The organism is Streptomyces sp. SP17BM10 (assembly GCF_036322405.1).
Classification (GTDB): domain Bacteria; phylum Actinomycetota; class Actinomycetes; order Streptomycetales; family Streptomycetaceae; genus Kitasatospora.
Window position 1 is genome coordinate 1 of the sequence record NZ_JAQYXB010000647.1, and the last position, 54714, is coordinate 54714.

Consider the following 54714-nt stretch of genomic DNA (forward strand, 5'->3'; position numbering starts at 1 on the left):
GAACGACCCGCGGGACGGCTCGGTGGTGTCCCACTTCATCTCGTTCTCCGGGGTGATCATGTTGAACTCCCGGTCGAGGATGGTGGAGTACGTGGAGTCCCCGAGCCTGCCCGAGGCCACCGCCGTACCGAAGTAGCGGCCGCTGCCGGCTGCTGCCGCACCCAGCGTGGTCGCCCCGGCGGCGTGCGCCGAGGGGGTTGCGGTGACGGCGGCGGCCGAGCTGACGAGCACGCATGCGGCCGTCGTGAGGGCCTTGCGGAGAAGGGGTTTCCTGGTGAGCCGTGGCATGACGGATCGTTCTCCTCGGGTGGGGGATGGCTGCGCACCGGTCGGGGGCCGGAGCGTCGTCCTGGCAGTTGTGCGCGTGCTGCTCGGCAGAGCCGTTCCTGGCGGGCGGACCCGGCGGCACGTGTGCGCGCCATGGTGCCTGGCCGCGCTGCTCGGCCCCTTTGGTTAGCGTTAACAATCAACGCCGGACGCGCGCCTGGCCCTGTCCGTGATGTGCGGGTGTGGCCCCGGCGGCGATGTGCGGCGTCAACGCCTCGGGACGGTGGCGCGCTGTCAGCCCGCGCTGCGGGAGGCCGCCGAGCCGAGCGTGATGTCGGAGCTGCCGCTGCTCCGGTAGCCCTCGGTGGCCAGGATCTCGTAGTTCATGGTGCCGAGGTACATGCCGTGCCTGGCCCACGCGTCGAAGTGGTTCGCGGCGGTGATGGTTCCGCCGGTCCGCTTGGCCCGGCGGACGCTCCAGTACTGGTTGAAGGTCTTGATGCCCTCGATGGAGGGCGCGTTGTAGCGCGTCGTCTCGTAGATGTCATAGGTGTCACCGTCCGTGGTGACGGTGCCCTTGTACGCGCCGGTGGGCTTGTAGGAGCCGTAGTTCTCGACGACGTAGTACTCGACGAGCGGGTTGGTGCTCCAGCCGTAGAGCGAGAGGTAGGCGTTGCCGTTGGTGCTCCACGTGCCCGAGTAGGTCACCGGCTTGCGTGATCCGGTGCTCCAGCCCTTGCCGGCGACGAAGTTGCCGGCGTTGGTCCAGGAGGTGCTGTAGTGACCGCCGCCGTTGAGGGACATCGAGGCCGCACCGGTGCCCTCGGTCCAGAACGAGTAGTAGTAACCGCCGTCGGTGCCGGTCCGGTTCGTGGTGACGGTCGCGGCGTCCGCGGTGCCGGGCGTGGCCAGGACGGCCGCGAGGGCCAGCGCGAGGACGCTCGCTTTGCGGGCCGGCTGCCAGGGGCGGTCGGTGCAGCGGCTCTCGAGGTGGGGCATGTTCACGGGAGTGATCCGATCTGCCGATGGGTGGGGGCGCAGCTCTGCGCCGCCGACGGCCACGAGGGTGGGTGGCCGGACGGCGTGGCGCGATGGTGCGCGGAACCGGCTTGTCGTCAACAAGGCCGCACCCCTGGGTGGTTGGCGTGCGAGGCCGGGGAGCCGGGGCCGCTCGGACTTGTCGACGGCGACAGTGTTGGCCTGGACTCGACAAGATGTCAACGCTTTCGACCGAAACGGCGATAGCTTCGCGCGCCGTCGGGTCTCCCCGGCGAAGAACGGGCTGGCCAGGCGCGTGCTGGTCGATTGCCGGGCTGTAGGCGTCGACGGTGAGCTCCCCGACATCCCCTCGGGTTCCCCATAGGTGGACCGCAATCAACGCAGAAGAACAGCGAAAGTTTCGCGACTTGAGTCGGTGCTGCGGGGTGGCGCCGCTCCGCCCGGCTGCCGGAGGCACGGAGGGGCGTGCCGGCCCTTCAGGGCCGGCCGGGCGCCACGGTGCTGGAGCGCACCACCAGGGTGGTCGACAGTTCGAGACGGGTCGGGGCCGCCGGGGCCTCCTCGGTGCGCAGGGCGAGGATCAGGCGGGTCGCCTGTTCGGCCATCTCGCGCAGGGGCTGGCGGACGGTGGTCAGCGCGGGGCTGGTCCACTTCGCGATGTCCAGGTCGTCGTAGCCGACGACGGAGAGGTCCTCGGGCACGCGCAGGCCGCGGACCCGGGCGGCCTCCATGACGCCGAGGGCTTGCAGGTCACTGCCGGCGAAGATCGCGGTGGGCCGCTCGGGGAGCTCCAACAGCCGTCCGGCCTGGGCGAATCCGCCCTCGGCGTGGAAGTCGCCGAAGGCGGTCAGCGCGGGGTCGACCTTCAGGCCCGCCATGGTCATCGCGGAGCGGTAGCCGTCCAGCCGGGCCAGGGAGCAGAGGGTGTCCTCGGGGCCGGTGACGATGGCGATGCGCCGGTGACCGAGCTCGATCAGGTGCCGGGTGGCGGCGAGGCCGCCGGCCCAGTTGGCCGAGCCCACCGAGGGCACGTCCGGATCGGGGTTGCCGGCGGGGTCGACGATCACGAACGGGATGGAGCGCGCGCGCAGTTGGCGCTTGAACTCGGGCGGCAGGCTGGAGAAGACCAGGACGACACCGAGGGGGCGCCGCCGCAGCACCGCCTCGATCCACTCCGGCCCGGGGGCGTGGCGCGAACCGCTGTGGGTGACCACGACCGCCGCGCCGTGCTCGTTCGCGACGGCCTCGACGCCACGGAGGAGTTCCATCGCCCAGAGGCTGTCGAGCTCGTGGAAGACGATCTCGACGAGGGGCGCCTCACCGCCGCCGCGCGCAGCGCGCTGGTAGCCGTGGTCGCTCAGGACCTGCTCGACGCGGCCGCGGGTGGCCGCCGCGACGTCGGTACGGCCGTTGAGGACCTTCGAAACCGTCGAAACGGAGACCTCGGCCTCGCGCGCGATGTCCGCGAGGGTCACCCGTCCCAGTTCATCGCCCTTTTCCATGGAGGCAGCATAGGGCACGGGCGGCGCGCGGCCGTTGGCGCATCACGCTTCAGTAACCGTCGCTCCGGGGGCTTGACCCGAAACAAGTCCGCAACCTAGCGTCCCGGCCAAGCGGTGATTTCGAGAAAAACGTCGAAAGTTTAGGGGACTCTTGATGAAGAGGCGCACTCTCGCTGCTGCACTCGGCCTGGCCGCGGTCATGGCGGGGACGACCGCCTGCGGCAGTGGCGGGTCCTCCTCCGCGGGCGGGGACTCCGGAACGATCCACGTGCTGGTCTACGGGGATGCCAGCAACAAGGTCGAGAAGCAGGTGGTCGACACCTTCAACAAGACGTCGAAGGTCAAGGCCGTCCTGGACACCATCCCCGGTGCGGACTACCAGGCCAAGCTCAACACCGTCATCAACACCCCCCAGGCGCCGGACGTGTTCTTCAACTGGGGCGGTGGGAGCATCCAGCCCTACGTGAAGTCCGGCCTCCTGCTCCCGCTGGACGACATGATCGCCGCGGACCCGGGGCTGAAGGGCAACTTCCTGCCCTCCGTGTTCAACACCGCGGTGATCGACGGCAAGTCCTACGGCATCCCGATGCGCGGCACCCAGCCCGTGCTGCTGTTCAACAACAAGAAGGTGCTGGCCGACGCCGGCCTGAGCGCGCCGAAGACGTGGGACGACCTCCTGGGTGTCGTCCGGGCGCTCAAGGCCAAGGGCATCACCCCGATCGCCCTCGGCGGTGGCGACCAGTGGCCGACCCTCATGTGGTACGAGTACGTGTTCGACCGCGTCGCGGGCCCCGACCTGTTCCGCAAGGCGCTGTCCGGCGACAAGAGCGCCTGGGAGGGAGAGGACGCCAAGAAGGCCCTGGGCATGCTCAGGCAACTGGTCGACGCCGGGGCGTTCGGCTCGAACGTCGACTCGGTCAAGTTCACCGACGGCGGCTCCCCGGCGCTGCTGGCGAAGGGCAAGGCGGGACTGGAGCTGATGGGCTCCTGGGAGTACGCCACCCAGCGGGACGCCAACCCCGACTTCGCCAAGAGCGACCTCGGGTACGGGGGCTTCCCCGGCATCGCCGGCGGCAAGGGCGATCCGGCCGACGTGGTCGGCAACACCAACAACTTCTACTCGGTGCTGAAGAAGAGCAAGCACCCCGAGGCGGCGGCCGCCTTCCTGAAGCTCATGTACTCCGACGAGTTCGTGAAGGCCCAGCTGGCGATCGGCAACCTGCCGACCACCACCAACACCGAGCAGTTCCTCGCCACCGCGGACAACCCCGACTACTCGAAGTACCAGTACGACCTGGTCAAGGCGGCCCCCTCGTTCCAGCTGTCCTGGGACCAGGCCTACCCGCCGGCCGCCAACGCGCCGATCCACACCGCCGTCCAGCAGTTCTTCGACGGCAAGCTCGACGTGGACGGCTTCGTCAAGGCCATGCAGGCCCTCCCCGCCTCGTGAGACGGATCGTCATGAGTGCTCCATCCGTAGTATCCGGGTACGGTCGGCGCCTGCCGGCGCGGCCCAGCCGGACCGGCACCGCGGTGACCCGCCCGGGCCTCGCCTGGGCGCTGCCCGCGACCGTGTTCTTCCTGATGTTCGCGGTCCTGCCGCTGGTCCTGGTGGCGGTGCTCTCCTTCACCAGCTGGAACGGCGTCGACGCCCCCCGGTTCAACGGCCTGGCCAACTGGACCAAGCTGCTGCACGACCCGGTGATGACGCAGAGCGTCGGCCTGACCCTGGTGCTGACCGTGGCCGGTGTGGTCGTGCAGACCCCGGTGAGCATCCTGCTGGGAGTGTGGGCGGCCGGCCGCCAGCGCAACCGGGCCGTGCTGTCCGCGATCTTCTTCGTCCCGCTGCTGCTGTCCGCGACCGCGATCTCGGTCGTCTGGCGCGCCATCCTCGACCCCAACTTCGGCGTGCCCTCGCAACTGACCTGGCTGTTCGGCGACGGCAACCTGATGGGCAGCCAGGGCAGCGCCGTCGCGGTGCTCACCTTCGTCGGCATGTGGCAGTGGACGCCCATGCACGCCCTGCTCTACCAGGGCGGGGCCCGGGCGATCCCGCAGGTGCTCTACCAGGCCGCGTCGATCGACGGCGCCGGCAGGGTGCGGCAGTTCTTCCACATCACCCTGCCGCAGCTGCGCAACACCGTGATCACGTCGGTGATCCTGATGCTGGTCGGCGGCCTCACCACCTTCGACACCGTCCTCATCCTCACCCAGGGCGGCCCCGGCACCGACACCACCAACAGCGCCTACTACATGTACCAACAGGCCTTCAAGAGCTTCGACTTCGGCGCGGGCTCGGCCATCGCCCTGGTGCTCGTGGTGGTCGCCACCCTGATCTCGCTCGCCGTCGTGCGCCTGTCCGGCTACGACCGGATGCGCAGCACTTCGGAGGGACTGTGATGCGACGGCGCCCCAACCACCTCGCCGGGCTCGGCTCGCTGGTCTGGCTGGCGCTGGTCGGCTTCCCGCTGTACGTCATGCTGATCGCGACCTTCCGGACCCGCTCCGACTACTCCTCGCAGGGGCCGCTCACCTTCCCCGCGCAGCTGACCCTGCGGAACTACGTCGACGACTTCTCCAACGGCTTCGGCCGGGACTTCCTCAACACGCTCCTCGTCACCGTGAGCGTGGTCGCGATCGTCCTGCTCGTGGTGCCCCCGCTCGCCTACGCGATCGTCCGGGCCCGGGGCAGGACCATCGGCACGGTCTTCCGGATCTTCCTGCTGGGGCTGGCGATCCCGGCGCAGGCCGTGATCGTGCCGATGTTCTACGTCATCAGCAAGGCCGGCCTCTACGACAACCTGCTCGGCGTCATCCTGCCCACCGCGGCGTTCTGCCTGCCGGTGTGCACGCTGGTCCTCACCGGCGCGATGCGGGACATCACCGGCGAGCTCTACGAAGCCATGGCCATGGACGGCGCCACCCCCTGGCGGGTGTTCTGGCAGCTGGTGGTGCCGCTGTCCAAGGGCGGCCTCTCGTCCGTCGTGGTCTTCTCCGCACTGCAGGCGTGGAACGGCTTCCTGTTCCCCCTGATCCTCACCCAGTCGGAGAGCACCAAGGTCATCACCCTCGGCCTGTACGAGTTCCAGACCGAACACGGCGTCGACGTGCCCGGCCTGCTCAGCGCCGTCGTGCTGTCGACGCTCCCCGTCTTCATCGTCTACCTGTTCGCCCGGCGGGCCTTGGTCCAAGGCCTCATGGGCGTTGGGGGAAAGTGACCGCCACCATGAACCTGGCCGTCCCGTCCGCTGCCCGGACCGCCCGCTGGCACGACCGCTCGCTCAGCCCCGAGGAACGCGCGGACGCCGTGCTCGCCGAGATGACGCTGCGGGAGAAGCTGGCGCAGCTCGTCGGCGTCTGGGTCGGCGCCTCCGACGAGGGCGGCGAGGTCGCCCCGCACCAGCACGACATGGAGGAACCGCCCGCCCTCGGCGACCTGCTCCCGTCCGGGCTGGGCCAGTTGACCCGGCCCTTCGGCACCGTGCCGGTCGACCCGGCGCTGGGCGCGCTCTCACTGGCCCGCAGCCAGCAGCGCATCGCCGCCGCGAACCGGTTCGGCATCCCGGCACTCGCGCACGAGGAGTGCCTGGCCGGCTTCGCCGCCTGGGGAGCCACCGCCTACCCGGTGCCGCTCTCCTGGGGCGCCACCTTCGACCCGGGCCTGATCCGGCGGATGGCCGCGGCCATCGGCCGCGACATGCGCGCGGTCGGTGTCCACCAGGGCCTCTCCCCGGTCCTCGACGTCGTCCGCGACGCCCGCTGGGGACGGGTCGAGGAGACCGTCGGCGAAGACCCCTACCTGGTCGGCACGGTGGCCACCGCCTACGTGCAGGGCCTGGAATCGGCGGGGATCGTCGCCACGCTCAAGCACTTCGCCGGGTACTCGGCCTCGCGCGCCGGACGCAACCTCGCCCCCGTGGGCATGGGCGCGCGGGAGCGCGCGGACGTGATCCTGCCGCCCTTCGAGATGGCGGTGCGCGAGGGCCGGCCCCGTTCGGTCATGCACGCCTACACCGACACCGACGGCGTCCCCTCGGCCGCCGACGAGGAACTGCTGACCGGGCTGCTCCGCGACACGTGGGGCTTCGAGGGAACCGTGGTCGCCGACTACTTCGGCATCGCCTTCCTCAAGGTGCTGCACGGCGTCGCCGGGGACTGGGCGGAGGCCGCCGCACTCGCCCTGGCCAGCGGCGTGGACGTGGAACTGCCCACCGTCAAGACCTTCGGCGAGCCGCTGCTGCGCGCCGTCGAGGACGGGACCGTGCCCGAGGCGCTGGTCGACCGGGCCCTGCGCAGGGTGCTGGTGCAAAAGGTCCGGCTCGGCCTGCTGGACGAGGACTGGGACGCCGTCCCGGCGGCGCTCGCCGGCCGGTCGCTCGACGACCCGGACGAGCTGCGCGGCTCGGTCGACCTGGACCGCCCGGAGAACCGCGCCCTCGCCCGGGAGATCGCCGAGCAGGCCGTGGTGCTGCTGCGCAACGACGGCACCCTGCCGTTGCGCGACCCCCGCCGGATCGCGCTGATCGGCCCCAACGCGGACACGCCGACCGCGGTGCTGGGCTGCTACGCCTTCCCGGTGCACGTCGGCAGCCGGCACCCGGAGGTCCCGGTCGGCATCGAACTGCCGACGCTGCACCAGGCGTTGGCGGCCGAGTTCCCCGGCAGCGAGATCCGGACGGTGGCCGGGGCGAGCGTCGACGGACTCGACACGTCCGGCTTCGCCGAGGCCGTCGAGGCGGCCCGGCAGGCCGATGTCGTGATCGTCGCCCTCGGGGACCGGGCCGGATTGTTCGGGCGCGGCACCAGTGGCGAGGGCTGCGACGTCGAGTCCCTGGAACTGCCCGGGGTGCAGCGGCAGTTGCTCGAAGCGCTGCTGGACACCGGCAGGCCGGTCGTGCCGGTGCTGCTCGCCGGCCGCCCCTACGCGCTGGGACGCGCGGCGACGGAGGCGGCGGCCCTGGTGCAGACCTTCTTCCCCGGGGAGGCCGGGACCGGGGCGATCGCCGCCGTGCTCAGCGGCCGGACCAACCCCTCGGGCCGGCTGCCGGTCAGCATCCCGGCCCGGCCGGCCGTGCAGCCCTCCACCTACCTCGCCGCCCGCCTGGCCGGACCCAGCGAGGTGTCCAGCACCGACCCGACCCCCGCGTTCGGATTCGGGCACGGCATCGGCTACACCGCCTTCGCCTGGACCGACCTGGAGGTGGAACGGGCCACCGCCACGACCGACGGCGAGCTCGCTCTCGCCTTCACCCTGTCCAACACCGGTGAGCGGAGCGGCAGCGAGACCGTCCAGCTCTACCTGCACGACCCCGTCGCCTCCGTCGTCCAGCCGGTGCTTCGGCTGATCGGCTACCGGCGGGTCTCCCTCGACGCGGGCGAGCGGACCCGGATCCGGATCCGCGTCCCCGCCGACCTCGCGTCCTTCACCGGACGCGACGGCCGACGCATCGTCGAGCCGGGCGAGCTGGAGCTGCGGGTCGCGGCCTCCAGCACCGACGTCCGGCTCACCGCCACCGTCCGACTGGACGGCCCGGTCCGGGTCCTGGACCACACCCGGCGGCTGCACGCGGACTTCCGGTGCACCTGATCCGCCACCGCGCCGGCCGCCGCCGGAACCTTCCGCACACCCCTCGTGATCCCGACTGAGAGGTCCCATGTTCCGATCCCGCTCGTTACCGTCCCGCCTCCTGGGCATCGTCGCCGCGGTCGGCCTCGCGGTCGGCCTGAGCCTGCAGGCCGCGCCCCGGGCCGCCGCGGCCCCGGAGGGTGGCGCCTCTCAGGCCGCCGCCCCCAGGGCCGCCGCCTCGCTGAAGCAGATCACGGACTTCGGCACCAACCCGACCGGTCTGCTGATGCACCTGTACGTGCCGAACAACGTCAGGGCCAACCCGCCGATCCTGCTGGCGCTGCACGGCTGCCAGGGGACGGGACCCTACCTGTACTCCAGCACCGACTTCGGGGCACTGGCCGACCAGTACGGGTTCCTCGTCATCTACCCCTCGACGAACCCCGGCGGAAGCTGCTGGGACGTCTCCTCGGACCAGGCGCTGACCCGCAACCGCGGCAGTGACCCGGTCGGACTCATGTCGATGATCACCTACACGGAGCGGCACTACGGCGGCAACGCCGACGCCGTGTACGTGACCGGCGAGTCGTCCGGCGGCATGATGACGAACGTGATGCTCGCCGACTACCCCGATGTCTTCAAGGCGGGCGCGGCGTTCATGGGAGTGCCGTACCACTGCTTCTACACCGGCTCCGTACGCGGCTGGAACGCGGACTGCGCCCAGGGCAAGGTGTCCATGAGCCCGCAACAGTGGGGCGGACTGGTCCGCAGTACGGGAGATCCCGGCTACACCGGTCCGCGTCCGCGCGTGCAGTTGTGGCACGGAACCGCCGACCCGATCCTGAGCCACAACGACCTCGGTGAAGAGATCAAGCAGTGGACCGACGTCCTCGGCGTGAGCCCGACCCCGTCGGCCACGGACACCCCCGCGCCCAACTGGAACCGTACGCGGTACGCCAACAGCGCCGGCACCACCCAGGTCGAGGCGTACAGCATCGCCGGTGCCGGGCACCAACTGCCCGTGCAGGGCACCGCGATGGCTGCCAGTGCCATCCACTTCATGGGCCTGGACGCGAGGCCCTCCGGCGGCGGCACGACCGGCGCGCTGCACGCGGTGGACGCGGGCAAGTGCCTGACCGACGCGAACAACGCGACGCCGGGCATCCAGCAGCAGATCCACACCTGCACCGGCGGCGCCGACCAGGCCTGGACCAGGACGGCGTCGAACCAGCTGACCGTGACCGTCGGTGGCAGCACGCTCTGCCTGGACGCCGACGCCAGGGGCACCACCGACGGCACCAAGGTGATCGTCTGGTCCTGCAACGGCCAGGCCAACCAGCAGTGGCAGCTGAACCCGAACGGCACCGTCACCGGGGCACAGTCGGGGCTCTGCCTGGACGTGGCGGGCCTGGCGACCGCCGACGGCTCGCCCGTCCAGCTGTGGAGCTGCAGCGGCGGCAGGAACCAGCAGTGGACGCTCGGTTGATCCGATGACCACCTCACCGCAGCGGAGGTGGGGCTGCGGGGCCGCCCCTCGGAGGCCGGGGGGCGGCCCCGCGCCCGGTCGGCCGGTTACGGGACGGGTACGGCGTCGGGGCGAGGTGGGGTGGAGCGGATGCTGCGGGGGGAGGCACCGAGTTCGCGGCGGCAGGTCTTGTTGAAGGCGTGCAGGTCGGGGATGCCGACGGAGGCGGCGATCGCGGGGATGGAGAGGGTGGTGGCGCACAGGAAGTGGCGGGCGCGTTCCATCCGGCGGGCGCGGATGTAGCCGACGACGGTCTCGCCGGTGGCGGCGCGGAACAACCGGGTGAGGTGGTTGTGCGAGACGCCGGCGGCGCGGGCGATGTCGGGAACGGTGAGGGGTTCGGCGAGTCGGGCCTCGATCAGCGCGGTGGCGGCGGCGACCGCCGGGTGGACGGTCGGGGTGACGGGCTCGCCGGGAGGGGTGAGCACGGCGATCCGCCACAGCGCGGCCCAGACCTCGGCGGTGGCCCGGGCGGGGGTGCGCGGCCACGCGGCGAGCGCCTGACGGAACCCCGTGGTGAGCCGGTCGAGTTCGGTACCGGTCGACTGGATGACGGGGATCCGGTGCGGCGTGCCTGCGGTGCCGAGGCGCAGGTGGACGTAGAAGTGCTCGGACCGGCCCCGGTAGCGGTAGCGGACCTCGCAGCCGGGCGGTACCAGGCTGATCCGGCCGGGGCGGATGCTGTGCGGCGTGCCGTCCACCGTCAAGTCGGCGTGGTAGCCGTAGAGATGGAGTTGCCACAGGTCCGGCAGCGAGAAGACGTCCACGTGGCCGGCCGGTCCGTGGACGCCGGTGCCGACGGCGGCGAGGGTCGGTGGCTCGTCGAGGCGGGCGAGGACCGTCTGCATGCCATGAGGTGTACCCCGTGCGGAGCGCGGTGAAAACGGACCACCGGAGGGTGAACCCGGCCCACGCGGTGGCGGGCCGGCCGGACCTAGCGTGGCCGTCATGGAGAAAACGGAAGTACGACTTTCGTCGGTGCAGATGGCACGCTTCGTGGCGCGCGGGTCGCTGCGGCTGGACGCGGTGGTCCCGGCGGAGATGAACGCCGAGGGTCTGGCGGTGCTGGCCGCGGGCGTGCCGGACGTGCCGTACGGAACGCCGGTGTCCGAGGCGTACGCGCCGGGCTCGTTCGTCCGCCGCCTGCTGCAACTGCCGCAGGTGGCAGGGGCCTTGCGCAGTCTGGTCGGTCCGGAGCCGTGGGTGGACCACCACGCGGTGCACGTCCGCGAGCCGCGCGGCGGCTCGGCGCAGCCGCTGCACGGGGACGCGATCATCGACGTCCGGCCGGACGCGTTCGACGTGCAGCTGATGTACTACCCGCAGGACGTGACGCTGGAGATGGGCGGGACGCTCAGCGTGCCGGGCAGTCACCTGCGGCGGACCAACGAGTCCGACACCGGCCGGTACCAGAACCTGCGCGGCCAGGACCGCCTGGTCTGCCCCGCCGGGACGGTGGTGTTTCTGCACCACGGCCTGTGGCACGGCGGGCGGCGCAACGACAGCGACACCGTCCGCCACATGTTCAAGATCCGCTTCAATCCGAGGGTCCGCCAGCGGCTGCTGTGGGACACCTCCGACCTCCACGACCCGCAGGTGAACGCCGAGTTGGACACGGTCTTCCCGTGGTACGAATGGGCGACCGGCCGGTTGGAGCGGTACAACCGCGTCCTGCTGTGGCGGGAGCTGACCGGGGACCCTGGCTACGACCTCGACCACTGGGTGACCAGGGTCTCCAACCGCCCGAAGGAGACGGTGGCATGACGACCTCGACGACCCCGGCCGCGCGGACCGCCGAGACCCCGGTGCTGCGCCAGCAGGTGCTCGTGCTGTACCTGGCCGACTCCCGGCTGGACTCGGAGGTGGTCGGCTGGACGCGCTACGACGGCACCGGGCGCACCTCGCCGACCACCGGTGACAGCGACGAGCCGCCCTACGGGACGGGGGTGGAGGCGCTGCGGGACGGCTGGCGGCTGTTCCAGGCCGCGCAGCTGATCCCGCCGTACCCGGGCCACGAGTACGACGTCTCCTTCCTCAAGCACGAGCACTTCTTCGAGCGGATCGTCAACGTCCAGGAGCCGGAGGCCCGGTGACCGGGGCCGGTGCCACCGCTCCCGGCGGTTCCGGTGGCGCCTTCCGGCGGGCAGCCGCCGTCGGCTCTCTTCTGCGCCTCGAATGCCGGGCGGCCAATCCCGGCGGGTTCCGCCTAGCGGTGGGGCGGGGGAGGAAGGGTGTCGGGGCCGGGTGCCGGCTCGGGCCAGACGAGCAGGACGGGGCAGGGAGCGTGGTCGACGACGAAGCGGGTGGCCGGTCCGAGGCTGTGGGGCCCGAGACGGGTGCGGTCGCCGTCACGGGCGAGGACGAGCAGTTCGGCTCCCTCCGCCGCGGCGACGACCTCGCGTTCGATGCGGCCGTTGCGCTCGACCCGGGTGGAGGGCCGCCCCAGGCGCTCGGCGGCCGCGTCGAGGAGGTGACGGCCCGAGGCGGTTGCCAGACCCTCCAGCCGGGTGCCGGGATCGCGCTCGGGGTGACCGCGCCCGAGCAGTCCGGCGAAGGCGCCGTGCGCGGCGCCGGAGACCTCCTGACCGCTGACGTGTAGCAGGACGATCCCGGCGTCCTCGGGTGCGTGCGCGCGGGCGGCGTCGACGCAGGCGGGCCAGGTGCCTTCGGTGATCCAGACGACGACGGTCACGGTGTCAGCCTCCGATGATCTGCAGGGAGCCCCACAGTGCCACCACGGCCAGCAGCAGCGCGGCGGGCACGACGAGCAGTCCGAGGCGGGTGAACTCACCCAGGCCGATGTCGGTGTCGTGCTCGCGGACGATGCGCCGCCACAACAGGGTGGCCAGGGACCCGGCGTAGGTGAGGTTGGGGCCGATGTTCACCCCGAGCAGCACGGCCAGCACCGCGCCGGGACCGCCCGGTGCGGCCAGCGGCAGCAGGACGAGGGTGGCGGGCAGGTTGTTGATGACGTTCGCCAGGACGGCCGCCAGTGCCGCGGTGCCGAGCAGCGCGGGCAGGGCGGCGCCCTGGGGGACGAGGTGCCCGAGCGCGGAGGCCAGTCCGTTGTCGACGACGGCCCGCACCACGACGCCGAGCGCCAGCACGAAGGCCAGGAACGGCACGGCGGCCGAGCGCACGACCGCGACCGGCGTGGTGCGACGCCGGACCAGTGCGCGGACGGCGAGCACGAGGGCACCGGCCAGGGCCGCCCACGCCGGATCGATCCCGATCACGGAGGTGAGGATGAAGCCGCCGAGCGTGCCGACGACGGTGAGGAGGGCGAACAGCGGCATCTCCGGCGGTGCGAGGTCGGCCGGGGCCGGGGCCCCGGCGTCCAGGTCGGCGGCGAAGAACCGGCGCAGCACCGCGTACTCGACGGCGATGGCGACCAGCCACGGCAGCGTCATCAGGGCGGCGAAACGGGTGAAGCTGAGCCCGCTGGCGGCGAACGCCAACAGGTTGGTGAGGTTGGAGACGGGGAGGAGGAGCGAGGCGGTGTTCGACAGGTGCGTGCAGGCGTAGACGTGCGGCTTGGGCCGGGCGCCGAGCCGTGCGGCGGTGGCGAACACCACCGGGGTGAGGAGCACCACGGTGGCGTCGAGGCTGAGCACGGCCGTGATCACCGAGGCGACCACGAACACCTGCACCAGCAACCGGCGCGGCCGTCCGGCGGCGGTGCGGGCCATCCAGGCCCCGCAGGCGTGGAACAGGCCCTCGTCGTCGCAGAGTTGGGCGAGCACGAGCACGGCCGCCAGGAACCCGACCACCGGACCGAGCCGCTGGACCTCGGCCAGCGCGTCCGACGGCGAGATCGCGCCGACCGCGACCACCAGCCCCGCCGCCGGCACGGCCACCACCGCCTCCGGCCACCCCCAGGGCCGCACCACTGCGCACACCAGGACCAGCACCAGCAGGCCGACGGACAGTGCCTCGGCGATCGACGTACTCAGGGGTCTGCTCCATTCCGGGCGGTGGCGGCATCACACACCGAGAACCGGAAACGCGGGGTCGCGGTGTGCCGGTGCGGCCCCACAGTACGCGCTGCCCGCGCGGCGGGCGCACGCCGCTCCGGAGTCGGTTGGCGATCGGGCCGCTCGTGCGGACGGCGCACCGGGCGGCGTCTGATAACGCTCACAACCCCTGATGCCTCCACCTGGGGAGCGTCGCTGATCGGCGACGGTCCGGTGGTCCACCCAGCCTCCCGGCCGCACCTGACCGGCCCGGCAACGGGTGAGGCCGAGGGACAATGGTGCAGGAGTTGTCGACCGCCGCGGTCGCGGCGGGGCTGTGGAGCACGGACATGCCGAGCACGGAAGCGACGGCGGCGACGAGCACCGCGAACCGCTTCGTCCAGGACGTCCGGGGACGACGCCGAGTCAGCACAGGACCCTCCGACGTTCTACGAGTTCGACGTCTACCCGCGCGCCTGCGGCGCCCACCGGGACGCCTACCGGATCGTCGTCGACGCCAACACGGGCGTGGTCTGGTACTCGCCCGACCACTACACGGACTTCTACCAGCTGGAGAGGCCTCATCCACCGCTCGGCCCGCGGCGCCTCCCTCCGGGAGGTAGTGCGGGCCGAGTTCTCGTTCCTGCGGCCGCACGCGGGGCCGGTGCAGGCCGGCGGTGCTCATCGAATCCTCAGGTTTCCCCTGCAACGATCGTCCGCGTCGGCAGGAGTGAGCTCCGGCTCCCCCGGGCGGAGAGTCGCACCGCCGACGGTTTCGGTCCGTTGCCGGTGGCGGCGGTCGTGGGCCGATGAACGGCGGTGCCTCTCCGGTGATTCGTCCTCCGGATCTCCGGAGACGCACCGCCCCCTCGCAGCACGGTCCGACCCGGGCCGGGAGATCCGTCGACCGTGGGAGGCCCAGCCGGGACGACCCGGACAGCACTGCCCGGGAGCGCTGACATGCCCTGGGCCGACGGCTTCGCGGATGTCACCTATCCTGGCCGGCATGCGCGTACTGGTAGTCGAGGATGACGATGACCTGCGGTTCGCCGTGGCCGCGGCCCTGCGGGGCGACGGGCTGGCCGTCGACGAGGCCGGGGACCTCCCGGCCGCCGACGAGGCGCTGTTCGTCATCGCCTACGACTGCGTCGTCTTCGACCGGATGCTGTCCTCCGGCGACTCCGCGGAGTACGTGCGCCGGATGAGGGCGGACGGCCGGACCGTCCCGGTCCTGTTCCTGACCGCCCGGGACTCCGTCGCCGACCGGGTCGAGGGCTTCGCGACCGGGGGCGACGACTACCTGGTCAAGCCCTTCGCCGTCCCCGAGTTGGTCGCCCGGGTGCGCAACCTCTGCCGGCGCGCCACCGCCCCCCGGCCGTCGGTGGTCCGCTGTGGCGGACTGGAGGTCGACTCGGCCCGCCGCACGGTCCACCGCGACGGCGTCCTGCTGACCCTCACCGTCAAGGAGTTCGCCGTCCTGGAGATCCTCTCCACCCGGCCCGGGGAAGCCGTACGGCGCACCGAGCTCATCGAACGCTGCTGGGACGAGCTGACCGAGCCCAACTCCAACGTGGTCGAGGTCCTGGTCTCCCAACTGCGCCGCAAGCTGGGCGATCCGCCGCTGATCCACACCGTGCGCGGGATCGGATACCGGCTGGAGCCGCAGGCGTGAGCCCGCGCACCGCGGCGAGACAGAGGCACCGCCGGACGCCGCCGACCCCGGCGGGCCGGATCCACCGGTTGCGTCGGCGCATCGCGTTGCTCTTCGCCCTGGTCAGCGCCCTCGGTCTGGTCGGCATGGCGGTCTTCGCCGCACACGCGGACGACACGTCCTGGCGCGACCAGGTCGACTCCGACCTGCAGGCGCGGACCAGCGACGTCGTCACCGAACTGCACCCCGACGAGGACGGCGTCATCGCGTACCCGGACCCGAAGGACGGCGGGTACGACTGCCCCCCGGTGACCCTGTTCACCGCCACCGGGGAACACGTGTCTCCCGTGGTCTCGCCACACCGGCCCTGCCTGACCGTCCCCGCCGAGGCCATGCGGGCGCTCGCGGCCGAGGCGGCCCGGGAGGCGAACGGCGCCATGGGCACCGCGACCACGCCGAAGGGCCACCAGCTGCGCCTGTCCGCCGAGCCCGTCACCGGACCGACCGGCACCACGGACACCGTGGTCGTCGCGGCCGTCGACATCTCCGGGAACCTGGACAGCCACGAACGCCTGACGCTGTTCCTCGCCGTCGCCTGCGCGATCCTGGTGGCCGCTTCGGCCATGATCGGCCGCTGGCTCGCCGGACGGGCCGTCCGACCGGCCCTGGAAGCGCTCGGCCAGCAGGAGGCCTTCTTCGCCGACGCCGCCCACGACCTGCGCACCCCCGTCACCTCGATGCGGCTGCTCGCCGAGACCGGCCTGCGCGGGGAGGCGGACAGCCACGAAGTGCTGCGTCGCACGCTGCGCCAGTCCACGCGGATGAGCGAGTTGGTCGAAGGCCTGCTCACCCGCGCCCGGCTGATGGCCGGCGCCGTCCCGCTGGAACGGGAGCCGCTGCGGCTCGACCAACTCGTGGACGCCGTCGTGGCCGACACCCCGGCCGGCGCTCACCGCGTCGCCGTCCGGGCCGAACCCGTGGTCGTCCTCGCCGACGCGGGACTCCTGCGCCGTGCCGTCGGCAACCTGCTGGGCAACGCGTTGGCACACGGCCACGCCCCAGGCGAACCCGCCGACATCGAGATCACCGTCACCGAGGACGGCACCGTCGCGGTCGACGACGCGGGCCCCGGCATACCGCCCGGCCGGGCGGAGTCACTGTTCGAACGCTTCCACAGCGGTGCCGGCTCCAGTGGCCTCGGGCTGTCCATCGCGGCCTGGGTGGCCCACGCGCACGGCGGTTCGCTCACCGTCGTCACAGGTGCGCGCGGCGGGGCCCGGTTCCTCCTGAGCCTTCCCGTCCGGCCCCAGGGTCGGTCCTGACGAGGCACACCTCTGCCTCGGTGAGGACGCCTCACCGAATCCTCAGGTGTGTCCGTCGAACGGCACGCCGGTCGGCGGACCGGCTGGCCGCACCGGACCGACGGAGCCGGCCAACCCCCTTGTGCGGAATGGTATTTCGTGGCTCCTCCGAGGCCCCAGTACGGTCCCGCCCATGGACTGGAACTTCGAATCGGCCGAGAACCTCGCGGCCGCCCTGCGCGCCGGTGACGTGACCTCGGCGGAACTGACGGACGCGGCGATCGCCCGCATCGAGCAGGAGGACGGCGCGGTCAACGCGATCTGCGTGCCGGACTTCGACCGGGCGCGCGCTGCCGCCCGCAACGCCGACGAGGCGCTCGCCCGGGGCGAGGACCGGCCGCTGCTCGGCATCCCGGTGACGGTCAAGGAGTCCTACGACGTCGCCGGGCTCCCCACGACCTGGGGCATCCCGGAGCACCGGAACCACCTGCCGGCCGAGGACGCGGTGCAGGTCTCGCGGCTCCGGGCGGCGGGCGCGGTCGTGCTCGGCAAGACCAACGTGCCCGTCGGCCTGCAGGACATCCAGAGCTTCAACGGCATCTACGGCACCACCAACAACCCCTGGGACCACAGCCGCACGTCGGGCGGCTCCTCCGGCGGCTCGGCGGCGGCCCTGGCCTCCGGGTTCGGCGCGCTGTCCATCGGCTCGGACATCGCCGGCTCGTTGCGCACCCCCGCGCACTTCTGCGGCATCTACGCGCACAAGCCGACGCTCGGGCTGGCGGCGGCCCGCGGCATGGCCCTGCCGTCCGCGGAGGTCCTGCCGACCGAGCTGGACCTCGCCGTCGTCGGCCCGATGGCGCGCACGGCCCGCGACCTGACGCTCCTGCTCGACGTGATGGCCGGGCCGGACCCGCTGACGTTCGGTGTGGCGTACGGCCTCACGCTGCCGCCCGCGCGCCACGAGCGCCTCGACGACTTCCGTGTCCTGGTCCTCGACGAGCACCCGGACATCGCCACCGGCGCCGCCGTACGGGCGGGAGTCGACCGGGTGGCCGCCGCGCTTCTCGAAGGCGGCGCCCGCGTCGACCGGAACAGCCCGCTGCTGCCCGATCCCGCGGAGGCCGCCAGGCTCTACACCCAGCTCCTGATCTCGGGCTCCACCGCACGTTTCCCCGTCGAGGCGTACGAGGAACTGCAGTCCCTCGCCGCGGCGTTGAGTCCGGACGACCAGAGCCTGGACGCGGTGCGGCTGCGCGCCATGGTGTTCAGCCACCGCGACTGGATCGTGGCGAACAACCACCGCGAGCTCCACCGCCACGGCTGGCGGCGGTTCTTCGCCGAGTACGACGCCGTGGTGTGCCCGATCACGCCGACCCCGGCGTTCCCGCACGACCACGCCCCCGACCCGAGGGCGCGCCGGCTCGACATCGACGGCGTCGCACACCCGTACATGAACCAGTTGGTCTGGGCGGGCATGGCCACGATGCCCGGCCTGCCCGCCACCGCCGTGCCCGCGGGCCGGTCCCCCGAGGGCCTCCCGGTGGGCGTGCAGATCATCGGCCCGATGTTCGAGGACCGGACCCCGCTGAAGCTGGCCGAACTCCTGGAACAGAGGATCGGCGGCTTCACCGCACCGCGGTAGCGCGCTTCTCCGGCCGACTAAAGGCTAAGAGTTTGCGTTTTCAGGGCATGCCGACCTACGCTGCTTAACGCAAGGAATTCGCGTTAAGTCGCTCGCCGGTTCGGGTCGAGGGGGGCCAGCAGGTGTGGACTGCCGGACACTGCCACCCCTCGGTGGCGGTGTCCGGGGCTCCGCGGCCCAGTCGCGCCACGTGTGTGGCCGGCTGGCGCAAATCCTTGGCTTTTAGAGCGTTCGGGCGCCCCGTCACTCGAGCCTCGATCAAGAACCCGGCCGAGAACCCGGCCGAGAACCCGGCCGAGAACCCGGCCGAGAACCCGGCCGAGAACCCGGCCGAGAACCCGGCCACGAACTCGACCAAGAAGACCAAGAAGACCAAGAAGGAGAAGGTCCATGTCCGCCGTCGAACTCACACCGCCGGAAGCCGCCCGCTGGGCCGCCCGCGCCGGGCTGGTCCTGCCCGCCGAACGCCACGCCGCGGTCGCCGCCGTCGCCGACCACATCCACGGCGTCGTCGCGGTCCTGCGCGAGCTGGACTTCGAGGACGTCCCGCCCGCCGCCGCCTACCACGCCGCCTACCGCGCCGGAGAGGAGCTGCACGATGCAGCCGTATGAGCTGTCCCTCGCCGCCGCGGCGGAGGCGATTCACGCCCGCCGGCTGTCGCCCGTCGAACTGGTCGACTCCGTCCTCGATCGCATCGAGAAGGTGGAGCCGCACCTCGGTGCCTACGTCACGGTCACCGCGGAGCAGGCGCGCCGGGCGGCCGGCGAAGCCGAGCGCGAAGCGGCGCACGGCCGTTACCGGGGACCGCTGCACGGAATCCCGATGGGCCTCAAGGACCTGATCGACGTCGCCGGGATGGCCACCACGGCCAGCTCCCGGGTCCGCGCCGGCCACCGGGCGACGGCGGACAGCACCGTCGCCGCGCGCCTGCGCGCGGCCGGTGCCGTCCTGCTCGGCAAGACCCACACCCATGAGTTCGCGTTCGGCCTGACCACCCCGCAGACCCGCAACGCCTGGAACCCCGGCCGGGTCGCCGGCGGCTCCAGCGGCGGCTCCGCCGTCGCCGTCGCGTCGGGCGCCGCGACGTTCGCGCTGGGCACCGACACCGGCGGCTCGATCCGGGTGCCCGCCGCGCTCAACGGGGTCGTCGGCCTCAAGCCGACCTACGGCCTCGTCCCCCGGCACGGCGTCACGTCCCTGTCCTGGTCGCTGGACCACGTCGGCCCGATCACCCGCACCGTCGAGGACGCCGCCCTGGTCCTGACCGCGCTGGCCGGGCCCGACCCCCGCGACCCCGCCTCGCTGTCCCTGCCCGCCGCGCCCTACCGGCCCGCCGCCGGAACGGACCTGACGGGGCTGCGCATCGGCCTGCCGCGCACCTACTACTTCGACCACGTCGACCCGCGGGTGGAGGCGGCGGTCCGGCACGCCGTCGGGCAGTTGGAGGCGCTGGGTGCGCGGATCGTCGAGGTCGACATCCCGATGACCCGCTACGTCCAGGCCACCCAGTGGGGCCTGATGGTGCCGGAGGCCGGCGCTTACCACGAGCGCGGGCTGCGCACGGTTCCCGAGCTGTACCAGGAGGACGTCCGCATCCTCCTGGAGGCGAGCGAGCTGATGAGCGCCCGCGACTACGTCCGCGCTCAGCGCTCCCGCACGCTCATGCGCGCCGCGTGGGCCCGGATGCTGGAGGAGGTCGACGTGATCGCGGCTCCGAGCGTGCCGATGCCCGCGGTCGGGTCCGACGAGGAGACGGTCACCTGGCCCGACGGCACGGTCGAGAGCGTCTCCGACGCCTACGTGCGCCTCAGCGCCCCCGCCAACATCACCGGAGTGCCCGCCCTGACCGTCCCGGTCGGCCACGACCCGGCGGGCCTGCCGATCGGCATGCAACTGCTCGGCCGGCCCCTCGGCGAGCCCACGCTCCTGCGGGTCGGCCACGCCTACGAACAGACGCAGCCGGCCCGGTCGCTCGCCGCGGTGGCCTGAGCGCGGCGTGCGGGCGTGCCCCTGCGTCCTGTCCGGTGCGGGGTCCTCGACGGACGTCGGAGCCGGCGCGGGGCCCGTCACAGCTGTGCGGTGAGGGCGACCAGCAGGGCGGCCACGCCGACGGCGAGCCAGGCCACGTAGTCGCCGAGGAGTCCGGAGTGCAGGCGGCGCAGCGGCAGGACGGTGGCCCGGTACAGGGCGCCGGTGCCGCGTCGCGGGTCGCGGCGGACGGCGCCGGTGGCGAAGGCGACGGCCAGGGCGGTGGAGAGCAGGCCGAGCAGGACACCGGAGGGCGTCCAGCCCGCATCGGGGGCGGGCGGGGCGGCGGGCGCGGTCGGCGCGGCCTGGCCGAGGGCGGCGGCGAGGTAGCCGGCGCGGTCGACGAAGGCCGCGGCGCCCTCCGCGAGTGCCCGGCCCACGCCCGGGACGACGCCGACGGCGAGGCAGCCGACGAGCAGGGCGGCGGAGACGACGACCATGGGCGGCGGGGGCCGGCGGCCCGGTTCGCGGATCTCGGGTTCCTCACCCTCGCCGGTGGTCGCGGCGACCTCGGGGTGCTCCTTGGGCGGCAGGCCGACCCCGCCGAAGACCCGCAGGCCCGCGCGCAGCACCGCGCCGCCGGTGAGCGCCGACACCAGGACGAACACGACGGGCAGCCAGCCGAGTTCACGCCCGGCGGCCTCCTCGGTGACGGCCTTGCCGAGCCCGGTGCCGAACGGCGGCAGTCCGGCGAGCGCCAGCCCGCCGACCACGAACAGCAGGCCGGTCAGGCGCAGGCGGCGGGCCCGGCCGTGCAGCCCGTGCTCGTCCACCGATCCGTAGCGGTCGAGCAGGACGCCGGTGAGGCCGAAGAGCGCGGCCTTGGCGCCCGCGTGGCCGGCCACGTACACCGCGGACCCGGCCAGGCCGGCGGGCGTGAGCAGGGCCGTGCCGACCAGGAAGAGGCCGACGTGCCCGACCGTGGAGAAGGCGAGCATCCGCTTCAGGTGCCGCTGCTGCCAGCACATGACGCCGCCGACGAGCGCGGTCAGCACTCCGGCGGCGAGCAGGGTGTCCCGGACGGCGGCGTCGGGCAGCCCGCCCGCTCCGGCGAACACCACGCGGTGGATCCGGGCCACCCCGTAGACGCCGAGCTCGACCATCACACCGGACAGCAGCATGCACACCGGGCTGGGCGCCACCGCGTGGGCGTCCGGCAGCCAGAAGTGGAACGGCGCCGTCGCGGCCTTCACCAGCGGGCCGGCGAGGACCAGCACGAACGCGACGACGACCAGCGCGTCCCGGCCGTGCCCGGCCGCCGCCCGTTCGTCCAGCGCGGTGCCGATCTGGGCCATGCCGAGTTCCCCGGTCCTGGCGTAGAGCAGGCCGATGCCGAGCAGGGAGAGGTAGGCGGCGGCCGAGTTGACGAGCCCGAAGGCGAGGGCGCCCTGCAAGGGGCGAGGGTCCTCGATGCGGTAGCCGGTCAGGGCGTAGGCGACGGCGCCCATCAGCTCGAAGAAGACGAAGGCGTCGAAGAGGTCGCCGGTGAGCGCGAAGCCGCACATCCCGGCCTGGAAGAGCAACAGGAGCGCGGGGAACATCCCGCCGTGCTCGCCCGACGGCTCGTCGAAGTACCGCCAGGCGTAGCAGAACACGGCGAGGACGAGCAGGGCGGCGAGGAGCGCCAGCCCGCTGCCGAGGCGGTCGGCGACCAGGACGATGCCGACGCTGTGGCCGTCGCTCGGCTCCCAGCCGCCGAGCCAGGACACCGCGCGGCCGTCCGGGTCGGTGCGGGACCAGAGCAGGGCCAGACAGACGACGTCGGTGGCGGCCAGGGCGGTCGCCAGTACGTCGCGGCCCGCCCGGGGCAGCCGGCGCCCGGCGACGGCCACCAGCGCCGAGCCCAGCAGCGGGATCGCGACGGCCAGCGGAAGGAGGTCGGCGGTGCTCACCGGCGCGTCACCCGCGTAGCCCGGTCAGCTCCTCCGGGTCCACCGTGCCGTGCCGCTTGCGCAGTTGGATCACGAGGGAGAGGAGGAGCGCGGTGACGGTCGCGCCGACGACGATGTCGGTGAGCGCGAGCGCCTGGACCACGGGGTCGACGACCGGCGCGTTCGTCGGCAGGTCGGAGTAGACCGGCGCGGTGGCGCCGCGGCGGTAGCCGACGGCGAGCAGCAGCACGTACGTCGAGGACTGCGCCACGGCGAGGCAGCCGACCGCCTGCACGAGGTTGCGGCTGGTGACCAGGCCGTACAGCCCGGCGAGCAGGATCCACCCGGCCACCAGGTACGGGAAGACGGTCATCGGCTGTTCCTCCGGGGGGTGACCTCCACGGCCTGGTCCAGGAAGTGCGCCAGCAGCACCACGACGGCCGAGGCGACCTCCACGCCGACGGCGGCGTTGATGACGGCCACCAGGCCGCTGGAGGACAGCTCGTCGAAGGTGCCGAGCGGCAGGGTGTTGGCGAGGTAGCCGGCGCCCTGGGCCAGGCCGATGAGCCCGAGGGCGGCGAAGGAGCCGGCGGCGATCGCGTCCGTGACGTCCAGGACGGCCAGCGGGCGGATCCGCTTGAGCACCACGTAGTCGGCGGCGACGTAGGCGAGGTGGAGGGCGGTGGTGAGCACGACGCCGCCCTGGAAGCCGCCGCCGGGGCTCAACTGGCCGTGAGCGACGAGGTATCCGCCGGTCAGCACGGTGACGGGGAGCAGCGTGGCGCCGAACAGGCGGGTGGTGGGCAGGACGGGCTCGGCCGCCGCCCGGCGTTTGTGCTCGTCCCGGGCGAGGCGCAGCAGCATCCCCGCGCCGAGCACCGAGCCGAAGAGGATCGACTCCTCGCCGAGGGTGTCGAAGGCGCGCTGGTCGAAGTTGACGGAGGACACGATGTTGGCGGTCTGCCGCGCCAGGCCCGCGGCCACCGCCCGGTCGCCGTAGGGGTGTTGGAGGCCGCCGAAGCCGGGGAGCTGCTCGGCGGCGACGATCAGGGCGGCGGCGAGGACGGCGGCGGCGGTCAGGAAGAGCCGCAGGCGGGTGGTCCGGCTCACTCGGTGCGGTCCGGACGCTCGTCGTCGGTGTGCTCCTTGCGGCTCACCTTGCGGACGGTCAGCAGGATCAGCAGCGGGGTGATCGCGCTGCCGACGCCGAGCTGGGACAGTGCGACGTCGGGTGCCTGGAGCACGGTGAACAGCACGGCCAGGCTCACGCCGAGCAGGGCGAGGACGACGGCCTGCCGGACGGGGTCGCGGGTGAGCGCGGCGGCGGTCGAGGTGATGGCGGTCAGCAGGAGGGCGATCACGATCAGCGTGGTGGTCACCGCGCGTCCTCCCGGTCGGACCGCTGCTCGGCGCGGACGGTGGCGCGGCCGATGGCCATGGTGGTGACCGTGCCCCCGGCGGCCAGCAGCAGGCCGATGACCAAAAGTTTCACCGCCGCGCGCCCAGGCCCGGTGTCGACGGCGAGCGCGAGCGCGACGAGCGGTGCGCCGAGCGCGGCGGCAGGGGAGAGCGCGTGCAGCCGCAGGTACGGGCCGGGCAGCACGGCGACGGCGAGGGCGGCGAGGAGCAGGACGGCCGTGCCTGCGCACAGCAGGGCCACGGCGACGGTGTGGCGGCTCATCGGCGTTCCTTTCCGGCGAGGAAGCGGGTGAACACGAGCGTCCCGGCGGGGGCGAGCACCGCGAGGTCCAGGGCGAGGTCGGTGTACGAGGTGCGGCTGAAGCCCTGGGCGAGCAGCAGCAGGACGGCGGAGCCGATCGTGGAGGCGAGGTTGAGCCCGGCCAGGCGCTCGTGCGGCTCGCCGCGCAGCCCGACGAGCAGGCACGGGCCGAGCCCGCCGACGGTGAGGAAGGCCGCCGCGAGCAGCCACGCGTTCACCGCTCACCGTCCGTCAAAGCCGCCTGGAGCAAGGAGACTTGGTCGCCGAGGGCGTGCACGATGAGCGTGTCGCCCTCGGTGGAGACGACGTATGCACCGGGCGTCGACGACAGCAGGGCGGCGGCCCAGGCCGGGCCGGTGCCGGGGGAGAGCCGGACGGTCCGGAAGCCGGCTTCCCGTCGGTGGGCGGGCGACGCGGTGACGAGCGCCAGCCGGCCGGTGTCGGCGAGCAGGGTCCACGGGAACGCCCGGAGTGCCTGCGCGAGCCGGGCCGGACCACCGGGTGCGGCACCGGAGGCCCGCCGGACGGCGAGCTCGCCGATGGCTCCGAGGAGCGCGACGCCGCCGCCGACCGCGACCTCCAGGGGTGTCACCGAGCTGATGAACACCGTGTTGAGGAGGAGCAACAAGCCCCACCAGACCATGAGTTCGAATGCCGAGCGCACCCACCACCCCCATGTGTCGTCAGCCGGGCCGCGCCACCACGGCGAGCGGCCCCAGGTGTATCGCCCGGTCGGCGGACCGGTCCCGCGCGCAACGCCGTCGCGCGCGGGATCGCCGTGCCGGACCACCCGTTCGCCGTAGCGGGGGAACGGGTCCTGTGATGATCGGTCAGGTCCTCAGCGCCGGTCGGGTGGCGCGGACTCGTGGGCGGGCTCGGTGACTTCGTACTCCGGACCGTCCTCGGGGCCCTTCTCGTTCTCGTGCTCGGGCGGTGGTCCGCCCTCGCCGGTCATCCGCGACTCCGGCGTCTCGACCGGGAGCGTCGGGTCCACCGGCACGTGCTCCTTCTGGTCTCTCATCCTGCTCGCCTCCTCTAACACCTCAGGGGTTCGGCGGAACGTCAGGGCTGGAACAGCACCTTGACCACGCCGTCCTGCTTCTGCTGGAACATCTCGTACGCGGCAGGGGCCTCGGTCAGCGGCAGGTGGTGCGTGGCGAAGCCCTCGACACCGAGGGGATCGCCGTCGCTGACGAGCGGTAGCAGGTCGTCCATCCAGCGCAGCACGTTCGCCTGGCCCATCCGCAGGTGCAGTTGCTTGTCGAACATGGTCAGCAGTGGCAGCGGATCGGTCATCCCGCCGTAGACGCCGGAGAGCGAGATCGTGCCGCCGCGCCGGACCATGTCCACGGCCAGGTGCAGTGCGTGGAGCCGGTCGAGGCCCACCCGGGCCATCAGCCGGGAGGCCAGCGCGTCCGGCAGCAGCGCGGTCATGCGCTGCGCGGCCGTCGCCGCCGGCGAGCCGTGGGCCTCCATGCCCACGGCGTCGATCACGGCGTGCGGGCCCCGTCCGCCGGTGAGTTCCCGGGCGGCGTCGACGACCCGGGAGCCGAGCCGGGCGAGGTCGAGCACCTCGACGCCCCGCTCCCGGGCGCGCTCCAGCCGCTCGGGCACCAGGTCGACCCCGATCACGGTGCCCGCTCCCCGGTGCTTCGCGATGCGGGTGCACATGTCCCCGATCGGGCCGAGGCCGAGCACCGCGACGCTGCCGCCGGGTGGGATCCCGGCGTACTCGACCGCCTGCCAGGCCGTGGGCAGCACGTCGGACAGCAGGACGTAACGGTCGTCGGGCGGTCCGTGCGGGACCACCACGGGCAGGGTGTTGCCGAACGGCACGCGCAGGTACTGCGCCTGCCCGCCCGGCACCTGACCGTAGAGCTTGGTGTAGCCGAACAGTGCCGCCCCCGTGCCGTAGTCGTGCACCTGGGTGGTCTCGCACTGCGAGTGCAGGCCGCGAACGCACATGTAGCAGGTGCCGCACGAGATGTTGAACGGGATCACCACGCGGTCGCCCGGGGACACCGCGTGGACGGCGGACCCCGCCTCCAGGACGACGCCCATCGCCTCGTGGCCGAGGATGTCGCCCTCGTCGATGAAGGCGCCCGGGACCTCGTACAGGTGCAGGTCGGACCCGCACAGCCCGGTGGTCGTGACCTCGACCAGGATGTCCGTCGGCCGCTCGATCACCGGATCGGGGACGGAATCGACGCGGACGTCGCGGCGTCCGTGCCACGTGACGGCCTTCATGACGACTCCCTTCGCGGCGTCCCGGGCGGCTCGGCGTCGGCCGGCAGCCCCTTCGTCCTCCGCGGCGCCTGCCCGCGAAGCGCGGTTCCATGCCCGTCCGCGGCAGACTCCCCGTCCGGCGGCTCGGCGTACGCGGCTGGTCGGCGCCGGGCAGCTGACCGCCACGCCGGTGACGACCGCGCCGGCACCTCCCACCTCACGACGCCGTCGGCTGGTTGTTTGCACGCCCGGCCCGGCGCCCGAGCACGGTGAGGCGGTGGACGGGCCCGGCCGGCCGGTGCCGGGCCGCCGCCCGTGCTCCCGACACGCCGTGCTCGGGCGCACCGCCGGCCGGTGGGAGCAGCCGGGCCGTCAGCGAGAGCAGACGGCCCGTGGTGGCGGGCGCGACGCCGTGGGCGAGCACGCCGGCCTTCGCGAGCGGCGTCAGGACCAGTTCGCGCCGACCGGCCTCGATCGCGCGGACGATCCGCCGCGCGGCCCGCTCCGCGTCCATCGACACCAGCGGCAGCGACGCGGCGGTGGCGAACCACGCGTACTCGCGCGCGGCCTGCCCGGCGAACTCGGCGGCGGTGTGCGATCCCGTGCGCATCAGTCCGGGCAGGACGGTGGTCACGCGGATCCCGTACGGCGAGAGCTCCGCGGCGAGTCCCTCGGACAGGCCGGTGAGCGCGAACTTGGCGGTCACGTAGGGCAGGAGGTGCGGCGCCGGGATCCGCCCGCCGACCGAGCCGATCATGACGATCGAGCCCGCGCCGCGCGCCCGCATCGACGGCAGCACCGCCTGGACGAGCCGCAGCGGCGCCATCGTCATCAGCTCGTGGGCCCGCCGGAAGTCCTGCTCCTGCATGGCCGAGACCGGGCCCACCTGGATCAGGCCCGCGTTGTTGACCAGGAGGTCCACGTCGGCGCCGAAACGCTCCCGTACCGCCCGCACCAGCCGCAGCGGTGCCTGCGCTTCCATCAGGTCGCAGGCCGTCGCGGCGATCGCGCCCGGGCGGCCCGCGAGCCGCCGCACGGCCCGCTCCAGCGCGAGCTCGTCCCGGCCGCACAGCATCACCCGGCAGCCGCGGTCCGCCAGTGCGCCCGCGATCAGCAGGCCGAGGCCCCGGGAGGAGCCGGTCACGAGAGCCGTCCGCCCGGCCAGGGCGCTGGTGCCACGCATCGGCCGTACCTCCTCCGAGCATCCGAGCAGGGGAAATCCGATGCTCCGGCGTGTGTCCGGTGGGCTCGCCACCAAACCCGGCGGCCGATCACCCGTGCGAACGGCCTCGGGCCGCCCACGCGAGGAGGCGTTCGCGCGGCCAGGTGGTGACGAGGCGGTCCGCGGGGAGGCCAAGGCGGGCGGCGCGGGCGTAGCCGGTGGTGTGCCAGTGGAGTTGCTCGGGGGCGTGGGCGTCGGTGTCGACGGCGAACAGGCAGCCCGCTTCGGCCGCGAGCCGCAGCAGGTCGTCGGGCGGATCGCGGCGCTCGGGGCGGCAGTTGATCTCCACGGCCGTCCCGCTCTCGGCGCAGGCGGCGAACACGGCGTCGGCGTCGAAGCTGGACTGCGGCCGGCCCCGTCCGGTGACGATCCGACCGGTGCAGTGGCCGAGGACGTTCGTCCGGGGGTTGCGCGCGGCGGCCAGCATCCGGGTGGTCATCGGCCCGGGCTCGGAGCGGAGCTTGGAGTGCACCGACGCCACCACCACGTCCAACCGGTCGAGCAGGCCGGGCTCCTGGTCGAGCGCGCCGTCGTCCAGGATGTCGCACTCGATGCCGGTCAGGAGCCGGAAGCCGTCCGCCCGGGTGTTGTAGGCGGCGACGACGTCGAGTTGGTGGCGCAGGCGCTCGGGGCTGAGACCGTGCGCGATCGTCAGACGCGGGGAGTGGTCGGTGAGCACGGCCCACCGGTGCCCGAGGGCGCGGGCGGCGTCGGCCATCTCCTCGATCGGGTGGCCGCCGTCGGACCAGTCCGAGTGCAGGTGGCAGTCGCCCCGCGCCGCCGACGCCAGCCGCCAGCCGGCCCGTGCGGCCGGTCCGGCCGCTTCCTCCAGACGGGCGAGGTAGGCGGGCGTCCGCCCGGCGCCGGCCTCCGCGATCACCTGGGCCGTGACCGGCCCGATCCCGGGCTGCCGCCTGGCCCGGGCGGGGTCCACCGGCCCCGGCGGCAGGCCTGCCAGGGCGACGGCGGCGGTGTGGAAGGCGCGGACCCGGTAGGGGGAGGCGCCGTCCCACTCCAGCAGGAACGCGATCCGCCGCAGGGCTTCGGCCGGGTCCATCGCGGGTCGTCCTCCGGTCAGGACACCGCGACGGTGCACGCGGCGAGCTCGTCCACGACGGCCGTCAGCCGGCCGTGGCGCCGGTAGGAGCGGCGCTGGCGGGCCGCGCCGGTGCCGAGGCGGCGCAGGCGGGCGAGGGCGGACTCGACGGCGGCGAGGTCCCCGGCGGCGTCGAGACCGGGCGCCGCCCGGTCGAACAGGGCCTCGGCGAGCACCGTCATGGGCGTGCGGTCGCCGGTGAGCGGATCGATGCCGTCGCCGGTCAGGCCGGTCCGGGCGGCCTGCCAGTGGGCGGCGTCGACCAGACCGGACGGCACGGCGGGCGTCGGCCGGCCGGCCCGGACCTCGCCGAGCAGGACGGCGGCCAGCCCGCGCAGCAGCCCGGCGAGCAGCACGACGGTCTCCAGGTCGGCGTTGACGTCGGCGATCCGCACCTCAAGCGTCGGGACGTGCTCGGAGGGGCGGGCGTACCAGTAGATCATCCGCCGGTCGAGCAGGACGCCGGAGTCCACCAGGGCGTCCGCCAGTGCCTCGTACCGTTCCTCGTCCAGGACGGGCGCCGGGCCGACCGTCGGCCAGCGGGCCCACTGCACGGTGCGCCAGCTGTCGAAGCCGCTGTCGTGACCGGAGGCGAACGGGGAGTTGACGGCGAGCGCCTGGAAGACCGGCAGCCAGGGCCGCAGGTGGTTGGCGAGTGCCAGCGCCTGCGCGCGCCCCTCCGTGCCGAGGTGCACGTGGCAGCCGCACAGCGCGCCGTCGTACCCGTCGAGCACCCCCGCGTAGCGGTCGGCCATCCGCCGGTACCGCGGGTTTTCGCTCACCCGCCCGAGCCCGGGGCCCGACAGCACCGGGGTGCCGGAGGCCACCAGCAGGCAGCCCGCGTTCGCCGCCGCGGCGGCGGTCACCGCGCGCAGCCGGGCGAGGTCGGCACGCAGCTCGTCGAGCCGGACGGCCGGACGGGTGCACACCTCGACCTGGACGGGGAAGAACTCGTCCTGGACTTGGTCGCCCAGCGCCGCCGAGGCGTCCGCGATGACCCGCGGCGCACGTTCGGCCGGCAGCCGGGTGTGCCGGTCGACCAGCAGGAACTCCTCCTCGACGCCGAACGTGGAGACGACCGGCGTCACGTCCGCCCCGGTCACGGTCGATCACCGCCTCCGTGCGAGCGCGCCGACGCCGGCGGCGGCGCCGAGCAGGACCGCACCGCCGGCCGCGAGCAGACCGTGGTGCTGGGAGGCCCACAGCTGCGCGCTGCGCTCCCGGGCCTCGGCGTCGAAGCGCCCGTGCGCCCCGTGGTCGTCGGCCTCGTCGACGGGCGCCCACAGGTTGTCCGGCTCCTGGGCGCGGCGCGGCTCGTCCTGCTGGGCGTCGATCCCGTTGCGGGCGAGGTAGCGGTCGAGCAGGCCGGGGGCCACCGCGTTGGCGATCAGGGTGGCGGCGGTGCTGGCGCCGACCCAGTACTCCCGGCGCCCGGGGTGGTCGGCGGCGTACCGCACGGCGCGGGCGGCGATCTCGGGCTGGTGGACCGGTGGGACGGGACGGGCCCGGCCGCGCAGCCGGTTGCGCACCCAGTCGAACTGGGGCGTGTTGACGGCGGGCAACTGCACCATCGTCACCCGCACCCCGGAGCCGCTCGCGAGCAGTTCGCAGCGCAGCGCCTCGTGCCACCCCTGGAGGGCGTGCTTGGCGCCGCTGTACGCGGTCTGCAGCGGGATGCCCCGGTAGGCGATGGCCGAGCCGACCTGCACGATCGTGCCGCGGTCGCGCGGCAGCATCCGGCTCAGCACGGCGCGGGTGGCGTTGACGTACCCGAGATAGGTCACCTCGGTGACCCGCCGGAACTCCTCCGCGCTGATCTCGGTGAACGGTGCGAAGACCGAGACGAAGGCGTCGTTGACCCACACGTCGATCGGCCCGAACTCGGCTTCGGCGCGTTCGACGGCCGCCTCGCAGGCCTCGGGGTCGGCCACGTCCGCGCGGATCGTGCGCACCGGCGAGCCGGCCGCCTCGGCCTCGGCCGCCGCCGCACGCAGTCCGGCGAGCCCGCGGGCGATCAGCACGAGCTGGTCGCCGCCGGTCGCGAAAGCGCGCACGCAGGCCCGGCCGACGCCGGCGGTGGCTCCGGTGATGACCACGGTGCGGGGCTTGGAACGCGCGTTGGTAGTCGTCATGGCGGGCGTCTTGCCGCATCGTCACGCCCGAAACGTCAGGGCGGGGCCTGCGGAGGGCCGTCCTGGTCGGGAGATCCGGCCGACGGCGGCGGGGACCGCCCGTCGTGCCGGCGCAGTTGCTGGACCGGCAGGAGGAACCAGCAGAAAGCGAACCAGGACATGACGGCCCCGGCGATCCAGGCGGAGACGGCGGAGCCCGTCGCCACGCGCAGCAGGAGCAGCAGGGCGGAGCCGATGGTGAGGGCCAGCAGCACCAGGCCCGCCGCGACCAACCGGGCGACCGCGTCGACCAGTTGGGGTTTGAGCCGCCGCCCGGCGAAGATCCGGTGGAAGGCGACCGGCGCGGTGAGCGCGCCGGTGGCGAGGGCACCCAGGACGACGGTGGTGACGTACAGTCCCCGATCGAATCCGCCGAGCGAGACGAAGCGCGGCATGAAGGCGACGCTCAGCAGGAAGCCGAACAGCACCTGGGAACCGGTCTGGGCTACCCTCACCTCCTGGAGCAGGTCGGTCCAGCGCCGGTCGGCCCGCTCGTCGGCCGACTCCCGTCGTCCGGTGCGCGGGACGTGGGCGCGTCCGTTGGGAATGGTGCCGGGTGCCGTCATGGCTTTCTTCGCCTCCGGGTTCGTCCGCGCCCTCCGCCCGTTCTCGTCCTTCCGCGCGTGTAGCCGCGCCGGGGAGGGGCAAACGCGCGGCATGGACGACCACAAAACGGTCCGCCCGGCCGCACCCGGCGCGGGACCCCGCGTCGCGGCCGTCTGCGCGGTGGACCGTTCCGCGCGCCATGATGGGCGGGACGGCACGCCGCCGTCCCGACCGCAAGGGGAGCGCACCATGCCACAGGCAGTCGAAGGGGAGAGCGGGCCGGGACCCGGTGGCCTGCGGATCGCGGTGGACCGCGCGGGGCCGGTGCGGATCGTCGCCCTGGCCGGCGAACTCGACCACGACACGGCCGACGGGCTGCGCACCGTGCTCGACGCCCCCCGGGACGACGGCGTCCAGCGCCTGGTGGTGGACCTCGCGGACCTGCGGTTCTGCGACTCGACCGGGCTCAACATCCTGCTCCGGGCCCGCCTGGACGCCGAGGCGACCGGGCTGCGCGTGGAACTCGCCGGCCCGCAGCCCGTAGTGGAGCGGCTGTTCGCGATCACCGGGGCCGACGGTGTGTTCCTGATCCATCCCGATCTCGGCGCGGCGCTGAAGGAGCAGGGCCCGGACGGCCGGGGCGCCGGCCCCGCGTCCGGCCCGGCGTGAGGGGGCCCGCATGACCGCACCCGGGGCGAGCCCCCAGAGCAGCCGGGAGGAGCAGACCAGGCGGCTGGCGTTCGGCGGCAGCGACGGTGCGGTCCAGCGCAGCCGTGAGTTCAGCCGGCGGGTGCTGGAGTCCTGGTACTGGCTGCCCGCCGCCGACGAGGAGCAGCGGGCCGTCACGGAGGACGTCCTGCTGATGGTCTCGGAGCTGGTCACCAATGCCTGCCTGCACGCCCCCGGGGGCCCGAGCGAGCTGCGGCTCAGCTGGGACGGCAGGCGCCTTCGGGCCGAGGTCGCGGACGGGAGCCCGGTGCCGCCGCGACTGCGCCCGTTCCAGGACCCTGCGCAGCCGGGCGGTCACGGCCTGCGGGTGGTGGACCGGCTGGCGCGCGCGTGGGGGTGCGTGCCGGACGGCGGTGGGAAGCGGGTGTGGCTGGAGGTGGTGTCCCCGGTCGACCACCACGTCCGCCCGGACTGAGGGGGATCGGCCTGCTCGGTGATCGACGGGGATCGGGGCGCTCAGTGACCGAGCGCGTTCGCCAGTTCGCGCTTGTTCATCGTCGAACGGCCCTTGATGCGGCGCTGTTTGGCCTCGTTGTAGAGCTGGTCGTACGTCGGACCCCGGGAGCCGCTGTGCGAGCGCTGACCTCCTCGGCGGCCGGAGGACATGTCGTGGATCGAGGTGCGGCTCGCGGTCTTCGACTCGCCGTGCCGGGCGCGCTCCTTGTTGACCGTCCGGGCGGCGATCTCCTTCGCCCGCTTCTCGCTCTCCCCCCGGTCGAGGGCGCTTTCCTTGATGTGCTCGTACTGGCGCTCGCGCTTGGGGCTGGATCCTCGCGGCATGACGGTCCCTCCTCGCGGTCGGAGTGGTTGCCCGATCGCGTGTACCCGGAGAAACTGCAATAAATCGGTCGAAACATGAATCCGATGTCGTGTGTCGGGGTAGAACGTCTCGTGCGGCGGTCGCATCCGTTCCGACGGCCGCCCGCCGGCACCCACCGGGTGCCACCGGGACCTTCGCTTGAAGAAGCCGGGCACAGGTCCTGGGGGAAGAAGCCCGTGGCACGCGAGCCTCAGCCCGTGTCGCGGGGCGTTCGCCCCGATGCCCAGGAGAAGCAAGTGTCCATTCCCCTTGAGACACCGCACCATGCTGACCAGACGACCGCTGCGGCCCCGTCCGCCCCGCCGGCGTCCGACCTGCCGCCCCGGTACACCGAGGCGGAGCTGCGGGCGATGGGCAAGACCGAGGCCCGCGAGCTGAGCGACGCGCTGTTCGAGCGCCTGGCCGGTCTCGCCCGCGAGACGCACGACTACAGCTATGTCCGCGGCACGATCATCGAGCTCAACATGCCCCTGGTCCGCTTCATCGCGGCCCGCTTCCGCCACCGCGCGGAGGACATGGAGGACATCCTCCAGGTCGGCACGATCGGCCTGATCAAGGCCGTCGACGGCTACGACCCGCACCGCGGCGTCGAGTTCGTCACCTACGCCATCCCCACCATCGCCGGCGAGATCAAGCGGTTCTTCCGCGACACCTCGTGGCCGGTCCGCGTGCCCCGCAGCATGCAGGAGCTCTACCTGAGCGTCGCGCGCGGCTCCGACCGCCTGGAGCAGGAGCTCGGCCGCCTCCCGCGGCCCGAGGAGATCGCGAAGGACCTGGACCTCACCGTCGAGGAGGCCACCGAAGGCCTGGTCGCCGGCCGGGTCTACCGACCCAACTCCCTGGACGCGCTGCGCGACCAGGACACCGACGAGAGCGGCAGCGCGATGCTCGACCGCCTCGGCGCCTGCGATCCCGCCATCGAACTCGCCGACTTCCGCACTGCTGTGCGCCCGCTGCTGGCCGACCTGCCCGAGCGGGAGCAGACCGTGCTCAAGCTCCGTTTCTGGGACGGCCGGACGCAGTCCGAGATCGCCGACCGGATCGGCGTCTCCCAGATGCACGTGTCCCGCCTCCTCACCGCCACCCTGGCCCGCCTGCGCGAACAGCTGGAGGACCGCGACGCGCCCGGCTGGTGGGACGAGGCGTCCGGGGACCCGCCGGACGGCCCGTCGCACTGAGGCGCCGGTCAGGCCGGACGCAGTTCGAGTACGCAACACTTCGGCCCGCCGCCGCCTTTGAGGAGTTCGGGCATCCGGACCGGTACCGGAACGTACCCCTCGGCGTGGAGGCGGGCCGCCAGTCCGCGCGCCGCGGCGGGGAGCACGACATGGCGGCCGTCGCTCACCGCGTTGAGCCCGAACACCGCCGCGTCCGCGGCCGAGGCGAGGATCGCGTCCGGGTAGAGGGCGCGCAGGAGGCGCCTGCTGGCGGTCGCGAACGCGGGCGGGTAGTACATGATCCGCTCGTCGTCCAGGACGGCGAGCGCCGTGTCGAGGTGGTAGAAGCGCGGGTCCACGAGGGTGAGCGTGACCACCGGGCGGCCCAGGATCCGACGGGCCTCGCGGTGGGCCGCCCGGCTCGTCCGGAAGCCGGCGGCGGCCAGGATGCGCGGACCGGCGAGCAGGAGGTCGCCCTCTCCCTCGTTGACCGGGCCCGCGGTGTGGACCGGCCGGTAGCCCGAGGCGAGGAACCAGCGCCGGTGCGCCTGCGCCTCGGCCGCGCGCTCGCGGTGCCGGAAGCGCGCCACCAGGACCCGGCCGTCGACGACCGTGGCGCCGTTCGCCGTGAAGACCATGTCCGGCAGCCCCGGCAGCGGGGCGAGGAGCTCGACCCGGTGCCCGAGGCCCCGCAGGGCGGTGCGCAGTTCGTTCCACTGCCGCAGCGCCGTGCCGGGGTCCGCCGGACGGGTCGGGTCCATCCACGGGTTGATGGCGTACTCGACCGCGAAGTGGACCGGCGGGCACAGCAGGTAGCGGCGCCGCCGCGCGGCCCGTGCGGGTCGTGTGCTTCTCATGCGCCGCGCGTGCCCGGCCGGTCGGGTCGGAAACCGCCGGTTTTGCCGCACCCGCCCCGGGCACGCGCACGGGCGGGTGCGGGCAGCCGGTCGGACGGAGTCGACCGACGGCCGTGGACCGGTCGCGGAATCCCGACCGGCCCCGGAGAGGCGGCGAGATGCGTACCTGGTGGCGGGCCCTCAGGGGGCTGGCGCGGGACGTGTGGGACGAGGGCTGCAGGATCGAGGTCCTCCAGCGCGCGATGGCGTTCGCGGCGCTCTTCTTCGTCACGCTCGTGCCGTTGCTGATCGTCATCGCCGCCGCCTTTCCCGAGCGCGGCGCCGGCATCGCGCAGTGGATCATCGACGCCCTCGGCGTGCGCGGGCGGGGTTCGGCGGCCGTGCGCCGGCTGTTCGCCTCGCGCGGCCAGGTCCTCAGCACGACCACGGGCTTCGGTCTCGCCGCCCTGGCGGTGTTCGGGATCTCCCTGATGGGATCCGTGCAGGGCGTCTACCAGCGGATCTGGCGGACGGATCCCGGGTCGTGGCACGCGGTCTGGCGCCAGGTGCTCGCACTGGCCGCGCTCGTGGCGTACATCCTGCTCGCCGCGTGGAGCGGGTCGCCCTGGCACGCCTCCGGAGCGCAACCGACCTTCCGGATAGGCGTCACGATCGCCGGCGGCCTGCTGCTGTTCTGGTGGCTCCCGCACCTGCTGCTCGCCGGCCGCGTTCCGGCACGCGACCTGTTCCCGGGGTCGGTCGCGACCGTCGTCTCGCTGGTGGGGCTCCACCTCTTCTCCCGCCTCGTGTTCGCGCCGCTGCTGGTGTCCAACGCGGTGTCCTACGGCACGGTGGGCACGGTCCTGATCGTCCAGTCCTGGCTCATCGGCGTCGGTTACTGCGTGTACGCGGGCGCGCTGACGGGCCGTGTCCTCGCCCGGGCCCGCGAGGGCCGGGAGAACGAGGGCCGGGATAACGGGGGCCCGGAGAACGAGGGCCGGGATAACGGGGGCCCGGAGAACGGGAACCCGGGGGAGGACGGACGGTGAGGCCGCAGCGCCGCCGCCGTGTGAGCACGCCCCTACCGGGCAGCCGCTGAACGCCGGAGACGGCACGTTTCCCGATCGCGGGAGCGGAAAGCCGCGCCTCGGGGGGTTCCTGCACGGCGGACGCGAAGGAGGAGCACCGTGAGCCCGAAGGTTTCCGACTACATCCTGGAACGGCTGCGCGACTGGGACGTCGAGTACGTCTTCGGCTACCCCGGTGACGGCATCAACGGGCTGCTCGCGGCCTGGGGCCGGGCCGACAACCGGCCGGTGTTCGTCCAGGCCCGGCACGAGGAGATGGCCGCGTTCGAGGCGGTCGGCTACGCGAAGTTCTCCGGACGCGTCGGGGTGTGTGCGGCGACCTCGGGTCCGGGCGCGATCCACCTGCTCAACGGGCTGTACGACGCCAAGCTCGACCACGTGCCGGTGGTGGCGATCGTCGGCCAGACCAACCGCAGCGCCATGGGCGGCTCCTACCAGCAGGAGGTCGACCTGCTCAGCCTCTACAAGGACGTCGCCGCCGAGTACTGCCAGATGGTGACCGTCCCCGAGCAACTGCCCAACGTCCTCGACCGGGCGATGCGCACCGCCGCCGCCCGGCACACCGTCACCGCCGTCATCGTGCCCGCCGACGTCCAGGAGCTCGACTACAGCCCGCCGGAGCACGCGTTCAAGATGGTGCCCTCCAGCCTCGACAACCCGCGCTGGACGGTCGTGCCCGAGCAGGAGGAGCTGCGCCGCGCCGCCGACGTGCTCAACTCCGGCCGCAAGGTCGCGATGCTCGTCGGCCAGGGCGCCAGGAACGCGCGGCGGCAGGTCCAGGAGACGGCCGAGCTGCTCGGCGCAGGCGTCGCCAAGGCGCTGCTCGGCAAGGACGCGCTGCCCGACGTCCTGCCGTACGTCACCGGGTCCATCGGCCTGCTCGGCACCCGCCCGTCCTACGAGCTGATGCGCGACTGCGACACCCTGCTCACCGTCGGCTCCAGCTTCCCCTACACGCAGTTCCTGCCCGAGTTCGGGCAGGCCAGGGCGGTGCAGATCGACCTCGACCCGTTCATGGTCGGGCTGCGCTACCCGTACGAGGTCAACCTGGTCGGCGACGCGGCCCGCACGCTCGACGCGCTGCTGCCGCTGCTCGCCCGCAAGGAGGACCGCACCTGGCAGCGCACCGTGTGCGACAACACCGAGCGCTGGTGGGAGGTGATGGAGCGCCGGGCCGCGGTCGCCGCCGACCCGATCAACCCCGAGTACGCGATCCACGAACTCGACCACCTGCTGCCCGACGACGCCATCGTCACCTCCGACTCCGGCTCCGCCGCCAACTGGTACGCCCGCCACCTGCGCCTGCGCGGAGACATGCGCGGCTCGCTGTCCGGCACGCTCGCCACCATGGGCCCGGGTGTGCCCTACGCGATCGGCGCCAAGTTCGCCCACCCGGACCGCCCGGCCATCGCCCTCGTCGGCGACGGCGCGATGCAGATGAACGGCCTCGCCGAGCTCATCACGATCGCCAAGTACTGGCAGCAGTGGCAGGACCCGCGCCTGGTGGTGGCGGTGCTCAACAACCGCGACCTCAACCAGGTCACGTGGGAGATGCGGGCCATGGAGGGCGAACCGAGCTTCCTGCCCTCGCAGGAGCTCCCGGACGTCGACTACGCGGGCTTCGCCCGCACCCTGGGCCTCGGCGCCGAGCGGGTGGCCGACCCCGGCGAGGTGGCCGACGGCTGGCGGCACGCGCTGAACGCCGACCGCCCGTTCGTGCTGGAGCTGCGCACCGACCCGGCCGTGCCGCCGATCCCGCCGCACGCGACCTGGGACCAGATCCAGGCCGCCACCGCGTCCGTGCTGCGCGGCGACAGCGACCGCGCCGCGATGGTCCGTCAGGGGCTCAAGGCCAAGCTGCAGGAGATCCTGCCCTCCTTCGGGGGTCGGCATGGGCACCACTGACGCGCTCCGGGAAGGGGTCGACCTCGTGCTGCGCAACGTCCGCACCGGACGGTTCCAGCGCTCCCTCGCCCTGGTCACCGCGGTGGGCTCGGTGATCACCGCCGCCGAGATCTACCTGGAGCACGACCGGGCCGGCTTCGGCAACCGCGTCATGTGGTGGCCGGTGTGGCTCGGGCCGGTCGGCGCGGTGGCCGGGGTGGCCGGCGCGGTCAGCCCGCGGGCCGCGCACACGATGCTGCCCCTCGCCTCCGCCGCGATCACCGCCAACGGCGTCCAGGGCACGTACCTGCACGTCCGAGGCATCGCCGAGAAGCCCGGCGGCTGGGCGATGGCCCGCTACAACGTCGAGATGGGACCGCCGCTGTTCGCACCGCTGTTGATGAGCATGGTCGGAGGGATGGGGCTGGTCGCCGCCATACTGCGCCGGGAGTCGCGCGATGCCTGAGGCTCCCGAGGACCGGACGCCCGCCTACGAGGGCCGCTTCCCCGGCTACGACGTGCTCGGCCAGGCCGCGGCATGGGACCGCGAGACGGCGGCCGTCGTGTACTCCAGGACGGGCCCCCAACCTCCCCTGCGCTTCTTCACGCCCGCCGAGGAGGCCACCGCCCGCGCCCTGCTGGACCTGCTGCTCGACCACCCCGACGTCCCGCTGCTCGCGATGATCGACGCCCGGCTCGCCGAACTGCAGACCGACGGCTGGCGCTACGCCGACATGCCCGAGGACGACGAGGCCTGGCGGCGCTCCCTGCGAGCCCTTGACGAGGACGCGGACGGCCCGTTCGCCGCGCTCACCGAAGTCCAGCAGCGCGCGCTCGTCGGCCGGGTGCAGGAACTGGCCGGCGAGCGCTGGCACGGCATGCCCGCCAAGCACGTGTGGAGCCTGTGGACCAGGTACGCCTGCACCGCCTACTACGCCCACCCCACCGCCTGGAACGAGATCGGCTTCGGCGGCCCGGCCCACCCGCGCGGCTACCTGCGCCTCGGCGAGGACCAGCGCGAGCCCTGGGAGGTCGCCGATGCCCGCAACCGCCCGCCCCGGCCGCCCGACCACCAACCGGTGCGGCCGCTGCCGCCCGCCACCGACCCCGGCCGGCACTCCCGCCTGCGCGCCGCCGCCGGGACCGTGCGCGCCAACGCCGCCGCCCAGCGCGAGGTCCGCCGCACCAACGCCTCCGCCTGGCTGCTGCCGCGCGACGGACACGGCTTCGACCACACGCTCAAGCGCGACATGCGGCGCTTCGACGACTCCGACGAGGTCGACCTGCTGATCGTCGGTTGCGGCGCCGGCGGCGCCACGCTCGCCCAGCGGATGGCAAGGCGCGGCTGGAGCGTCGTCGTCCTGGAGGCAGGGCCGTTCTGGGACCCGCTCGCCGACTGGGTCAGCGACGAGGCCGGCTCGCACCACCTCTACTGGACCGAGCCCCGCGTCATCTCGGGCACCGACCCCGTCCCGCTCGGCTCCAACAACTCCGGTCGGGGCGTGGGCGGTTCGATGGTGCACTTCGCCGGCTACACGCCCCGCTTCCACCCTTCCGACTTCCGCACCCACAGCCTCGACGGCGTCGGCGTCGACTGGCCGCTCGAGTACGCCGACCTGCGCGACTCCTACCGACGTCTGGAGTACGAACTCCCGGTCGCCGGCCAGTACTGGCCCTGGGGCGAACCGCACCCCTACCCGCACCCGCCGCACCCCGTCGGCGGCAACGGCGAGGTCTTCCTGCGCGGCGCCGCCGCCCTCGGCATCGAGGCCCGCGTCGGCCCCGTCGCCATCACCAACGGCCGCTTCGGACGCCGCCCGCACTGCGTCTACCGGGGCTTCTGCCTCCAGGGCTGCAAGGTCAACGCCAAGGCCTCCCCGCTGATCACCCACGTCCCCGACGCCCTCGCGAACGGCGCCGAGATCCGGGCGGACTGCATGGCCTCCGGGGTCGAACTCGACGCGGACGGACTCGCGTGCGGCGTGCGGTACTTCCACCACGGCCGCGAACACCTCCAACGGGCCCGCACGGTGGCCGTCGCCGGCTACGCCATCGAGACCCCGCGCCTGCTCCTCAACTCCGCCTGCAAGCGCTTCCCCGACGGCCTGTGCAACGACCACGACCTCGTCGGACGCTACGTCATGGTGCAGGGCGCGCCGCAGACCTCCGGCCGCTTCGACGAGGAGATCCGCGCCTACAAGGCCCCGCCACCGGAGGTCTCCACCGAGCAGTACTACGAGACGGGCGCCGACCGGCCGTACAAGCGCGGCTTCACGATCCAGAACATCTCCCCCCTGCCCATCACCTGGGCCGAACACGTCGTCGCCCAAGGGCACTGGGGCGCCGACCTGCGCACCTACCTCTCCGACTACGTCCACTGGGCCACCCTCGGGGCCATGGCCGAACTCCTGCCCCAGGCGGACAACCGGGTCACCCTCGCCGCCGAGACCGACCGGCGCGGGCTTCCCGTGGCCGAGTTCGCCTTCTCCCAGTGCGACAACGACCGGATGCTGATCCGCGCCGCCCGCACGGTCATGGAGGACATCCTCCGCGCCGCCGGAGCGAGCGAGGTCATCACCATCGACCGCTACGCCCACCTGGTCGGCGGCTGCCGCATGGGCGCCGACCACCGGAGCGGCGTGGTCGACCACCGGCTGCGCACCTTCGCCGTGCCCAACCTGCTGATCACCGACGGCAGCGTGCTCCCGACCCAGGGCAGCGCCAACCCGGCGCTCACCATCATGGCGCTGGTCGACCGCGCGGCCGGCCTGCTCGCCGCGGGGGAGCGCTGCGGACTGCGGGCGCCCGCATGAACGGGACGAACAGGATGAAAGGGGCGAACGGGAACGACGGCATGGACGGGATCGAGCGGATCGGCGTCAGCGTCTACACCGTCCCCACCGACGCGCCGGAAGCGGACGGCACGATCGCCTGGGACCACACCACACTCGTCCTGGCGCAGGCCGTCAGCGGCCGCCGCGCCGGCCTCGGCTGGACCTACGGCGCCCCCGCCACGGCCGCCGTCATCCGCGACGAACTCGCCCCGCTGCTGACCGGCCGCGACCCGCACGACACCGCCGGCGCCCAGGAGGCCATGAGCCGGGCGGTGCGGAACACGGGCCGTCCCGGCCTGGTCGCCGGAGCCATCTCGGCCGTCGACCTCGCCCTGTGGGACCTCCGGGGCCACCTGCTCGGCCTGCCACTCGCCCGGCTGCTCGGCGGCGCCGCCCGGCCCGTCCGGATCTACGGCAGCGGCGGCTTCACCACGTACTCCGCCGCGCAGCAGGAGCGTCAACTACGGGGCTGGACCGACGGGCAGGGGATCCCCCGGGTCAAGATCAAGATCGGCGAGTCCTGGGGCACCCGCGAACGGCGCGACCTCGACCGCGTCCGCGCCGCCCGGCGGACCGTCGGCGACCGCGTCGAGCTCTACACCGACGCCAACGGCGGGTACCGGCTCAAACAGGCCGTCCGGATCGGGCACGCCCTCGCCGGTGAAGGCGTCACCTGGTTCGAGGAACCCGTCTCCTCCGACGACCTCACCGGCCTGCGCGCCGTCCGCGACGCCGTCACCCCCGACGTCACCGCGGGCGAATACGGCTACGACCTCCCGTACTTCGCCCGCATGGTCCCCACCGTCGACTGCCTCCAGGCCGACGCCACCCGCTGCGGCGGCCTCACCGCCTGGCTGCGCGCCGCCGCCCTCGCCGAAGCGCACGGCCTGGACATCTCCGCCCACTGCGCCCCGCACCTGCACGCCCACGCCGCCGCCGCCGTCCCCAACTGCCGCCACCTGGAGTGGTTCCACGATCACGTCAGGATCGAGAGGCTCCTCTTCGACGGCACCCTCGACCCCGCCGGCGGCACCGTCACCCCGGGCGCGGACGGAGCCCCAGGCCACGGACTGCGCCTCGCACCCGCCCGGGCCGACGAGTACCGGACCGCATGAAGAGGCCCGGCACCATGACCCACCACCCGACGCGGAACCGGACCGACGCGGCGACCGCGGACAGCCGGAACGAGCCGGCGCGCCACGGGCCGCCGCTCCTGCGGCTGCTCGAACCACCGGCGCCGCCCACGCCTTCCGCGTCCGCGCGACCGTGCCCGGCTGACCGAAAGGACGAACGATGAAGACCGCAGCGGCACTCTTCGACGTCGACGGCACCCTGCTCGACACCGCCTACCTGCACGCCCTCAGCTGGTGGGAGGCCCTGCGCCAGTACGACCGGACCGTCCCCGCCGCCCGCGTCCACCGCGCCATCGGCATGGGCGGGGACCAACTGCTCGACCACCTCCTCGGCGAGCACCGCGACCACGGGGACGACGAGGCCATCACCGCCGCCCACGACGCCCTCTACGCCAGCCACTGGCCGGTCCTCACCCCGCTGCCCGGAGCCCCCGAACTCCTGCGCGCCTGCGCCGCCCGCGGGTGGCGGATCGTCCTGGCCAGCTCCGCCTCCGAGCGCGAACTCACCGTGCTGCGCCGCGCCCTGGGCGCCGACGACGTGATCGCGGCCGCCACCTCCGCCGACGACGTCGCCGCGACCAAGCCCGCGCCGGACCTCGTCCACGCGGCGCTGGACCGCGCGGGCACCGACCCCGCGGACGCGGTGTTCGTCGGCGACACGGTGTGGGACGTCACCGCCGCGGGCCGGGCCGGGGTGCCGTGCGTCGCCGTGGAGAGCGGCGGCTTCGCCGCGCAGGAACTCTTCGGCTGCGGCGCCGCCGAGGTCCACCGCGACACCGCCGACCTGCTCGCCGGGCTGGACGCCAGCCTGCTCGCCCGGGTGCCGGCCGAACGGTCGCCGGGCGCGACCGGGACCCGCGCGGCGTGAACCCGTGCCGACGGGGACCCGCCGGAGCGTGTTCCGGGCCGGACGGTTCCCGTTCGCGCTCGCGGGCGGCGTCGGCGCAGTGCGCGACGTGGCACAGCCGGTCATCGGCAGGGCGTTCGCGGTCCACCGGCTGCGCGAGCAGGCGGCCCGGCCGCCCGTCGCGCAGCGTTAGGGGCGCGGCGGCCCGGGTAGGCGCGACCCGACGCAGATCGAACCGGGACCGAAAGGGATTGCCATGTTGCTGCTAGGACTTCTGCTGATGTCGGCGTCCGGTGCGTTCATCGGGCTGCTGATCGCGGACAACCTCGCCGGGGGGCCCGAGTACCAGGCGACGGTCCTGGGCAACGACCTGGTGACGCTCAACAGCCTGGGCGTCTTCCTGGCCGGCGTGGCGCTCGGCCTGATCTTCTGCCTGGGACTGGCCCTGATGGGGCTCGCCCGGCGGACCCGGCGGCCGGTGGGTGCCGCAGTGGGCGGCGCGGCCCACCGGGGGGCGCACCCGACCCGGCGGGCACGTCGAGGGGAACCCGTCGCACCCGCGGCCGACGACCGGCCGGCGGTCGAGGACGCACCGGTGGCCGGTGAAGTGTCGGCCCGGCCGGAGGAACGCGCCGCGGAGCAGGGCGGTCGGGACGACACCGGCATGCCGGCCCAGCCGTCGCGCGGGGGTCGGATCCGGCACCTGTTCGGCCACTGACGGGCGGTCGGGGACATGACACTGAGCCACCCGGCCGAGCGCGGCCGGGGGAGCTTCGCTCGCCTGGCCGAGCGGGCCTCCAACCTGACCAGTTCCCCGTTGTTCTACTCCCTGTGCGTGCTGCTCGTGGTCGCCTTCGTGGCCGTCCACGTCGCCGGGCTCTCGTCCTCGTGGCAGCACCTCGTCGGCGACATGATGTCGGCGGTGACGCTGCTGCTGCTCGCGCTGCTCAAGAACGCCGAGCGGCGGGCCGAGCACGCGATCCAGCGCAAGCTCGACGCGATAGCGGCGGCCCTCCTGGCGGAGGAGGAGGGCGACCGTGGCGAGGTCAGGAAGGAACTGGAGCACGCGATCCGCCTGGAGGACGAGGTCTGAGCGGACCGCGGTGGAACCGGCCGGGATCGTGGTGACGTTGCGCCGTTTCCATCCGGCCCCGAGGGGTAGGCGACGGGGTCACCGAGCCGGGCCGTTGGTTTGCGAACCGAAGGCTCCCGGTCACACCCTCCCATCCAGGGACGGACCATGAACAACGCGAAACTCGCCGCTGCGGTGGGCGCCGGCTACCTCCTCGGGCGGATGCACAAAGCCCGATGGGCGCTGGCGCTCGCCGGCATGGCGGCCGGCAAGAAACTGGGTGCCAGCCCGGGAACCGCGGTCGCGCAGCTCCTCGAATCCTCGCCGCAGCTGCGGCGGGTGGTGGGCGACGTGCGGGGCGAGCTGGCGAGCGCGGGCAAGAAGGCGGCCGTGGCCGCCGCATCCCGGCGCGTCGGCGCGCTGACCGACCGACTGGAACAACGGACCGAGGCCCTGCGCGAGGCGAAGGGGCAGCGCGAGGACGACGAAGAGCCCGAAGAGGAGGAACCGCAGGAGGAGGAGCAGGAGGAGCAGGAGGAGAACGAGGAGCAGGAGGAGCAGGAGGAGAACGAGGACTCCGCGAAGCCCCGGAGCACCCGCTCGGGCACGTCCTCCCGGAAGACCCCGTCCACCGGCGGTTCGTCGCGGTCGCGGACGGCGACCAAGCGTTCCGGCACGGGCACGTCGACCCGTAGGAGCACGGCGAAGACGCCGGCGAAGACGTCGGCGAGGACGTCGGCGAAGGCGCCGGCGAAGGCGCCGGCGAAGGCACCTGCGAAGAAGGCCGCCCCGCGCACGGGCTCCACCCGCAAGACCGCGGCCTCCCCGGCCGCGAAGAAGACGAGTGCCCCGGCCCGCAAGACGGCCGGATCGCGGGCGTCCGCACGGAAGTCGGGGTGACGACGATGGCCAAGCAATCAGCTCAGCCGGAAATCGGCGGGATCGGCGACGTCCTCGAAGCCCTGCCCACCGAGCGACTGTTGGAGCAGACGCGGGACTTCGTGTCCGCGCTGGGCGAGCGTGCCGTCGCGGCGGCCGGCGACCGGGTCGCCGATCTCGCGGACCGGCTCGTCGACTACACGGAGAACGGGGGCGGCGGGGGCGGCGGAGGCCTCCCGGTCGGCAAGCTCCTCGGGGCCGGCGCGGCCGGGGTGAAGAGCCTCGTGTCCAACGGCCTCTTCTCGTCCGGGGGCGGGAAGAAGGGCGGCGGCGGCAAGGAGACCAAGGTCACCAACATCGTGGAGGAGATCAACGTCGGCGTGCCGGTGCGGGTCGCCTACAACCAGTGGACGCAGTTCCAGGACTTCCCGAAGTTCACGAAGCGACTGGAGAGCGTCGACCAGGAGTCCGACGAGAAGCTCAGGTGGAAGGCCGGGATCTTCCTCTCCCACCGCACCTGGGAGTCGACCATCGTCGAACAGGTCCCGGACGAGACGATCGTGTGGCGCTCCAAGGGCGACAAGGGTCATGTCGACGGCACGGTCACCTTCCACGAACTCGCGCCCAACCTCACCAAGATCATCCTGGTCCTCGAATACCACCCCCAGGGCCTGTTCGAGCGGACCGGCAACATCTGGCGAGCCCAGGGACGGCGGGTGCGCCTGGAGCTCAAGCACTTCCGCCGGCACGTGATGACCCGGACGATCCTCGATCCCGACAGCGTCGAGGGCTGGCGCGGCGAGATCCGCGACAGCGAGGTCGTCCGTTCGCACGAGGACGCCCTGGAAGAGGAGCAGTCCGATCAGGAGCCGGAAACGGACGAGTCGGAAGAACCCGAAGACGCCGAAGGCGCCGAAGACACCGAAGACACCGAAGACGAGGAGCACGAGCAGGGCGACGAGGACGAGGACTACGAGGAGGAGCCGGACGCGGAGGACGAGTACGACGAGGACTACGCGGACGAGGACCTCGAGGAGGACGACGAGGAGGCCGACGAGGAGGCCGACGACTACGACGACGAGTACGAGGACGAGCCGGACGAGGAAGAGCCGGAGGAGGACGAACCCGAGGACGAGGAAGACGACGAACGGCCGCGTGGCCGCCGCCGGGCCCCCGCCCGGAGCGGTAGGTGAGGACGATGACGGTAGCCCCCAGGACCGGCCACTACCTGGACCGCCCCTCCCCGAGCGGCCTGGCGGACGTCCTCGACCTGATCCTCGACAAGGGCCTGGTCATCGACGTCTACGTCCGCGTCTCGCTCGTCGGCATCGAGCTGCTCACGATCGACGCGCGGATCGTGATCGCGAGCGTGGACACCTACCTGCGCTTCGCCGAGGCGGTCAACCGCCTCGACCTGAAGCAGGACCGCTCGGAGGGCCTGCCGGAGCTGATGGACGACATGCGGCAGGGCGGTGCCCGCCGCAAGACCCGCGGCGCCCTGGAGGGCGTCAAGGAGAGCGTCGGCGAGGTGATCGACCACGTCCGCGGCCGTGAAGGCGAGGACGAGGACGAGGAGGAGGAACCGCAGGAACGGCCGCGGCGCCGGTCTCGGTCCTCCACCGAGCGCAGGGAGCGTGAGCGGTGAACCGCGACACACCGGCCGCCGGCGAGACCGGACCGGCCTGCTACGTCTACGGGATCGTCCCCGCCGACGCCGCCGCGCCCACGGCCGTCCGCGGGGTGGGCACGCCCCCGGCAGCAGTCGAACTGCTCCCGCGCGGACGGGTCGCCGCGCTGGTCAGCGAGGTCGATCCGACCAAGCCCCTGGGCACGCCGGACGACCTCCGCGCACACGCCCGGGTGCTGGACTCGGTCGTCTCGACCCGGGTCCCCGTGCTGCCGTTCCGGTTCGGCTCGGTGGTCGACGGCCGCCGGGCCGTGGCGGAGGAACTCCTCGGCCCGTCCGAGGAGGACTTCGCCACCGCGCTGGAGAGCCTGCGCGGCCTCGCCCAGTACACGCTGCGCGGGTCGTACGTCGAGGACCGGGTGCTGCGGGACGTCCTCGCCGCCCGGCCCGACATCGCCGCCCTCCGGGAGCGGACCGCGTCGCTGCCGGAGGACGCCGCCCACTACGACCGGCTCCGGTTGGGTGAACTGGTGGCCCAGGAGATCGCCGACCGCGGCGAGGCCGACGTAGGTCAGCTGGTCGACACCCTCGGCCCGCTCGCCGTCTCCGTGGTCAAGGGTCCGGGCACGGACCTCGACCAGCCGATCGACGTGTCCTTCCTGGTCCACCACACCCGGTGGGCGCGCTTCGAGGCCGAGGCGGAGGACCTGGCGCGCGGCTGGGCCGGGCGGATCGGCATCCGCCTCCTCGGCCCGCTGGCCCCCTACGACTTCGCGCCCACGGCCGTCGGCGGCGCTTCCGAGGAGGTGTCCGGCCCATGGGCCTGATCACCGGGCTCCTCACCCTGCCGCTCGCGCCCGTGCGCGGCGTGGTGTGGGTGACCGAGCAACTGTACGCCCAGGCCCGCCGCGAGCTGGACGACCCGGCGATCGTCCGCCGGCGCCTGGCCGAGCTGGAGGAAGCCCGCCGCAGCGGCGCCCTCAGCCCGGAGGAGGCCGACCGGCAGGAGGAGGAACTGGTCGGACGGCTCTGGGAGTCCAGGAGGACGAGCGGTGGGCGGGAGGTGTGAGCCGTGCCCGAGCCAGAGCCCCGCGCGCGTCGGCCCGCCGACCGCGCGACGGCGCCGCGTCGCCGCACCGCCGCCGCCGACGGTGAGCACCGCGAACCCGCTTCCGGGCGGAGCAGGCACGCGCCCGCCGAACCGGACCGGACCGACCCCCCGAAGCGCACCCGGACCCCTCTGAGCGCGCGCCAGGTCGCCGCCCGGGCCGCCCGCCAGGTGCAGGAACTCACCGGGAACCCACCCGAAGGCGTCACCTCGCTGGAACGCGACGGGGAAGGGTGGCGGATCGGGATCGAGGTCCTGGAATCCCGCCGCGTCCCCGACTCCACCGACATCCTGGCCGTCTACCAGGTCGTCCTGGACGAACGGGGAGGTCTCGTGTCCTACCACCGCGAACGCCGCTACCACCGCGGCCACGTCGACCCCGGGGAGACGCCGTGAACGGACGCGACTTCGGACCACCGCTGCCGGTCGGCTACCGCACGTCGCCCGCCCCGCAGCCGGCCAACCTCGCCGACCTCCTCGAACGGGTCCTCGACAAGGGCATCGTCATCGCGGGGGACATCCGCGTGAACCTGCTGGACATCGAGCTGCTGACGATCAGGATCAGACTCCTCGTCGCCTCCGTCGACCGCGCCCGCGAGATGGGCATCGACTGGTGGGAACACGATCCCGGCCTCTCCTCCGGCCGGCGCGACCTCGCGGTGGAGAACCGGCGCCTGCGCGAGCGGATCGGTGAACTGGAGGCCGCCGCGAGCGAGTCGGAGCGTCCCGCACCCACCGGCCGCGCCGATGAGGCACCGGCCCCGTCCACGCGGCGTCGTCCGCCGCGTGCAGGGAGGGAGCCATGACCCACGTGACGTGGCTCTACGCCATCGTCCCGGCCGACCGGCGCCCCCCTCCCGACGTGCGGGGTGTCGCGGCGGAGCCCCTCCGCACGCTGAGCGGGCCCGCCCTCGCGGCCGTGGTCGGCTCGGTACCGCGGGCCGACTTCGACGAGCGGCCCCTGCACGCCCACCTGGAGGACCCGGTCTGGCTGGAACACGCCGTCCGCGCCCACCACCGGGTGGTCGAGGCCCTCGCCGCCACGGGCCCGGCCCTGCCCTTGCGCTTCGCCACGCTCTACCACGACGACGCCCGGGCCCAGGCACTCCTCCGCGAGCGCCACGACGAGCTGGCCGAGGCGCTCCGGCGGATCGACGGGCGGACGGAATGGGGCGTCAAGGCGTACCTCACCGACCGGCCGCCGGCACCGGAGGAGGAGACCGGCCCCGACGACGGGGACCGGCCCGGCACGGCCTACCTGCTGCGCCGCAGGGCCCGGCGGCAGCAGCGCGAGGAGACCCTGCGCCAGGCTTCGGACGATGCGGGGAGCATCCACGCGCAGCTCGCCGGACTGGCGGTGGCGGCGGCCCTGCACCCGCCTCAGTCCGCGGAGACGAGCGGCCGCGCCGAGCCCATGGTCCTCAACGGCTCCTACCTCGTCGACCTCGTCGACGGGAAGCGCCTTGCGGATGCCGTGGCCGACATCGCGGAGGGTCACCCCCGCCTCCGCCTGGAACTCACCGGCCCGTGGCCGCCCTATTCGTTCGCCGACCCGGGGGAGGTGTGATGAACACCCCGGACCGACGGGCCGCGGACCGCTCGCGCGCCCCCTACCCGGTCGGCGTGGACTACCCGGTCGGCGCGGAGCGCGTCGCGCTCGTCGACCTCCTCGACCGCGTACTGGCGGGCGGCGTGGTCATCGCGGGCGAGATCACCCTCGCCATCGCCGACGTGGACCTCGTCAGGATCAGTCTGCGGGCGCTGGTGGCCTCCGTGCGGTCCGCGACCCGGACCGTCGAAGGCACCGCGACCGTCCGGGACGAGGAGTCGCCGTGACCGCGCGGCCGCCGGAGGATCCCCGCGGTGCCCGCGTCGCCCGGCGCGTCGCCGTCGACCCGGAGACGGTGGGCCGGGACCTCGCCTGCCTCGTCCTCACCGTGGTCGAGCTCCTGCGGGAGCTCATGGAGCGGCAGGCGCTGCGCCGCATCGACGAGGGTGACCTGAGCGAGGACCAGGTCGAGGCCCTGGGCGTGACGCTGATGGCCCTGGAACAGCGGATGGACGAGCTGCGCGATCACTTCGGCCTCGCTCCCGAGGACCTCGACATCGACCTCGGCCCGCTCGGCCCGCTGCTCGGCTCCGGCCCCTGAGCCGGATCCGCCGGATTTCATGACAAGAGGAGGATTATTCGGAGGATTCCGGGCACACGCGACATGGGACCACGAACCGACGAGGAGGAAGCCGTGAGCGCAGGCAAGAAGGTCGCACACACCGCCGAGACCGCGAAGGGCAAGGCCAAGGAAGCAGCCGGCAAGGCGGTCGGGAACGAGCGGCTCACCGCCAAGGGCAAGGCGGAGCAGGTCAAGGGTGACCTCTCCCAGGCGGGTCAGAAGGCCAAGGACGCGATGAAGCACTGAGCGCCCCGCCCTGCCGGATCCGCCCGCCACGATCACCGACCGTGGCGGGCGGCTTCCTGTCCGCCTCCGGCGGTCCCCGGGAGCCGGGTCAGTGCCCCTCGATCGCCCGGGGGTCGCCGGTCAGCGCGTAGCGGCGGCAGGCGAGGAGTTCCTCGATGGTGCTGCCGGTCTCCTTGGCGAGGAGGTGCAGGACCGGCTCCGCGTCGTGGTCGGAGAGGTATCCCGGCGCCATGCGCAGGGCGAGCAGGCCGAGGTCGCGGAAGCCGTCCAGCACCCGTTCCTGCGCGTGCAGGCCCTCGGCCACGACGGCGCGCCAGGCCTCGACGTCGCAGCCGTCCGGGCCCGGGACGCTCCGGAGGTCGGCGGGCGGCACGTCCGGGCGCTCGCGGAGCTCCGCGACGGCGTCGGCGACCGCGGTGCCGACCTGCGCCGGATCCGGCGGTGCGCCGCCCTCCCGAGGGCGGAGCGGGTCGAGTCGTTCCGCGAGCAGGTCGGTGAGCTCGGCCAGCCGGCCGCGCAGGTCGACGACGGCCTGGACGGACAGGACCGGCCAGTCGTCCCACACGTGGGCCGCCGAGACGCCCACCTCCCGCTCCACGGTGGCCCCGACCGCCTCGGCCACCGCCGTGAGGTCGAGCAGCCGGTAGGCCGTGGGTCGGGTGACCCCGAGCTCGGCCATCGCGTAGGCGCCCCAGGAGCCGTGCCCGAGCGCCTCCCAGGCCCGGCCGCGGTGGGCGGCGTCCACCCGGCCGGTCAGCTCCAGGACCGACGTCCGGGGGTCGGCGACCGCCGCGCGCAGGTCGTCGGTCAGCCGCCGCGCTTCTGTCCGGCCGATCGGGGCCCGCGGCTCGCTGGAGTGCCTCTCACCCATGGGCCCATCCTGCGCGCCCGCCACGGCCCGTGCGACTCCGGCGGTCATCGGCCGGGGGTGGGGCCGGGGGTGAGGGTGGCGGCGGACTCCAGCAGCAGCGCGTGGACGAAGGACTGCGGGAGGTTGCCGCGCAGCTGGCGCTGGGCGACGTCGAACTCCTCCGCGTACAGGCCGGCCGGGCCGCAGGCGGCGCGGTTGCGCTCGAACCAGCGGAACGCCTCGCCGTCGTTCCGCTGGCGGTGCTCGGCGAGCGCCATGAGGAAGCCGCACAGCAGGAACGCTCCTTCGGCGTCCTCCAGGGGCCGCTGGTCGTGGCGGAAGCGGTAGAGGAAGTGGTCCTGCCCGAGCTCCTCCCGGACGGCGCGCAGCGTGGCCGTGGTGCGGGGGTCGTCGGCCGGCAGCGCGCCGCGCAGGGGCGGCAGCAGGAGGGCCGCGTCCACGCCGGTCCGGCCGGGTGAGCGCTGCCAGTGGCCGTCCGGGTGCAGGCAGTCGGCGCAGGCCTCGGCGACGATCAGGTCCGCCAGCGCCTCCCAGCGGGCCGCGCGCCCGCCGCCCGCGCCGGGGACGGCGGCGATCGCGCGCAGCCCGGCGGCGCAGATCAGGCGGCTGTGGGTCCAGCGGTCGGCGTCCAGCTCCCAGATGCCGGCGTCCGGCTCGCGGTGCCGGGCGGCGATCGCGTCGGCGGCGGTGAGCGCCGCCCGCCAGCCGTCCGCGTCCAAGCGGTCGTGGCGGGCCGCGGCGGCGAGCAGGAGCAGGCCCTCGCCGAACACGTCCAGCTGGAACTGGCGGTTGACGTGGTTGCCGACGACGTCGAAGCCGCCCGGGTAGCCGGGCAGGTCCAGGGTGCGCTGGTCCGGTACGGGCCCGCCGGTGGCCGTGTAGGCGGGGGCGAGCTCCGGGCCGTCCGCCAGCAGCCGGGCGGTGACGAACCGGACGGAGCCGTCCAGCAGCTCGTGCACGCCGGCGGCCGCGGCGGCCTGGCCGATGTACGCCTGGTCGCGCACCCACACGTAGCGGTAGTCGTAGTTGCGCCCCTGCTCCGCGCGCTCCGGCAGGCTCGTCGTGGCGGCGGCCACCGTACCGCCGCCGGGGCCGGTCAGACCGGCCAGGACGGCGTGGGCGTGGCGGGCGTCCCGCTGCCCCACGACACCGGGCAGCTCGGGCACGCAGGCCGTCCAATGGGCCTCGGTCGCCCGCCACAGGGAGTCCGCCGGGGCGGGAGGCGGCAGGGGCCGGTCGGAGATCTCCAGGACGAGGTCCCGTCGGCCGCCGGCCTCCAGGAGCACCGCGGTGCGCAGGGCGGAGCCGTCGGGCCGGGCGTCGGGTGCACCGGTCAGGCGTACGTGCAGGCCTCCGGTGCGGCCCGTCCAGGCGCCCCGCTCGTCGCGGTGCAGCTCGTGCAGGGGGTGGGCGCCGAAGCCGGCCGCCGGGCGCAGGTGGACCTCCACCCGGGCGTCCCCGTGGACGGCCTCGATCCGGCGCAGCAGGACGGCGCGGTGCGGGTCGCCAGGCCCGGCGAGGGCCTCGCGGCACTCGACGATCCCGTCCGTGGTGATCCAGCGGCTGCGCCAGACGAGGCTGCCCGGCTCGTAGTAGCCGCCCCAGACGAACGGTTCGGCGGGAGTGACGGAGTACCATCCGGCGCCGCCGATGAGGGCGGCGAAGACGGCGTCGTCCTCCCAACCGGGGGCGCACATCCACACGAGGTCGCCGCGGGGGCCGAGAAGGGCGCCTCGTCGTCCGTCGGCGAGCAGGGCGTAGTCCCGCAGGGCGTGCGGGGCGGGGGCGGTGCCGGGTGTGCTCAACTACCCACCTCCTGTGGTGTGTCGCCGGTCATGCGAGCTGCGGCAGGACCTGCTCGCGGTAGAAGTCGAAGAACCCCTCCTGCTCCTGGCCGATCTGGCCGACGTACACCTCGTCGAACCCGGCGTCGACGTATCCGCGCAGCCGGTCGGCGTGCTCCCGGGGGTCGTCGCCGCAGGTGACCGCCCCGGCGACCATCTCCTCGGTGACCAGCTCGGTGGCCTGCTCGAAGTGGCTCGGCGTGGGCAGCACTTGGGCGAGCTCGCCGGGCAGCAGCTCGCTGGGCCAGAGCCGGTGGACGGTCTTGACCGCCCGCTCCCGGTCCGGTGACCAGCACACCTTCACGCCGCCGAGCACCGGCCCGGTGCCGCCCGCCGCCCGGTAGCGCCCGACGAGTTCGGTGTCCGGGGTCATCGTGACGAGACCGTCCGCGTACTCGGCCGCCGCCTCGGCGGCCTTGGGGCCGAACGCCGAGACGTACACGGGCAGGCGCCCGTCCTGCGGCGGCGTGTAGAGCCGGGCGTTCTCGACGGTGTAGTGCGCGCCCTGGTGGCTGACGAGGCCGCCGGTGAACAGTTCGCGCATCACGGCGACGGCCTCCTCCAGCATCTCCGTGCGCACGTCGAACGGCGGCCAACGGTCGCCCAGCACGTGCTCGTTCAGCGCCTCGCCGGTGCCGACGCCGAGCCGCAGACCGCCCGCCAGCTGCACGTCCGCCGTCGCCGCCGCCTGGGCGACGACGGCCGGGTGCAGCCGGACGTTCGGGCAGGTCACCAGCGTCGTCACCGGCAGCCGGGTGACCTGCGAGAGCGCGCCGATCACGCCCCACACGAACGGGCTGCTGCCCTGGGCGTCGTTCCACGGGTGGTAGTGGTCGGAGATCGCCAGCCGGGTGAAACCGGCCCGCTCCGCCAGCCGGGCCTGCTCGACCAGCTGGGCGGGGGTGAACTCCTCGCAGGACAGGAAGTAGCCGAACGCGGTCATGGCAGCCTCGGTTCGTCGGATCGTCGGTGGCTCGGTGTCCTTCGCAGGTGCGGCTAACCGGGCCCGGCCCGGCGAAACCTCGCCGTCGTCCGCCGGTCCGGGCGCCGGGTGGCCGGAGCGGTCCCCGGCGATTCCCGTTTCGGAGGTGACCACCGTGTGCGGCCGGGCCGTGCGTGGGTAGGCGCGACCGCGACGGGAGGTGCCAGGTGTCGCAGAGCGAAGAGAAGGTGCTGGGCGCAGTCCTGTCGCGGCTGCTGGCCCGGTCCCGGGCGAGCGGACCGGGCGACCTGCCCGGCCTGGTGCAGGACGCGGTCCGTGCCCTGGGCGGGACGGGAACGCGGGTGTTCCTGGCGGACGTCCAGCAGCGGCACCTCGTACCGCTGCCTGACCCGCGGACCGGCGACCCGGGCGACCGCCTCGACGTCGAGACCACCCTCGCGGGCCGCGCCTACCGGCTCCAGCGCACCCGGCTCTCCGCGGGGCCGCCCCCGGTCGGCTGGTTCCCCCTGGTCGACGGCATCGAGCGGATCGGCGTGCTGTGCGTCGAGTTCCGGACGCGGGAGCCGGAGGAGACCGATCGCTGGGAGGCCCTGGCCGCGCTCGTCGCCCTGCTGGTGCTCTCCAAGGGCGCGTACAGCGACGCGCTCGTCCGCACGACGCGTGACCGGCCGATGAGCCTGTCGGCCGAACTCCTGTGGGCCTTCCTGCCACCGCGCACCATCGGCACCCGGGACCTCACCTCCAGCGCCGTCCTCGAACCCGCCTACGAGGTCGGCGGGGACGCCTTCGACCACTCCGTGGCGGGCGGGCGGCTCCACCTCTCCGTGTTCGACGCCATGGGGCACGACCTCGCCTCCGGCGGCGCCAGCTCCGTCGCCCTGGCCGCCTGCCGCAGCACCCGCCGGGCCGGCGGCGACCTCGCGGCGATCGCGCAGGCCATCGACCGCACCCTGGGCCGCTGGATCCCCGACCGGCTGCTCACCGCCGTCGTGGCCGATCTGGACGCGGCCACCGGCGAACTCGCCTGGATCAACTGCGGCCACCCGGCGCCGCTGCTGATCCGCGGCCGGCACGTCGTCGCGGGCGCCCTGGAACGGCGGGCCGAACTGCCCCTCGGCCTCGGCTTCCACGACCGCGGCCCGCAGCCCGTCCACCACGTCAGGCTCCAGCCCGGCGACCGGCTCCTCGTCTACACGGACGGCGTCACCGACGCCCGCTCGGCCACCAGCGAGATCTTCGGCGAGGAGCGCCTGACCGACACCCTGGTCCGCCACATGGCGAGCGGTGAACCCGCCCCCGAGGCCCTGCGCCACCTGATCCACTCGCTGCTCGCCC

60 protein-coding genes and 1 pseudogene (1 of these 61 only partly in view) are annotated in these 54714 nt (G+C 73.6%); 36 read left to right on the forward strand and 25 right to left on the reverse strand.

The features are described from left to right. The 3 genes and pseudogenes from PUR71_RS29505 to PUR71_RS29515 all read right to left on the reverse strand — a co-directional run. Positions 1 to 288, reverse strand: a 288-nt coding sequence (locus tag PUR71_RS29505) for an endo-1,4-beta-xylanase (RefSeq protein ID WP_329930216.1), incomplete at its 3' end; no start/stop codon positions are given. Between the two features lie 276 nt (positions 289 to 564). Continuing rightward, positions 565 to 1266 (reverse strand): annotated as a pseudogene (locus PUR71_RS29510) (glycoside hydrolase family 11 protein); the annotation flags it as partial. 476 nt (positions 1267 to 1742) lie between these two features. Then, entirely contained in the window at positions 1743 to 2768 is a 1026-nt protein-coding gene (locus PUR71_RS29515; protein WP_329930217.1) for a LacI family DNA-binding transcriptional regulator, read from the reverse strand. A gap of 154 nt (positions 2769 to 2922) precedes the next feature. On the opposite strand from PUR71_RS29515, the gene PUR71_RS29520 reads away from it, so the two are divergent. The 5 genes from PUR71_RS29520 to PUR71_RS29540 all read left to right on the forward strand — a co-directional run bounded on the left by PUR71_RS29520 (position 2923) and on the right by PUR71_RS29540 (position 9820). Next, on the forward strand, positions 2923 to 4218 hold the full coding sequence (locus tag PUR71_RS29520; RefSeq protein WP_329930218.1) for an ABC transporter substrate-binding protein: 1296 nt from the start codon (positions 2923 to 2925) through the stop codon (positions 4216 to 4218). Positions 4219 to 4229: 11 nt separating this feature from the next. Continuing rightward, positions 4230 to 5168: a carbohydrate ABC transporter permease gene (locus tag PUR71_RS29525; RefSeq protein WP_329930219.1), complete on the forward strand. Its 939-nt coding sequence runs from the start codon at positions 4230 to 4232 to the stop codon at positions 5166 to 5168. Further along, positions 5168 to 5986 carry a carbohydrate ABC transporter permease gene (locus tag PUR71_RS29530; RefSeq protein WP_329930220.1) on the forward strand — a complete coding sequence of 273 codons (819 nt, stop codon included), beginning with the start codon at positions 5168 to 5170 and terminating at the stop codon, positions 5984 to 5986. The genes PUR71_RS29525 and PUR71_RS29530 overlap by 1 nt, the downstream gene beginning before the upstream one ends. 8 nt (positions 5987 to 5994) lie before the next feature. Further along, on the forward strand, positions 5995 to 8355 hold the full coding sequence (locus tag PUR71_RS29535) for a beta-glucosidase (RefSeq protein WP_329930221.1): 2361 nt from the start codon (positions 5995 to 5997) through the stop codon (positions 8353 to 8355). A 67-nt stretch (positions 8356 to 8422) separates the two neighbouring features. After that, positions 8423 to 9820: an extracellular catalytic domain type 1 short-chain-length polyhydroxyalkanoate depolymerase gene (locus PUR71_RS29540; RefSeq protein WP_329930222.1), complete on the forward strand. Its 1398-nt coding sequence runs from the start codon at positions 8423 to 8425 to the stop codon at positions 9818 to 9820. 86 nt (positions 9821 to 9906) lie between these two features. Here the strand turns inward: PUR71_RS29540 and PUR71_RS29545 are convergent, their stop codons facing one another. Further along, positions 9907 to 10707, reverse strand: a complete 801-nt coding sequence (locus PUR71_RS29545; protein WP_329930223.1) for an AraC family transcriptional regulator — start codon at positions 10705 to 10707, stop codon at positions 9907 to 9909. Positions 10708 to 10843: 136 nt separating this feature from the next. Here PUR71_RS29545 and PUR71_RS29550 point away from each other — a divergent pair, with 136 nt between their 5' ends. Together PUR71_RS29550 and PUR71_RS29555 are read left to right on the forward strand one after the other, a co-directional pair. Continuing rightward, positions 10844 to 11623 (forward strand): phytanoyl-CoA dioxygenase family protein, encoded by a 780-nt coding sequence (locus PUR71_RS29550; RefSeq protein WP_443077613.1) that lies wholly within the window; start codon positions 10844 to 10846, stop codon positions 11621 to 11623. Between the two features lie 44 nt (positions 11624 to 11667). Continuing rightward, positions 11668 to 11952, forward strand: coding sequence for a hypothetical protein (locus tag PUR71_RS29555; RefSeq protein ID WP_329930319.1), 285 nt, complete (start codon positions 11668 to 11670; stop codon positions 11950 to 11952). 113 nt (positions 11953 to 12065) lie between these two features. Here the strand turns inward: PUR71_RS29555 and PUR71_RS29560 are convergent, their stop codons facing one another. Next, positions 12066 to 12551, reverse strand: a complete 486-nt coding sequence (locus PUR71_RS29560) for a universal stress protein (protein WP_329930225.1) — start codon at positions 12549 to 12551, stop codon at positions 12066 to 12068. A 4-nt stretch (positions 12552 to 12555) separates the two neighbouring features. Further along, a complete protein-coding gene (locus tag PUR71_RS29565; RefSeq protein ID WP_329930320.1) occupies positions 12556 to 13812 on the reverse strand; it encodes an SLC13 family permease in 1257 nt (418 codons plus the stop codon). 1006 nt (positions 13813 to 14818) lie between these two features. Here PUR71_RS29565 and PUR71_RS29570 point away from each other — a divergent pair. The 5 genes from PUR71_RS29570 to PUR71_RS29590 all read left to right on the forward strand — a co-directional run bounded on the left by PUR71_RS29570 (position 14819) and on the right by PUR71_RS29590 (position 20399). Continuing rightward, a complete protein-coding gene (locus PUR71_RS29570) occupies positions 14819 to 15484 on the forward strand; it encodes a response regulator transcription factor (protein ID WP_329930226.1) in 666 nt (221 codons plus the stop codon). A 68-nt stretch (positions 15485 to 15552) separates the two neighbouring features. Beyond that, entirely contained in the window at positions 15553 to 16785 is a 1233-nt protein-coding gene (locus PUR71_RS29575; RefSeq protein ID WP_329930227.1) for a sensor histidine kinase, read from the forward strand. A 172-nt stretch (positions 16786 to 16957) separates the two neighbouring features. After that, complete coding sequence (locus tag PUR71_RS29580; RefSeq protein WP_329930228.1) at positions 16958 to 18409, forward strand: amidase; 1452 nt, start codon at positions 16958 to 16960, stop codon at positions 18407 to 18409. Between the two features lie 390 nt (positions 18410 to 18799). After that, positions 18800 to 19021 carry a hypothetical protein gene (locus tag PUR71_RS29585; protein WP_329930229.1) on the forward strand — a complete coding sequence of 74 codons (222 nt, stop codon included), beginning with the start codon at positions 18800 to 18802 and terminating at the stop codon, positions 19019 to 19021. After that, positions 19008 to 20399 carry an amidase gene (locus tag PUR71_RS29590; protein ID WP_329930230.1) on the forward strand — a complete coding sequence of 464 codons (1392 nt, stop codon included), beginning with the start codon at positions 19008 to 19010 and terminating at the stop codon, positions 20397 to 20399. The genes PUR71_RS29585 and PUR71_RS29590 overlap by 14 nt, the downstream gene beginning before the upstream one ends. 77 nt (positions 20400 to 20476) lie before the next feature. Here the strand turns inward: PUR71_RS29590 and PUR71_RS29595 are convergent, their stop codons facing one another. The 14 genes from PUR71_RS29595 to PUR71_RS29660 form a co-directional block, all read right to left on the reverse strand. Beyond that, positions 20477 to 22330 carry a complex I subunit 5 family protein gene (locus PUR71_RS29595; protein ID WP_329930231.1) on the reverse strand — a complete coding sequence of 618 codons (1854 nt, stop codon included), beginning with the start codon at positions 22328 to 22330 and terminating at the stop codon, positions 20477 to 20479. Between the two features lie 7 nt (positions 22331 to 22337). Beyond that, positions 22338 to 22682, reverse strand: coding sequence for a sodium:proton antiporter (locus PUR71_RS29600; RefSeq protein ID WP_329930232.1), 345 nt, complete (start codon positions 22680 to 22682; stop codon positions 22338 to 22340). Beyond that, the gene (locus tag PUR71_RS29605; protein WP_329930233.1) at positions 22679 to 23419 is read right to left on the reverse strand and encodes an MnhB domain-containing protein; all 741 of its coding nucleotides are present in this window, start codon (positions 23417 to 23419) and stop codon (positions 22679 to 22681) included. The genes PUR71_RS29600 and PUR71_RS29605 overlap by 4 nt, the downstream gene beginning before the upstream one ends. After that, positions 23416 to 23688: a Na(+)/H(+) antiporter subunit B gene (locus PUR71_RS29610; protein WP_329930234.1), complete on the reverse strand. Its 273-nt coding sequence runs from the start codon at positions 23686 to 23688 to the stop codon at positions 23416 to 23418. Before PUR71_RS29610 ends, PUR71_RS29605 begins: the two co-directional genes overlap by 4 nt. Further along, positions 23685 to 23990: a cation:proton antiporter gene (locus tag PUR71_RS29615; protein WP_329930235.1), complete on the reverse strand. Its 306-nt coding sequence runs from the start codon at positions 23988 to 23990 to the stop codon at positions 23685 to 23687. The genes PUR71_RS29610 and PUR71_RS29615 overlap by 4 nt, the downstream gene beginning before the upstream one ends. After that, positions 23987 to 24247 (reverse strand): monovalent cation/H+ antiporter complex subunit F, encoded by a 261-nt coding sequence (locus PUR71_RS29620; RefSeq protein WP_329930236.1) that lies wholly within the window; start codon positions 24245 to 24247, stop codon positions 23987 to 23989. Before PUR71_RS29620 ends, PUR71_RS29615 begins: the two co-directional genes overlap by 4 nt. Then, positions 24244 to 24693: a hypothetical protein gene (locus PUR71_RS29625; RefSeq protein WP_329930237.1), complete on the reverse strand. Its 450-nt coding sequence runs from the start codon at positions 24691 to 24693 to the stop codon at positions 24244 to 24246. Before PUR71_RS29625 ends, PUR71_RS29620 begins: the two co-directional genes overlap by 4 nt. Positions 24694 to 24867: 174 nt before the next feature. Then, positions 24868 to 25050: a hypothetical protein gene (locus tag PUR71_RS29630; RefSeq protein WP_329930238.1), complete on the reverse strand. Its 183-nt coding sequence runs from the start codon at positions 25048 to 25050 to the stop codon at positions 24868 to 24870. 41 nt (positions 25051 to 25091) lie between these two features. Then, positions 25092 to 26276: an alcohol dehydrogenase catalytic domain-containing protein gene (locus PUR71_RS29635; protein ID WP_329930239.1), complete on the reverse strand. Its 1185-nt coding sequence runs from the start codon at positions 26274 to 26276 to the stop codon at positions 25092 to 25094. A gap of 196 nt (positions 26277 to 26472) precedes the next feature. Continuing rightward, complete coding sequence (locus PUR71_RS29640; RefSeq protein WP_329930240.1) at positions 26473 to 27438, reverse strand: SDR family NAD(P)-dependent oxidoreductase; 966 nt, start codon at positions 27436 to 27438, stop codon at positions 26473 to 26475. Positions 27439 to 27526: 88 nt separating this feature from the next. Then, complete coding sequence (locus PUR71_RS29645; RefSeq protein WP_329930241.1) at positions 27527 to 28534, reverse strand: PHP domain-containing protein; 1008 nt, start codon at positions 28532 to 28534, stop codon at positions 27527 to 27529. Between the two features lie 17 nt (positions 28535 to 28551). Then, positions 28552 to 29676: a carboxylate-amine ligase gene (locus tag PUR71_RS29650; protein ID WP_329930242.1), complete on the reverse strand. Its 1125-nt coding sequence runs from the start codon at positions 29674 to 29676 to the stop codon at positions 28552 to 28554. A gap of 6 nt (positions 29677 to 29682) precedes the next feature. Then, complete coding sequence (locus PUR71_RS29655; RefSeq protein WP_329930243.1) at positions 29683 to 30705, reverse strand: SDR family oxidoreductase; 1023 nt, start codon at positions 30703 to 30705, stop codon at positions 29683 to 29685. 35 nt (positions 30706 to 30740) lie between these two features. Further along, positions 30741 to 31310, reverse strand: coding sequence for a DUF6328 family protein (locus tag PUR71_RS29660; protein ID WP_329930244.1), 570 nt, complete (start codon positions 31308 to 31310; stop codon positions 30741 to 30743). A gap of 229 nt (positions 31311 to 31539) precedes the next feature. On the opposite strand from PUR71_RS29660, the gene PUR71_RS29665 reads away from it, so the two are divergent. Together PUR71_RS29665 and PUR71_RS29670 are read left to right on the forward strand one after the other, a co-directional pair. Then, the gene (locus PUR71_RS29665) at positions 31540 to 31959 is read left to right on the forward strand and encodes an STAS domain-containing protein (RefSeq protein ID WP_329930245.1); all 420 of its coding nucleotides are present in this window, start codon (positions 31540 to 31542) and stop codon (positions 31957 to 31959) included. A 10-nt stretch (positions 31960 to 31969) separates the two neighbouring features. Continuing rightward, positions 31970 to 32434, forward strand: coding sequence for an ATP-binding protein (locus PUR71_RS29670; protein WP_329930246.1), 465 nt, complete (start codon positions 31970 to 31972; stop codon positions 32432 to 32434). Positions 32435 to 32475: 41 nt separating this feature from the next. Here the strand turns inward: PUR71_RS29670 and PUR71_RS29675 are convergent, their stop codons facing one another. Next, complete coding sequence (locus PUR71_RS29675) at positions 32476 to 32799, reverse strand: plasmid stabilization protein (protein ID WP_329930247.1); 324 nt, start codon at positions 32797 to 32799, stop codon at positions 32476 to 32478. A 276-nt stretch (positions 32800 to 33075) separates the two neighbouring features. On the opposite strand from PUR71_RS29675, the gene PUR71_RS29680 reads away from it, so the two are divergent. After that, the gene (locus PUR71_RS29680; RefSeq protein ID WP_329930248.1) at positions 33076 to 34017 is read left to right on the forward strand and encodes a SigB/SigF/SigG family RNA polymerase sigma factor; all 942 of its coding nucleotides are present in this window, start codon (positions 33076 to 33078) and stop codon (positions 34015 to 34017) included. Between the two features lie 8 nt (positions 34018 to 34025). On the opposite strand, the gene ddaH is transcribed toward PUR71_RS29680, so the two are convergent. Continuing rightward, on the reverse strand, positions 34026 to 34853 hold the full coding sequence (gene ddaH, locus PUR71_RS29685; protein ID WP_329930249.1) for a dimethylargininase: 828 nt from the start codon (positions 34851 to 34853) through the stop codon (positions 34026 to 34028). A 158-nt stretch (positions 34854 to 35011) separates the two neighbouring features. On the opposite strand from ddaH, the gene PUR71_RS29690 reads away from it, so the two are divergent. The 20 genes from PUR71_RS29690 (at position 35012) to PUR71_RS29785 (ending at position 49721) form a co-directional block, all read left to right on the forward strand. Beyond that, a complete protein-coding gene (locus tag PUR71_RS29690) occupies positions 35012 to 35881 on the forward strand; it encodes a ribonuclease BN (protein WP_329930250.1) in 870 nt (289 codons plus the stop codon). 138 nt (positions 35882 to 36019) lie between these two features. Further along, entirely contained in the window at positions 36020 to 37825 is a 1806-nt protein-coding gene (locus PUR71_RS29695) for a thiamine pyrophosphate-requiring protein (RefSeq protein ID WP_329930251.1), read from the forward strand. Beyond that, positions 37812 to 38270 (forward strand): hypothetical protein, encoded by a 459-nt coding sequence (locus tag PUR71_RS29700; RefSeq protein ID WP_329930252.1) that lies wholly within the window; start codon positions 37812 to 37814, stop codon positions 38268 to 38270. Before PUR71_RS29695 ends, PUR71_RS29700 begins: the two co-directional genes overlap by 14 nt. Then, positions 38263 to 40617 (forward strand): GMC family oxidoreductase, encoded by a 2355-nt coding sequence (locus tag PUR71_RS29705; RefSeq protein WP_329930253.1) that lies wholly within the window; start codon positions 38263 to 38265, stop codon positions 40615 to 40617. Before PUR71_RS29700 ends, PUR71_RS29705 begins: the two co-directional genes overlap by 8 nt. A 41-nt stretch (positions 40618 to 40658) precedes the next feature. Next, entirely contained in the window at positions 40659 to 41753 is a 1095-nt protein-coding gene (locus PUR71_RS29710; protein WP_329930254.1) for an enolase C-terminal domain-like protein, read from the forward strand. 178 nt (positions 41754 to 41931) lie between these two features. Continuing rightward, positions 41932 to 42639, forward strand: coding sequence for an HAD family hydrolase (locus PUR71_RS29715; protein ID WP_329930255.1), 708 nt, complete (start codon positions 41932 to 41934; stop codon positions 42637 to 42639). Positions 42640 to 42667: 28 nt separating this feature from the next. Next, complete coding sequence (locus PUR71_RS29720) at positions 42668 to 42811, forward strand: hypothetical protein (RefSeq protein ID WP_329930256.1); 144 nt, start codon at positions 42668 to 42670, stop codon at positions 42809 to 42811. A 63-nt stretch (positions 42812 to 42874) separates the two neighbouring features. Then, positions 42875 to 43336 carry a hypothetical protein gene (locus PUR71_RS29725; RefSeq protein WP_329930257.1) on the forward strand — a complete coding sequence of 154 codons (462 nt, stop codon included), beginning with the start codon at positions 42875 to 42877 and terminating at the stop codon, positions 43334 to 43336. Between the two features lie 15 nt (positions 43337 to 43351). Next, positions 43352 to 43711 (forward strand): low affinity iron permease family protein, encoded by a 360-nt coding sequence (locus PUR71_RS29730; RefSeq protein ID WP_329930258.1) that lies wholly within the window; start codon positions 43352 to 43354, stop codon positions 43709 to 43711. Between the two features lie 147 nt (positions 43712 to 43858). After that, entirely contained in the window at positions 43859 to 44590 is a 732-nt protein-coding gene (locus tag PUR71_RS29735) for a hypothetical protein (protein ID WP_329930259.1), read from the forward strand. A 5-nt stretch (positions 44591 to 44595) separates the two neighbouring features. After that, positions 44596 to 45762: an SRPBCC family protein gene (locus PUR71_RS29740; protein WP_329930260.1), complete on the forward strand. Its 1167-nt coding sequence runs from the start codon at positions 44596 to 44598 to the stop codon at positions 45760 to 45762. A gap of 5 nt (positions 45763 to 45767) precedes the next feature. Then, the gene (gene gvpJ / locus PUR71_RS29745; protein ID WP_329930261.1) at positions 45768 to 46214 is read left to right on the forward strand and encodes a gas vesicle protein GvpJ; all 447 of its coding nucleotides are present in this window, start codon (positions 45768 to 45770) and stop codon (positions 46212 to 46214) included. Further along, positions 46211 to 47023: a GvpL/GvpF family gas vesicle protein gene (locus tag PUR71_RS29750; protein WP_329930262.1), complete on the forward strand. Its 813-nt coding sequence runs from the start codon at positions 46211 to 46213 to the stop codon at positions 47021 to 47023. Before gvpJ ends, PUR71_RS29750 begins: the two co-directional genes overlap by 4 nt. Next, positions 47014 to 47265 (forward strand): gas vesicle protein GvpG, encoded by a 252-nt coding sequence (locus PUR71_RS29755; RefSeq protein ID WP_329930263.1) that lies wholly within the window; start codon positions 47014 to 47016, stop codon positions 47263 to 47265. Before PUR71_RS29750 ends, PUR71_RS29755 begins: the two co-directional genes overlap by 10 nt. Before the next feature lie 3 nt (positions 47266 to 47268). Continuing rightward, positions 47269 to 47700 carry a gas vesicle protein GvpO gene (gene gvpO / locus PUR71_RS29760; RefSeq protein ID WP_329930264.1) on the forward strand — a complete coding sequence of 144 codons (432 nt, stop codon included), beginning with the start codon at positions 47269 to 47271 and terminating at the stop codon, positions 47698 to 47700. A gap of 23 nt (positions 47701 to 47723) precedes the next feature. Next, the gene (locus PUR71_RS29765; RefSeq protein ID WP_329930321.1) at positions 47724 to 48110 is read left to right on the forward strand and encodes a gas vesicle protein; all 387 of its coding nucleotides are present in this window, start codon (positions 47724 to 47726) and stop codon (positions 48108 to 48110) included. Continuing rightward, positions 48107 to 48871, forward strand: a complete 765-nt coding sequence (locus PUR71_RS29770) for a GvpL/GvpF family gas vesicle protein (protein ID WP_329930265.1) — start codon at positions 48107 to 48109, stop codon at positions 48869 to 48871. Before PUR71_RS29765 ends, PUR71_RS29770 begins: the two co-directional genes overlap by 4 nt. Next, positions 48871 to 49140 (forward strand): gas vesicle protein, encoded by a 270-nt coding sequence (locus PUR71_RS29775; protein ID WP_329930266.1) that lies wholly within the window; start codon positions 48871 to 48873, stop codon positions 49138 to 49140. Before PUR71_RS29770 ends, PUR71_RS29775 begins: the two co-directional genes overlap by 1 nt. Next, positions 49137 to 49454 (forward strand): gas vesicle protein K, encoded by a 318-nt coding sequence (locus PUR71_RS29780; RefSeq protein WP_329930267.1) that lies wholly within the window; start codon positions 49137 to 49139, stop codon positions 49452 to 49454. Before PUR71_RS29775 ends, PUR71_RS29780 begins: the two co-directional genes overlap by 4 nt. A 93-nt stretch (positions 49455 to 49547) precedes the next feature. Further along, positions 49548 to 49721 carry a CsbD family protein gene (locus PUR71_RS29785; RefSeq protein WP_329930268.1) on the forward strand — a complete coding sequence of 58 codons (174 nt, stop codon included), beginning with the start codon at positions 49548 to 49550 and terminating at the stop codon, positions 49719 to 49721. A gap of 88 nt (positions 49722 to 49809) precedes the next feature. On the opposite strand, the gene PUR71_RS29790 is transcribed toward PUR71_RS29785, so the two are convergent. Genes PUR71_RS29790 through PUR71_RS29800 form a run of 3 tightly spaced genes read right to left on the reverse strand, consistent with a single transcriptional unit; the run spans position 49810 to position 53379 of the window. Continuing rightward, a complete protein-coding gene (locus PUR71_RS29790) occupies positions 49810 to 50592 on the reverse strand; it encodes a hypothetical protein (protein ID WP_329930269.1) in 783 nt (260 codons plus the stop codon). 44 nt (positions 50593 to 50636) lie between these two features. Further along, positions 50637 to 52397: a glycoside hydrolase family 15 protein gene (locus PUR71_RS29795; RefSeq protein ID WP_329930270.1), complete on the reverse strand. Its 1761-nt coding sequence runs from the start codon at positions 52395 to 52397 to the stop codon at positions 50637 to 50639. A gap of 28 nt (positions 52398 to 52425) precedes the next feature. Further along, complete coding sequence (locus tag PUR71_RS29800) at positions 52426 to 53379, reverse strand: TIGR03557 family F420-dependent LLM class oxidoreductase (RefSeq protein WP_329930271.1); 954 nt, start codon at positions 53377 to 53379, stop codon at positions 52426 to 52428. 206 nt (positions 53380 to 53585) lie between these two features. On the opposite strand from PUR71_RS29800, the gene PUR71_RS29805 reads away from it, so the two are divergent. Continuing rightward, positions 53586 to 54714, forward strand: partial view of a PP2C family protein-serine/threonine phosphatase gene (locus PUR71_RS29805; protein WP_329930272.1) — the 5' portion only. Its footprint extends 74 nt past the window's final position; the window shows 1129 of its 1203 coding nt (coding positions 1–1129); its start codon is at positions 53586 to 53588; its stop codon lies off the right edge, out of view.

What these genes read in the sequence shown, in the direction of transcription:
- PUR71_RS29630 (WP_329930238.1), bottom strand. Translation starts at nt 25,050, where the DNA reads ATGAGAGACCAGAAGGAGCACGTGCCGGTGGACCCGACGCTCCCGGTC.
- PUR71_RS29600 (WP_329930232.1), bottom strand. Translation starts at nt 22,682, where the DNA reads ATGACCGTCTTCCCGTACCTGGTGGCCGGGTGGATCCTGCTCGCCGGG.
- PUR71_RS29640 (WP_329930240.1), bottom strand. Translation starts at nt 27,438, where the DNA reads ATGCGTGGCACCAGCGCCCTGGCCGGGCGGACGGCTCTCGTGACCGGC.
- gvpJ (WP_329930261.1), top strand. Translation starts at nt 45,768, where the DNA reads ATGACGGTAGCCCCCAGGACCGGCCACTACCTGGACCGCCCCTCCCCG.
- PUR71_RS29530 (WP_329930220.1), top strand. Translation starts at nt 5,168, where the DNA reads ATGCGACGGCGCCCCAACCACCTCGCCGGGCTCGGCTCGCTGGTCTGG.
- ddaH (WP_329930249.1), bottom strand. Translation starts at nt 34,853, where the DNA reads ATGAGAAGCACACGACCCGCACGGGCCGCGCGGCGGCGCCGCTACCTG.
- PUR71_RS29520 (WP_329930218.1), top strand. Translation starts at nt 2,923, where the DNA reads ATGAAGAGGCGCACTCTCGCTGCTGCACTCGGCCTGGCCGCGGTCATG.
- PUR71_RS29570 (WP_329930226.1), top strand. Translation starts at nt 14,819, where the DNA reads ATGCGCGTACTGGTAGTCGAGGATGACGATGACCTGCGGTTCGCCGTG.
- PUR71_RS29755 (WP_329930263.1), top strand. Translation starts at nt 47,014, where the DNA reads ATGGGCCTGATCACCGGGCTCCTCACCCTGCCGCTCGCGCCCGTGCGC.
- PUR71_RS29690 (WP_329930250.1), top strand. Translation starts at nt 35,012, where the DNA reads ATGCGTACCTGGTGGCGGGCCCTCAGGGGGCTGGCGCGGGACGTGTGG.
- PUR71_RS29740 (WP_329930260.1), top strand. Translation starts at nt 44,596, where the DNA reads ATGGCCAAGCAATCAGCTCAGCCGGAAATCGGCGGGATCGGCGACGTC.
- PUR71_RS29535 (WP_329930221.1), top strand. Translation starts at nt 5,995, where the DNA reads ATGAACCTGGCCGTCCCGTCCGCTGCCCGGACCGCCCGCTGGCACGAC.
- PUR71_RS29590 (WP_329930230.1), top strand. Translation starts at nt 19,008, where the DNA reads ATGCAGCCGTATGAGCTGTCCCTCGCCGCCGCGGCGGAGGCGATTCAC.
- PUR71_RS29800 (WP_329930271.1), bottom strand. Translation starts at nt 53,379, where the DNA reads ATGACCGCGTTCGGCTACTTCCTGTCCTGCGAGGAGTTCACCCCCGCC.
- PUR71_RS29515 (WP_329930217.1), bottom strand. Translation starts at nt 2,768, where the DNA reads ATGGAAAAGGGCGATGAACTGGGACGGGTGACCCTCGCGGACATCGCG.
- PUR71_RS29655 (WP_329930243.1), bottom strand. Translation starts at nt 30,705, where the DNA reads ATGACGACTACCAACGCGCGTTCCAAGCCCCGCACCGTGGTCATCACC.
- PUR71_RS29735 (WP_329930259.1), top strand. Translation starts at nt 43,859, where the DNA reads ATGAACAACGCGAAACTCGCCGCTGCGGTGGGCGCCGGCTACCTCCTC.
- PUR71_RS29790 (WP_329930269.1), bottom strand. Translation starts at nt 50,592, where the DNA reads ATGGGTGAGAGGCACTCCAGCGAGCCGCGGGCCCCGATCGGCCGGACA.
- PUR71_RS29615 (WP_329930235.1), bottom strand. Translation starts at nt 23,990, where the DNA reads ATGAGCCGCCACACCGTCGCCGTGGCCCTGCTGTGCGCAGGCACGGCC.
- PUR71_RS29580 (WP_329930228.1), top strand. Translation starts at nt 16,958, where the DNA reads ATGGACTGGAACTTCGAATCGGCCGAGAACCTCGCGGCCGCCCTGCGC.
- PUR71_RS29635 (WP_329930239.1), bottom strand. Translation starts at nt 26,276, where the DNA reads ATGAAGGCCGTCACGTGGCACGGACGCCGCGACGTCCGCGTCGATTCC.
- PUR71_RS29705 (WP_329930253.1), top strand. Translation starts at nt 38,263, where the DNA reads ATGCCTGAGGCTCCCGAGGACCGGACGCCCGCCTACGAGGGCCGCTTC.
- PUR71_RS29775 (WP_329930266.1), top strand. Translation starts at nt 48,871, where the DNA reads ATGAACACCCCGGACCGACGGGCCGCGGACCGCTCGCGCGCCCCCTAC.
- PUR71_RS29700 (WP_329930252.1), top strand. Translation starts at nt 37,812, where the DNA reads ATGGGCACCACTGACGCGCTCCGGGAAGGGGTCGACCTCGTGCTGCGC.
- PUR71_RS29645 (WP_329930241.1), bottom strand. Translation starts at nt 28,534, where the DNA reads ATGGACCCGGCCGAAGCCCTGCGGCGGATCGCGTTCCTGCTGGAGTGG.
- PUR71_RS29675 (WP_329930247.1), bottom strand. Translation starts at nt 32,799, where the DNA reads ATGCCGCGAGGATCCAGCCCCAAGCGCGAGCGCCAGTACGAGCACATC.
- PUR71_RS29770 (WP_329930265.1), top strand. Translation starts at nt 48,107, where the DNA reads ATGACCCACGTGACGTGGCTCTACGCCATCGTCCCGGCCGACCGGCGC.
- PUR71_RS29730 (WP_329930258.1), top strand. Translation starts at nt 43,352, where the DNA reads ATGACACTGAGCCACCCGGCCGAGCGCGGCCGGGGGAGCTTCGCTCGC.
- PUR71_RS29725 (WP_329930257.1), top strand. Translation starts at nt 42,875, where the DNA reads ATGTTGCTGCTAGGACTTCTGCTGATGTCGGCGTCCGGTGCGTTCATC.
- PUR71_RS29660 (WP_329930244.1), bottom strand. Translation starts at nt 31,310, where the DNA reads ATGACGGCACCCGGCACCATTCCCAACGGACGCGCCCACGTCCCGCGC.
- PUR71_RS29540 (WP_329930222.1), top strand. Translation starts at nt 8,423, where the DNA reads ATGTTCCGATCCCGCTCGTTACCGTCCCGCCTCCTGGGCATCGTCGCC.
- PUR71_RS29710 (WP_329930254.1), top strand. Translation starts at nt 40,659, where the DNA reads ATGGACGGGATCGAGCGGATCGGCGTCAGCGTCTACACCGTCCCCACC.
- PUR71_RS29545 (WP_329930223.1), bottom strand. Translation starts at nt 10,707, where the DNA reads ATGCAGACGGTCCTCGCCCGCCTCGACGAGCCACCGACCCTCGCCGCC.
- PUR71_RS29525 (WP_329930219.1), top strand. Translation starts at nt 4,230, where the DNA reads ATGAGTGCTCCATCCGTAGTATCCGGGTACGGTCGGCGCCTGCCGGCG.
- PUR71_RS29585 (WP_329930229.1), top strand. Translation starts at nt 18,800, where the DNA reads ATGTCCGCCGTCGAACTCACACCGCCGGAAGCCGCCCGCTGGGCCGCC.
- PUR71_RS29550 (WP_443077613.1), top strand. Translation starts at nt 10,844, where the DNA reads ATGGCACGCTTCGTGGCGCGCGGGTCGCTGCGGCTGGACGCGGTGGTC.
- PUR71_RS29665 (WP_329930245.1), top strand. Translation starts at nt 31,540, where the DNA reads ATGCCACAGGCAGTCGAAGGGGAGAGCGGGCCGGGACCCGGTGGCCTG.
- PUR71_RS29715 (WP_329930255.1), top strand. Translation starts at nt 41,932, where the DNA reads ATGAAGACCGCAGCGGCACTCTTCGACGTCGACGGCACCCTGCTCGAC.
- PUR71_RS29670 (WP_329930246.1), top strand. Translation starts at nt 31,970, where the DNA reads ATGACCGCACCCGGGGCGAGCCCCCAGAGCAGCCGGGAGGAGCAGACC.